This window comes from Nocardiopsis metallicus (assembly GCF_014201115.1).
GTDB classification, from domain to species: domain Bacteria; phylum Actinomycetota; class Actinomycetes; order Streptosporangiales; family Streptosporangiaceae; genus Nocardiopsis; species Nocardiopsis metallicus.
In genome coordinates this window covers 4,644,111-4,701,150 of sequence record NZ_JACHDO010000001.1, presented here as the reverse complement: position 1 = coordinate 4,701,150, position 57,040 = coordinate 4,644,111, and the positions used below count along the sequence as shown (strand labels likewise).

Below are 57,040 nucleotides of genomic sequence, written 5' to 3'. Positions count from 1 at the left end.
AGGTGTATGTCATCTACGACGGGTTCGCCAACCTCGTGGTCCCGCGCTCCTTCTTCAAGTTCCCGCCCTCGGTACGGGTGCTGCGCTACCCTGCGTTCCGCCCCGGAGTGCTGCTGCTCAACGTGCGCAAGTCCGGTCGCGACCACCGCAAGATCCTCACGGTGGACGGTGAGGTCGGCTTCGTCGGCGGTTTCAACGTGGGCTCCACCTACGCCATCGAGTGGCGCGACACCCACCTGAGGGTGGTCGGCCCCGCGGTGTGGGAGCTGGAGAACGCCTTCGTGGACTTCTGGAACACCAACCGGCACGCGGACCAGCCCGCGCTTGAGGGGCTCGGGGAGGCCGAGTGGGACTCGCGCATCCGGGTCCACCGCAACGTGCCCGAGCTGATCATCTACCCGATCCGCGCGATGTTCCTGGAGGCCGTCGACCGGGCCAAGGAGCGGGTGATCTTCACCCAGGCCTACTTCATCCCGGACCGCGAGCTCGCCAACGTCCTCATCGAGGCCGCGAACCGGGGCGTGGACGTCAACGTACTCGTACCGGAGAACTCCAACCACGTCGTGGCCGACTGGATGGCCCGCGGCCGCTACTCGGAGCTGCTCCGCGGCGGGGTGCGGCTGTGGCTCTACCAGAACGCCATGGTGCACGCCAAGACCGCCACCGTCGACGGCCGGTGGAGCACGATCGGCACCGCCAACGTGGACCGGCTCAGCCTCACCGGCAACTACGAGATCAACGTGGAGATCTTCGACGAGGACGTGGCCCGGCACCTGGAGAAGGTCTTCGAGACCGACCTCACCAACGCCCGCGAACTCACCGAACAGGAGTGGCGCGGGCGTCCGTTCATGGCCAAGTTCAGCGAGATCGTCCTGGCCCCCTGGCGCGGCTTCCTGTGAGCCCGGCCCGATAATCCTGGGGAGCGCGGCTCAGGAGGCGGTGCCGCGACGGCCGGGGACCAGCCCGAGGCTTCGCGCGGTCGCCGCGGCCTCCCCGCGGGAGCCCGCGCCCAGCTTCTCCAGAATGTTGGCGACGTGGTACTTCACCGTGTGCTCGCTGATGTTCAGCCGCTCGGCGATCTGGCGGTTGCGCCTGCCCAGGTCCAGGTGCTGGAGCACCTCGGACTCCCTCGGGTTGAGCTCACGGACCGGCCGCCCCCGGCCGACCTCGGGCAGGTCCAGCGGCAGTCGTGCGCTGATCGTCGTGCCCCACCCCGGCACCGCCTCCACCCGCGGCCGCGCGCCGAGGCCGGCCAGCCCGGCACGGAGCCGCCGCAGGCCCAGATCGCCCTCCCCGAGCCGACCGGGCCCGTCGTCACGCACCGACACCGTCAACGCGCTCTCCTCGACCTCCCAGGACACCCGGATCCGGCGCACCCCGGGCTGTTCCAGCATGGTGAGCACCGAACGCCGCACCGCGGCCCGCGCCGCGTCGGCCATCTCGGCGGGTAGCGGGTGGTCGCCCAGACGGCTCGGCCGGACCAGCTCCAGTTCGGTCTCGTGGTGGCGCATGAGCACCAGGAGTTTGTCCGCCATCGTGGCGAAGGCCCCGTCGAGGCTTTCCGTGCCCTGGCTCCGGTCGCCGCGGCCGTCGTGGGCGCGCAGGTCCACGAGGGCCGACGCCGCCAGGTCCGTGGCGGTGCGGCGCGCGGTCCCGTCGTCCAGGCTCCGGGAACGCAGGACGCCCAGGATCCCGGTCAGGGCGGCCCCCTGCGCGTCGGTGAGCTCGGCGACCGCGCGGTCGCGCTCACTGGAGACCAACCGGGCCCGCGAGAGCTTGTCCGGTTCCGTGGCCGCGTTGAGGGTCTTCACGTGCAGCGTGGTCAGATCCCACAGGTGCTGCACGACCCCGAGCAGGGCGGGGCCGGGTTCCGCGAAGCCGTCCGGCAGGACCGCGGTCAGCAGGGTTCCCGCCGAACCGTCGGGGGAGGAGGCCGCCACGAGCACCGGGTACTCGTCCCCGGCGACCTTGGCCCGGCCGGTCCAGGGGGTTCCGGCCGAGGTCCTCGCGGCCAGACCCGCCAGGTCGGCGGCTTCGGCCAGACCGGTGAGGCCGGGGCGCCGTGGGTGCGCAACGCGGCCTCGGAACAGTCCCCGGTCAGTACGAGCAGGGCCCGGTGCGGAAGGATCTCGGCCAGCACCTCGGACAGGGTCGGCAGGCTCCGCGTGAGCGGGGCCCGGAGGAGGGTGACGGCCGCAGTGAGAGCGTCTTGGGGGCTCGACCATTCCAGCGCCATGCCCCCACCGTACGTCGGCGGGCCGGGCGGCGTCCGCCGCTCTTTCGGTTAGGTCCGACCAGCCGAACGAGCGGCTCCGGGGCGGGTGGTCCGCTCAGGATCCTGGGGGTGCCGTCACGCGACCGAACCCCGAGGGGCCTCACCTTGAAGCCGAACCAGCAACTCACCCTGGACCTGGCCGTCCTCATCGCCCGCCTCGCCATGGGCTGGACCATGATCGCTCACGGAGCGCAGAAGTTCTTCGAGTGGGGGATCGAGGGGACCGCCGCCTACATGGGCGCGGGCGGTGTGCCGCTGCCACTGGTCAGCGCCTCCTTCGCCGCCGCGGTGGAGCTCGGCGGGGGCGTGCTGCTCGTCCTCGGCGCACTGACCCGCGTCGCCGCCCTGGGCATGGTCGCGGTCATGGCGGGGGCCTTCGTCTTCGCCCAGGACAGCACCACGATCTTCGTCCAGGACGACGGTTACGGTTATGTCATGGCCGTCGCGGTGTGCTGCCTCCTCCTAGCGGTCCTCGGTTCTGGAAAGTTCGGGGTGGACCGCCTGATCACCGAACGCTTCGGCGGCGCGCGGGCGGGTACTCGCCGTGCTGAGGCCGGAGCCGGGCGCAGGGGCACGGACTCGTGAGACGAGGGGGCGCGAACATGCCGGAGAGATCAGGCACGGGCTGGGTCACCACGCGCCGCGCGGCACTTGGCGCGGGGGTGACCGCGGTGGGTTTGGCCGCCTGCAGCGGGCCCGAGGGCGCGGATACCCCGGGGGCGGGGGTCCCGGGGACGGGGACGGCCCCCGAAGCCACCCCGTCCTGCGTACTCACCCCGGAGGGCACCGAGGAGCCCTACTACCTGGACCTCGACCTCGTCCGCGGGGACCTGGTCGAAGGGCGGCCGGGGGTGCCGCTGACCCTGCGCACCACCGTGGTGGACGCCGACACCTGCGAGCCCCTCCCGGACGCGTCCGTCGACATCTGGCACGCCGACGCCACCGGCGTGTACTCGGGCATCCGCTCCGAGGGCACCGAGGGTGAGAACTTCCTCCGCGGGGTCCAGGTCACCGACGAGGAGGGCGCGGCTGAGTTCAGCACCCTCTACCCGGGCTGGTACGACCGCCGGACCGTGCACGTCCACGTGAAGGTCCACCTGGCCGGGGACGTGGTGCACACCGGACAGCTCTACTTCGAGGACGATACCAACGCGCTCGTGGCCGCCACGGACCCCTACGCGGGCCGGGCGGATCGCGTGGTGGTCAACGCCGACGACATGTTCTCCGGCACCATCGGCCCGGAGAACACCCTCCGGGCCACCGGCTCCCCGGAGGCGGGCTACCGGGCCAGCATCGTGCTGGGAGTACGCGCCTAGGGAGCGGTCAGAGGTCCTTGGGCGACAGACGGGGAAACTTCCGCGGGAAGAACACGTCGGGCTCGGCCCTGCGCGGCCGGGGCCCGCCCCAGTGCTGCGGCCCGGGCTGGGGGTCCTTCTTCAACGCCCCGGAGATCGCCGAGGGCGACCCGCCCCGCTGCCGTCCCCTGGCCCGCTCCGGTTCACCTTCCGGGCCCTGCTCTCGATCCGCCCCCGCGTCGGTCACCTGGTCTCCTCCCTGGTCAGCCTGCCTCCATGATCGACGCCAGGGGCACCCGAAGCCCGTCCCGACACGATGTTCCGGCCCAATCGCCGGGAATCCGTCCCCGGGCCCTGAGGAGCAGTCGCTCTCCGTGTGGAGCCCGCCCCGCCCTCACGGCTTCCCCGGCGGGTGCGGGCCGGGCCGTCCGTCGGGCCGGGCGTTTCGAGCGTGGCCGTCCGGCTTCAGGTGTCGCTGGCGGGCCCGTCTGCGGACAGAGACTCGCCGCTGCTGGAAGGGGCCTGCAGACGGTTCACGGCCCGCTCCGCCTCGCGTCGCGCGCAGGCGCGGATCAGTTGCGCGTAGCTCTCCCCGGTGATGGACCTGATCGAGGTGACCCCCGACCCGACGTAGCGCCGGGCCTGGAGCAACCCCTCCGAGGTGGCCGGGCCCCACCGCCCGTCGACCCCGTCCGGCCCCAGGGCGGCCCCGAAACCGGCGGCCACGATCAGTCGCTGGACCGCCTTGACACCCTCGACCGGCGCCGCCGGGCGGAGACCGTCGCCTTGCTTGAGTCCGAGCAACGAACCTGCTCCTTCCGTGATGGCCCCGGGGGGCCGGGTGAACGTGCCGTCGCGCACCATCGAGTACGCCCGGTCGCCGGGGCACGAGGTGGCGATGAAGTCGCGGTGGCCCAGGACGCGCCCGTGGTTGCCGTGATCCTCCGCGAGCCACCGGCGCAGCTCACGGACCGCGTTGATCTGGTTGTCGGTGATGGTGTCGCCGGGGCCGGTGGCGAGCGTCGCCGAGTAGTGCGAGGTGTTCCCCCCGGGTTGGGCGGCCTGTGCGCGGCGGAGCCCGCGGCCCTCGATCACGTGGCCGTGGGCACAGCACATGAACGAGTTGCCGGTGAAGTACACCGTTCCCTCGCGGCGGGCGAGCCAGGTCCCGTTCGGCGTGGTGGGGCACCAGACGTGTCCGCTGTAGGACTCCCTGGTGATGGAGAACGCCGACGCGCGCGCCACCGCCGCCCGGGGGGAGAAGCGGGTCCCGCGCCGTAGTTCGACCTCCCACGTGTCGTCCTCCGTCGACGGGGACGGCGGACGCCTTCGCAGCGAGGTCGCGTGTCCGGCCAGGACCGCGGCGAACTGGAAGGCCTCCGCGGCCTCTCGGTTCCTCTGGCTGAGCGCCCTCGCGTTGACGGTGCGGTTGTCGTGGCCGCCGGCCAGCAGGGAAACCCCGACGAACAGGTCGAGTTGGGCGCGGGTGAGGGACCGCAGGAACCCGTATCGGGGAACACGCCCGGGGGCCTGGTCGAGAAGGAGCCGACCCGCGTCCGCCGAGAGGCGGAACTCCACGAGGTGCCCGGCGGGAGCCTCCACCCACCGGTGGGCTCCGTCCGGACCGGGCCCGGATCGGGGGAGGCCGTCACCCCCGGGGCCGAAGAGGGAGTGCAGCGCCCCCCTGATCCTGGCCGCGTTCTTCGGGTTCCGCTGTTCGCACTGGCGCAGGAGTACATCCGTGCCGGGGGCTCGGTCCCGGCCCCGCGGCTCGACGTGCCCTGCGGTCCAGAACCACGCCACCAGCTCGACCAGGGCGTCCGACCACTTCGGTTCGGCCGGGAGGGTGACACACGGTGCGGCGAGGGGGATCCGGTCCGCCTGTTCCAGCGCCTCGGTAGTCGTCCACACGCGCTCCCGCCCCCGCTGTGCGCTTTCGGACCGCCCTGGGGCATCCCGCTTTCCGTCGGCTGGCTTCTGGCGCCGGGCTCCGGTCCGCCGGTCATGGCGTTCGACGGGCCATCGATGTTGAGCCGTGGTCAGGGAGGAGTGCTCGCGCCCCTCCATCCTGATCAGCTCCCGGGGGATGGCGGGGAAGACGTTCACCGCCTGCAACGGCTGCCACTGGGACACGCCCGCCTCGTGGTCGAGAGTGAGGACCGTGTCCCCCACTTCGATGTCCCGGAACGCCCTCCACCCGTCCTCGGTGAGGATCTCCGTCTCCTCGTCGACGCAGTAGCCGATGTCCACCCAGCCCCGGGCCGGCCCGGTGTGGAAGCTGCGGGTGTTGCGCCAGTAGGTGATGCAGGCGGAGTGGTCCCGGCCCGCGAGGTTCTGGTTGGCGCTGTCGTAGTGGATGACCAGCCCGGACCTGGGGTCGGCGGCTGCCGCTGGGGACGTCCCCCATCCCAGGTCGGACCTGGACACGTATTTGCTGGGTCGGGCCACAGGGCCTCCTCCTGGCCGGGAGAGCACCGGCGCGGTGAGTGGGGCGGGGGAGGGAGGGTCGTCGGGGGAGCGGGGCGGTCGGTGCCGACGCGTCGGCGGCCGCCACGGAGCCCGGCACGGTACGGGGTGGTCTGGCCGCGTGATTCAGCGAAACCCGCACCGGGGGACTCCGATACGGGCCGACGCGGCTTCGACGGTCGCGGGCACCTCTTCATCATCGGCCACGCGTCTTCTTCTGTCACTGTCCGAACACTGGGGGTTACGAAAATGTGGCGGCGGGGACAGCCCGCTCCTCGGGCGCGGCGGGCCCGGCGGCTGCTCCCGGACCTCGCGGGCGGAGCGGTGCGTTCGTGTGTCCGGCGAATCGGGCCGAGGGCGGCCGTGGGGAGGGCGCCAGCGCTCCTTGACCAGCCCTGGAGACGGGTGGAGCCCCGTGGATCGCAACCGAAGTCGCCGTCCACGGGGCTCTCCCCGGGCTGACTCTGCGAAGTCCTCGCAGTTCACCGTGTGCGGCCCCAGCAGGATTCGAACCTGCGACACCCGCTTTAGGAGAGCGGTGCTCTATCCCCTGAGCTATGGAGCCATGGGTGTTGCCATGGGCCGGATGTTACCCGGCCGTGGGGCCAAGCCTAACCCAGGATGGGGGTGCATGGGGTGCGGATTGGTGTTGCCCGGGCGCCGACGAGGCACCCTGCGTGCGCGGCGGAGTACGCTGACCTACGATTGGTTGTCCTGGTAATGGTGTGATGTTGTTCATGTCGCGTGTCGCGATTATGGCTACTTGCACACTTCGGTCACTGTTGGCGGATGGGTACGAGTCGCATCGACGCCCCGTTGACCAGGCCTTCTGGCGAAGGCCGGGTGAGACGGCCGGGAGGGCGGGAGTCAACCGTCCCGAGATTCGGCCGTCGTACCGTACGGTCCACTGTGTCCGCATGTGGACATGTAGTACGTTGCCTTGCGGCCACGGGTAGGTGTTCGAGGAAAATGCAGCCGGAGGATCATTCGTGCCGTTCATTCCTGAGTCGGCGCGGCGGAGGTCTCGTGTATCGGGTAGCGGGGTGCTGACCGCGCTGGGAGCGCACCATCGGCTCCGGATCGCGCAGGCGCTGACGCTCACGTTGGTCACGTCCCTGCTGGTTGTTCCAGCGCAGGCGGTGATCGCCCCAGCGCCTGCCGAGGCGAGCCTTGCGGATCTTCGCGAGCGCGCGGAGGAGGCCGCCGAAGCCCTGGAGGCGGCGACCGACGAGTACGTCGAGCGTCAGGACGCCCTGGAGGAGGCGCAGGAGGAGTTGATCGGAACCCTCCACGAGCTCCAGCAGATCGAGGGCGACCTCGGCGACATGCGAGAACCGCTCGCCCGGCTGGCCAGCACCATGTACCAGCAGCCCGACGCCGGCGTCCTCGGCATCCTCGCCGCGGGCGACCTCGACGAGGACCTCCAGACGCAGTCCTACGCCGCCAAACTGTCCGAGGACAACCAGGCGCTCATCCAGGACGCCACCGATCTGCGCGAGGAGCAGGTGGGCTTGGCCAGCGAGGCCCAGGAACTGCAGACCTTCACCCAGCTGGAACAGGCCGAACTCGCGGCCGAGGTGGAGGCGCTGCGCGCCCAGTCCGAGGCGAGCACGAACGAGCTCACCGAGGAGCTGGAGGCCCGCGGCCTGGACCCCGACACCTACATGCTTGCCGCCGACTGCGACCCGAGCGCCGCGGCGAACGCGAGCGGCTACCCCAACGGCCTGCTGCCGCAGGAGGCCCTCTGCGAGCTCTACGACGACGGGAAGTTCCTGCGGGCCGACGCCGCTGTCGCCTTCCTTGAGCTGAACGTGGAGTACGTCGAGCGGTTCGGCGAGAACATGTGCATCACCAGCGCCTACCGCGACCTGCCCAACCAGCACCGGGTGTACGGCCAGGTGGCACCCGGTTTCGCCGCGGTCCCCGGCACGAGTAACCACGGGCTGGGCCAGGCGATCGACCTTGGCTGCGGTATCCAGGACTTCCGCTCGGAGCGGTGGAACTGGATGGAGGAGAACGGGGCCCGGTACGACTGGATCCACCCGGCCTGGGCGAAGTCCAGCCCCTTCGAACCCTGGCACTGGGAGTACGAGGGCTGACCGGACACCGGACCGGCACCGCCAGAGCCCGGAGGGCGGCCCCACGGGGCCGCCCTCACGTGTGTCCGGGACAAGGGGCCCGGGTGCCGGGTGCGGTCTAGGCTGCGACCTCCGGGGTGACCTCGCTGGTGCAGTGGGCGCACTTGCTGGCCTTCTTGTTGATGTCCGTGTAGCAGTAGGGGCACTCCCGGGTGGTGGCCTCCTCGGCCTTGATGAACTTCTCCATCAGCTTGCCCAGGGGCAGGACCACGAAGAAGTAGAGGATCGCGGCGGTGATCAGGAAGGAGATCAGGGCGTCCACGAAGGAGCCGTACAGGAATCGGCTTTCGTTGATCTCGAAGTAGAGGTCCCCGAAGGCGGGGACGCCCCCGAAGATGCCCAGGAGCGGAGTGATGAACCCTTCGGTGAACGCCGTGATGAGACTGGCGAAGACGGAGCCGATGACAACCGCGACGGCGAGCTGCACCAGGTTGCCCTGGAGCAGGAACTTCTTGAAGCCTTCCATGGAACTGCCCTACGTGTTCGTGAGTGACGGATGCGCCCTGCCGGGCGCCCGGACAGCTTTCACCACCTCCGGTCATCGGTCAACCGCGGATGGTGACGGACAGTCGTGAAGTGGTCGCGTGCCCGGCCAGGGCCCTGGCCTCCTCGGGTGTCGCGGCGATGAGGACCAGCGCACCGCCCTCCCCGCCCCGCTCGTCCTCCGCCGGTACCGCGAGCACGGGACAGTCACCGACCACCTCGACGGCGGGTCCGGCCCGGACGGGCGGACCGCCGAGGCCGCCGAGGTCTCCGGGGCCGGTGGCGGCCAGCACGTCCACCCGGCTGCCGGGGGTGAGCAGCCCCACCGCCCCCGGATCGGCCACCCGGACCGGGACCGCGACCAGGTCCGGACCGTAGGGCAGGGCCGGCGGGTCGCTCAGCCGGGCGTCGGTGAGCACCTCGCCTCTGCGGACGGGCGCGTTCAACAGGAGCCCGACGGGGCCCGGGGACGGTACCGCCTTGTCCGCCGAATCCGCTTCCGGTGCGACCGTCTCCGGTCTCAGCGCGCCGTCCGGGACGACGCGGTCCGGCAGGAGGAGGGAGGTGAGGTCCTCCCCGGAGAGCGGAGAGGCCGCGTCCAGGTCCCGTGCGGCGACCAGGACCTCGGTACCGGGTTCGGGGGGAGGCCGCAGGACCAGGACGGCGCTGATCGCGGCCAGGCCGGCCAAGGCCGCGGCGACGGCGCGCCGGTACCGCTCCAGCAGGCGGAGCGGGCCGCGCCGGTGCCGGTAAGGGGGTGGGGCTTTGTCCATGCCTCCAACGCTAGGTCGGCCGGAGGCGCCCGGAAGGGTTGTCCACAGGGTCGGTTTCGCCGCGGCCCCGGTCCAGGGGCCGAGAAAGACGGATCCGCGGTCCCGGTCCAGGGCCCGGAGGAGTCAGGGCCCGGAATAACAGAAGCGCCGCCGAGGGGTCTCGGCGGCGCGGCCACGGTCAACGGTGCGGTGGCTCAGCTGCTGGTGCTGGTCGCGGCGGTGCTGCCGCTGGTGCTCTTGCTGCTCGAACCGTCGCTGCCGCCGGTGCTGGCGGCGGCGGGGGCGGCGCCGCCGGAGTCCGAGGTGGACTTGGCGGAGTCGGCGGAGCCGCCGGACTTGCCCTCGGAGCCGCTGTCGGCGGAGTTGGAGCCGGTCAGCGCTGAGCTGTTCGTGGTGGTCTTCCCGCTGTCCGTGCGGTAGAAGCCCGAACCCTTGAAGACGATGCCGACCGCGGAGTACACCTTGCGCAGGCGTCCCTCGCACTCGGGGCAGACCGTCAGCGAGTCGTCGCTGAAGCTCTGCACGACCTCCATCTGAGCGTCGCACTCGGTGCACGCGTACTGGTACGTAGGCACTGTTCCGGGTCCTCCTTGCTGGCACTCACACCCGTTGACTGCTAAATAGTACGCGTTCGCCGACCACAGCCGCGACAGCCCCTCACCGCTTCGGCCACGGAGGCCCGAGGGGGCGGGATCTGCTGGGCGGGGTGTCGGGACGCGGACCTGTGCGGGACACGACCGCCAGCCATAACGCTCGGACCGGTCCCCTTAATCCCCGGTCCTTCTCCGCCCGCCCCGGTCACGGCCGACCCCTACCGGGTCACCGTCCGGGCCAGATCACCGCCGCCGGTTCGAACACGTGGAGCCCGCCGCCCGGGGTGACCACCGCGTCCACGGGGCGGTCGTGCGGTTCGGTCGGCAGTTCCTCGACGAACTCGTCGTCGTGGACCACGGCGATCGCGGGCGTGTGCGGGCCCTTGTGGGCGAGCGCGCGGTCGTAGCAGCCCGCACCGCGGCCCATCCGGTTCCCCCGCCTGTCCACGGCCAGGGCCGGGCAGATCACCGCGTCCGCGCGGCCCAGCACCTCGGGCCCGTAGCGGTGGCCGGTGGGCTCGACCAGCCCGTGCCCGGCCGGGGCGAGGCTGTCGGGGCCGTCGAAGGCCGCCCAGTCGAGTGTGCCGTCGGGGAGGAAGACCGGGAGGAGGACGTACGTGCCCCGCTTCCACAGGGCGTTCACCAGCCTGCGGGTGTCGGGCTCGCCGCCCACGGAGTAGTAGCTGGCCACGGTCCCGCCCATAGCCAGCCACGGCAGCCCCATGAGGGTGTCGCGGACCGCCGAACCCGCGCGGTCGCGTTCCGGCGCGCTCCGCTCCCGCCTCCTGGCGAGGAGGCTCCTGCGCAGCTCGCGCTTGGCGGACCGGCTCCGGTCGTTCGTATCACCCATGCGACCAAGTCTGGCACCCGGCTCACGGTCTGTTCCCCGCCGTGCCCCGGAACGGTGGCCGCTGGTTCCCCCGGGGGTGAACGGACGGTGGCGATTTCCACGCCTTCGCCCGAAACGGCGGGTACTTCTCAGCCACGGGAAGTCATCAGGCCACGTAACGAGCGTTCTCTGTCCTAAAGTGCCGTTCATGAGCGCCGACACCGACCAGACACGACCCCGTGCCGACACCGCCTCCGTGACCAAAGCGGTCGTTCCGGCGGCGGGACTGGGCACCCGGTTCCTGCCCGCCACCAAGGCCACCCCCAAGGAGATGCTGCCGATCGTGGACAAGCCCGCGATCCAGTACGTCGTGGAGGAGGCCGTCGAGGCCGGGCTCCACGATCTGCTGATGATCACCGGGCGCAGCAAACGCTCCATCGAGGACCACTTCGACCGCGCCTACGAGCTCGAGGAGGCCCTGGCGGCCAAGGGCGAGGAGGGCAAGCTCAAATCGGTCCGCGAGTCCAGCGACCTCGCCCAGGTCCACTACGTCCGGCAGGGCGAGCCGCGCGGTCTGGGGCACGCGGTGCTGTGCGCGCAGGCGCACGTGGGCGACAACCCCTTCGCGGTGCTCCTCGGCGACGACCTCATCGAGTCCGCGGACCTGCTCCGCCGCATGATCGAGGTCCGCGAGAACCACGGCGGCAGCGTCGTCGCGCTCATGGAGGTGGAGCCGGAGCAGGTCTCCCTCTACGGCTGCGCCGCGGTGGAGACCACCGGTGAGGACGACGTCGTCACCGTCACCGACCTGGTCGAGAAGCCCTCCCCGGAACAGGCCCCGAGCCGGTGGGCGATCATCGGCCGCTACGTGTGCGACCCGGCGGTCTTCCCGGTCCTGCACCGGACTCCGCCCGGCCGGGGCGGTGAGATCCAGTTGACCGACGCACTCAAGGAGCTGGCCCGCACCAGCCCCGGGGAGGGCGGCGGCGTGCGCGGGGTCCTGCTGCGCGGCAACCGCTACGACACCGGCAACAAGGCCGACTACATCCGCACCGTGGTCGAGTTCGCCTGCCGCCGCCCGGACCTCGCCGACGAGCTCCTGCCCTGGCTGCGCGACTTCGTGGACCGGCAGGAGCGGGCCCGGGTCTGACCCCTGCCGGCGGGGTACGGGCCCGGCGCCGGGGAGCGCCCCCGGGCCGGACACCGGCGGGCGGATCCGAAAGGTCCGCTCCGGGGGTGGTCACAATGGGATCGGAGAACCCTCCCGTGACGGGTGGGCCGCTCCCAGCGTGTACACGATCCGGAAGGTCCTCATGAAGAGCGTCGAACAGCACATCTCCGATCTTCTGGGGCTGGTCAGCACCCCCGAAGCGACCGAGCTGGACCTGCTCAAGGCACAGGGGACGGTGCTCGCCGCGCCGATCGTCTCCCCGGTGTCCCTGCCCGGCTTCGACAACTCCGCCATGGACGGGTACGCCGTCCACGCGGCCGACCTGGCCGGGGCCAGCGCCGAGGCCCCGGTCAGCCTGCCTGTGGTGGCGGACATCCCGGCGGGCGATCCCGACCCCGCCGCGATCCGGCCCGGTCTGTGCGCCCGGATCATGACCGGCGCACCGCTGCCCACCGGTGCCGACGCCGTCGTGCCGGTGGAGTGGACCGACGGCGGCGCGGTCGACGTGCGTATCGACCGCCCCACCCGGCCGGGCAGTTTCGTCCGCCGCCGTGGCGAGGACGTCGAAGAGGGCGCGACGGTGCTGCGCGCCGGGGCCCGGATCGGCGCCGGTGAGATGGGTGTCCTGGCCGCGGTCGGGCGGCGCTCGGTCCCGGTCCGCCCCCGCCCGCGGGTGGTGGTGCTCTCCACCGGCGAGGAGCTGGTCGAACCGGGGCGCCCCCTCGGACCGGGCCAGATCTACGAGTCCAACAGCTACATGATCGCCGCCGCGGCCAGGGACGAGGGCTGCGAGGTCTACCGCCACGGCTTCGTCGGCGACGACCCGGCCACCGTCTGGGACACCCTCGAGGGCCTCCTGGTCCGCGCCGACGTCGTCGTCACCACCGGCGGCGTGAGCATGGGCGTCTACGACGTGGTCAAGGAGGTGCTGACCCGGCAGGGCACCGTGGAGTTCACCCAGGTGGCCATGCAGCCGGGCAAGCCCCAGGGGTTCGGGACCATCGGTCCGGACAAGACCCCGATCCTCACTCTCCCGGGCAACCCGGTCAGCGCGTTCGTGTCGTTCCACCTGTTCGTCCGCCCGGTCCTGCGCCGGCTCCGCGGCCTGCAGCCGAACCCGCTCCCGAGCGTGCGCGCCCGGCTGACCACGCCGGTCAGCTCGCCCCAGGGCCGCCGTTCCTACCTGCGCGCCGTGCTGGCGGGTCCCGCCGCCGGCGACGGGGTCCCCACGGTCGCCCCGGCGGTGCGGCAGGGCTCGCACCAGCTGTCGGCCCTGGCCGACGCCAACGGGCTCCTCGTCGTGCCGGAGGAGGTCACCGAGCTCCCGGCGGGCGCCCTGGCGGAGGTTCTGGTCCTGCCCGATCGCTGACCGGCGGGCGCACTGTCGCAGCGTGGGAGTACGGTCTTCGTGGGACGCGTCACCCCGTGTCCCCGCGGCCGACCGTACCGGTGGGCCGCGAGCCAGCCCCGACAAGACGAGCCCCGACAAGACGATGAGTGGCAGCACGAAGATGACCGACACCCCACGGCCGGAGTCCCATCCCTCCGGTCTCACGCACCTCGACGAGTCCGGCGCCGCGCGCATGGTGGACGTCTCGGGCAAGACCGTCAGCGCCCGCACCGCCACGGCCACGGGCCGGGTCCTGCTCTCCCCGGTGACCGTCGCCGCCCTGCGCGAGGGCGAGGTCCCCAAGGGCGACGCCCTCGCCGTCGCCCGGATCGCCGGGATCCAGGGGGCCAAGCGCACCCCGGACCTCGTGCCGCTGTGCCACCCGATCGCCGTGCACGGGGTGGACGTGGACCTGACCGTCGTGGACGACGGCGTGGACATCAGCGCCACGGTGCGCACCGCGGACCGCACCGGGGTCGAGATGGAGGCGCTCACCTGCGTCATGACGGCGGCTCTCGGGCTGGTCGACATGGTCAAGGCGCTGGACCCCGAGGCCGAGGTCACCCGGGTGCGGGTGGAGGAGAAGACCGGCGGCAAGAAGGGCCACTGGAGGCGCGGTGAGTGAGCCCGCGGGCGGGCCCGGCCCCAAGGGCGCGGATTCGGGTGGGCCGGGGCCGGGTGCTTCGGTGCGCCGGGTCGCGGTGGTGACCGCCTCCAACCGGGCTGCCGCCGGGGTCTACCCGGACCGCTCCGGTCCGGTGGTCGTCGAGCGGCTCCGGACCATGGGCTTCGCCGTCCTCGGCCCCTGGGTGGTGCCGGACGGCGAGCCGGTGGCCGAGGCCATCGAACGGGCCCTGGCCGAGCGGGTGGACGCGGTGCTGACCACAGGGGGCACCGGGCTCACCCCGCAGGACCTCACCCCCGAGGCGACGCGCCCGCTGCTCATCCGGGAGATCCCCGGGATCCCGGAGGCGCTGCGTGCGGCGGGCCGGGACAAGGGCGTGCCCACGGCGATCCTCTCCCGAGGGCTGGCCGGGATCGCCGAACGTTTCGGACACCGCGCGCTGGTGGTCAACCTGCCCGGTTCCAGAGGCGGCGTGCGTGACGGGATGGCCGTGCTGGAGCCGGTTCTGAGCCACGCGATCGACCAGCTCCGAGGTGGGGACCACCCTCGACCCGAATGACACCGAAGAATGACCGGAATCACATCCCGGGCATTCCGGAGACAGAGAATTCCTTGACCTTGTGTCGGTTTTCGGTGCAGGAGTGAATGGAGTTTGGAATCATCCGATTCTCGTGTGGTGGGGGTGACGCCCGCCACCTCACGCCTGCGGAGTGGAATACTGGGACACGTCACCGACAACGGGCGCACCGCGCGCCCGAAGGCCGGTGCCGCGACCGCGCTGGGCGGTCCCGAGGGCCTGGGAAGGACGGACGTGAATCGCAGGCAGAGGTGGCCCGTCACCCTTCAGGAGGGGCCGATCGCGCTTCGCCCTCTGCGCCTTCGCGACGCCCCCGTGCTGCGGGACACCCGGGCCCGCAACGCCGAGTGGCTGCGGCCCTGGGAGCCCACGTATCCGGAGATGCCGCTGCGCACCACCGGGCTCACGCCCTACGTCGCGATGATCCAGGCGATCCGCCGGGAGGCCCGTCAGGGGCTGTCGATGCCGTGGTCGATCACCTACGAGGGCCGCTTCGTCGGCCAGCTCACCGTCGGCGCCATCGTGTGGGGTTCGGCCAGGTCCGCGCAGGTCGGGTACTGGGTCGACAGCGCCTACGCGGGGCGCGGGATCACCCCGACCGCGGTCGCCCTGGCGGTCGACCACTCCTTCTTCACCGTGGGGCTCCACCGGATCGAGGCCAACGTCCGCCCCGAGAACCGCGCCAGCAGACGCGTGGTCACCAAGCTCGGATTCCGGGACGAGGGGGTGCGCAGACGCCAGCTCCACATCGACGGGGCCTGGCGGGACCACATCTGTTACGCGCTCACGGCGGAGGAGGTCCCCCGGGGCGTGCTGCGCCGCTGGTACGACGGAGCGTCTTCCGGGCCGTCCGAGGAGGGTGGTTCCGGCCCTGGTTCCGGTTTGGGGCCACAGGGCCCGAACGGTGGCGGTGATCCGCGCGATCCGGCGAGTCCGCACCCGGGATCGAACTGAACATGGCAGCATCACGGATGCGTTCGGAGCTTAAACATCGATTTAAGCACAATGATTCATTACTTTGCGTTGAATTGGCACTGCTCTCCGCAGTCAGTGTCTGACCTGGTTTTTCGTGCGGGAGGGTGTGACGACCGAAACTGAGGGTCCACAATCTTGCGACACTCCGGTCGGAATGTGGCGCATTTATGGACACGGGGTCGTACCGTGCGGAACATAGACGCATTGACGATGCGGGCAACGCGTGGATTTGGCGCACGGGAATCGACCCGGGTCCTACGGGGGCCAGGAACGATGTCCAGCCGGAGGACGTCTCTACTTCCGGGAGTACGTCCAGCCACACGCGGGGCGGTGTCGACGAAGTGTCGACCAACGTTCAGTGGCCGTCATCGTGAGGAGGGGTGATGAGCAGCTCTCCTCTTTACCTGGCCATCGTGGTGGTCTGGCTCATCGTCCTCGTTCCGATGCTGCTGCGGAAGGACTCCGTGGACACCGTCCACGAGGACGTCCGCCGTGAGGACGAGGAGGCGGAGGCTCCCGAGGCCGACGAGGCCGACGTGGAGTCCGAGCTCGGCGCGGAGGGCCTCTCAGACGACTCGGACGACCCGGATCTCACTGAGACCCAGGTGATCACCCGTTCCGCCGTCAGCGGCGAACACGCGGCCGAGGAGGAGGCTCCGACGCGGAGCCTCCCCACCGCGGAACAGGGCCCTCGCCCGAGGCGCGAGCCCCGGTCCCGTGTCATCGCGCGCCGGCGCCGTCGCACCACCGTGCTCACCCTGCTGAACGTCGCCACCGTCGTGGCGGTCGCCTTCGGTCTGGGCCCATGGTGGGTGACCGCGCCACCGGTCCTGCTGCTGGCCGGGCACGTGGCCCTGCTCCGCGAGGCCGCCAAGGCCGACGCCGAGCTCCGCCAGGCCCAGGCCAGGGCGCGCCGACGGGCCGTCCTGCGGGCCCGCCGGGCCGAGGCGGAGGAGGCCCGCGAAGCCGAGCGGGAGGCCGAGGTCATCGCCTTCATCGAGCGCCGCAGCCAGGTCTACGACCAGTACGCGGACGCCCGTCTGAGGGCTGCCGGAGACTGACCGGGACGAGTCGGTTCGGACCACTCGAAGTTTCCTGCTAGTGTTTATCTCGTCTTCAGGGGCTATGGCGCAGTCCGGTAGCGCACCTCGTTCGCATCGAGGGGGTCTGGGGTTCAAATCCCCATAGCTCCACTTCACTCCGAGACGACTCTGCTCGGGGGCATTCGGCCCCCCCGGCAGGGTCGTTTCGTCGTTTCATCTGGGGGACGCCCCCAGAGCCCTCCCCGGAAGAGGCGAAGGGCCCGATCCACTGGATCGGGCCCTTCGCCGTTCCCTGAGTGCTCTGGTCCTCGTCGGACGGAGTGCTGCTGTTCCCTGTCGCGGGCGGTCGTCCGGACCGGAGCCCCGAGTGTCACCGGCGAAGCGTCTATCCCCTGCGGCGGGGGGACCGGTGTAGGGCCAAGCGTACCCGCGAAAGCTTCGGAACTCCTGTGGAACAAGGCGTCACTTGCATCCCCCTGAATCTATACATCGGAAACTTTCCGGCGTATAGTTGTCGGTATGGCAGACGGATACCACCACGGGAACCTGCGGGCCGCCGTTCTGGCGCGGGCCGCGGAGGTCATCGAACGGGAAGGCCCCTACTCCTTCAGTCTGCGCTCGCTCGCGGCTGACCTCGGAGTGAGCCACACTGCTCCGAGGTACCACTTCGGGAGTCGGGAGGGCGTGCTGAACGCGCTCGCCACCGAGGGTTACACCGAACTGGCCGCCCGGCTGCGGGCCAACCGGGAGGCGGACGGCGGGTTCCTGGAGTCCGGGGTCGAGTACGTGCGCTTCGCCACGGAGTTCCCGGCCCACTTCCAGGTGATGTTCGCGCCGACCCTGCTCGACGAGAACGATCCCGAGCTCTTCGCGGCCCGGACCGCGGCCTTCGGTGAGCTCAGCTCCGGAGTGGAGTCCCTGGCCCAGGAGGGGCGCCCGGTGGAGGACGCGGCCGCCGGTTTGGTGGCCGGGTGGGGGATCGTGCACGGCATCGCCACCCTGGCGCTCACCGGGAACCTGGACAGCTCCGGGGTCAGGGCCCTGCTCGGGGACGCCGATCTGCTTACCATCACCCGACGCAGCGCCGGGCTTCTGTTCGGTGGCTCGGGGTCCCCTTCCGAACCAGCACAGGAGTAGGCCATGTCAGCGGCAGCACTCATCTCGTCCGGGGTCATCCTGCTCACCGTGGTCGGTATCGCCTACGGGGGGACCTTCCTGCTCCGAGTGGTCAACGGCGCCTTCCCGGCCAACGAGCTGCAGCGCTCCTACTTCCGCGCCGGGCACGCGCACGCCGGTGTCCTGGTGGTCCTCGGCTTGGTGGTGCGCCTGCTGCTCGATCAGCCGACGGTGCCGGACTGGGGGCGCTCGCTGGGCGACCTGGTGCTCGTCGCGGCCATCCTGATGCCCGCCGGGTTCTTCCTGTCCGTGGTCGGCCGCGACCCCCGGGCCCCGAACCGCCTGAAGGTCCTCATCTACCTGGGCGCGGCGAGCCTGGTCGTCGGTCTGGTCGCCGCCGGGGTCGCGCTCATCGTGGGCGGGGTGGCCCTCAGCTGACGCTCCGGACGCCCCCGTCGTCACTGGCCTGCGGTGATGGCGTGGGTGCTCTGCGGGCTTGACCTCAATATTGGTTGAGGTGTTCCTCTTGGGTGCGTTCCTTCTCCGAAGAAGAAAGAGAGCGCATGGAGACCCCACCCTCGAGAACTCCCGGGAACGCCTCCGCCGTGGCGCCTGCCCGGCCCTCGCCGCTGACCCTGCCGGTGGTCCTCGCCGGGGTCGTGCTCGTGGCGATGTCGATCTCGGGCACCGCCGTGGCACTGCCCGACATCGGCGCCGACCTCGACGCCTCGGGTTCACCCCTGCACTGGGTGGTGGCCGGCTACAACCTCGCCTTCGCGGCCATGACGCTCGTGGCCGGAGCGACCGCGGACCGGCTCGGCCGCCGCCTGGTGTTCATCGCGTCCACGACGCTCTTCGCCGCCGGGTTCGCCGCCTCGGCGCTCAGCACCTCGATCCTCGCCCTGGACGTCGCACGGCTCGTCTCCGGCGCGGGCGGAGCGGGTGTCATGGCCGCGGGGGGAGCGATCCTGGCCGCCGAGTACGCGGGCCCGGCCCGCATCAGGGCGTTCGCCCTCATGGGCACCACGGCCGGGGTCGGCATCGCGATCGGCCCCACTCTGTCCGGTCTGCTGATCGCGGCCTCGGGGTGGCGCGGCGGGTTCGCGCTCTACGCCGTCGTCAGCGTTCTGATCGCGGTGGGCGCCCTCCGGGTACGCGAGTCCCGAGCGGCGGACGCCGGGCGGACCGACTGGTGGGGGAGCCTGCTGTTCGTGGCCGCGCTCTGCCTGCTGATGTTCGCCGTCCTGGAGGGGCCCGCCTTCGGCTGGACCCACCCGTCGATCCTCGTCGCGCTGCTGGGCGGGGCCCTGGCCCTGGCCGCCTTCGGCAGGGTCCAGCGCCGCAGCCCCTCCCCGGTCCTGGCGCCCGCGCTCGTGGCCAACCCCGCGTTCCTGGGCTGGAGCCTGGCGACGCTGACGACCTCGGTCGGCTTCCTGGGCGTCCTGGTCTTCCTACCGTCCTACCTCCAGACCGCCAGCGGGCTCTCCCCGGCCGTGGCGGGGGTGGCGATGCTGCTGCTCACGGCTCCGGTCCTGGTCGCGCCGATGGGCACGGCGGCACTGGTCAACCGCGGGGTTCCGGCGGCCCCGCTGATCATCGCCGCCCTCGCGCTGGTCACCGGGGGCAACCTCGGACTGGTGTTCCTCGCGCCGGAGAACACGATCGTGGTCACCGCGCTCCCCCTGCTGGTCATCGGGGCCGGCATGGGGATGTCGTTCGGCATCGCCGACGGGCAGGCCATGGCCGTGGTGCCGGCCGATGCCGTCGGTGCGGCCGCGGGTTTCCTCAACACCCTCCGAGGGGCCGCGGAGGCCCTCGTCATCGCGGCGTTCAGTGCGGCGCTCATCGGGTTCCTGGGGCTGCGGCTGGGCGATACCGAACACGCGGGCCGGGTCGCCTCCGGGCACCTCTCGCCGGAGGGCGCCGTGCGTGAAGTCGAGGCCCTGACCTGGTCATGGCACATGACCCAGGTCGGTGTCGCGTTGTTCTGCCTGGTGCTGTCCGTTGTGGTCGGTTGCCTGATCCTGCGGGGACGTGAGAAGAGTGCGCCCTGAAAGGTGCTGAAGAATACGTCCTTTAATGGGTGTCCGAAACTGGCTTCTCTGGGGGGTGCTGGGACGAACTTCCCGGAGGTTTCGGGTTTCTTGGTGAACACACAGAGTCACTGTACTTCTTGTGATGATACGCCGGAGAAGAGTAGTTCTGTGATGGTTTCTCCTGACTTGTCCGTGCGGGGAGGCTCCCTCTCACGTCGAAGCATGCCTCGGGGCGCCTCCGCGTCAGGGGTTTGAGCTGTTTTGCCAGCGCTCAAGCCACAATAGCGATATGATCACTCTCTGTTATGTCGGAGTTCTGGGATTTTGCTCCATGCCGGTCTTGTTTTTGCAGGTCATCGGGGATGGTGTGTTTGGTGTGGAGTAATGGAAACTCGCCTGAACTGCGACGACAGTGTCCTTGGTGAACTTTCTCGGGCTCCCGGTGCAACCTTTGGTCGAAGGGCGGCCACGGGATGACGAATATTCGACGATGGGTCTTGTGAAGCCTGTCGGGATAGGACATCTTGGTTGCGGGATGGGCCGGAGACATCGAAAGAAAGGTGGATGCCATGACCACGCACGCGAAGGCCACGCGCAAGAACAACGGCTGGAGCTGGTGGTAGCCAGCGCGCGCTGACCGTTCTTCCGAGAACTCAGGCGACCAGGAGGGCCCGTTCGACTTCGTCGGCGGGCCCTTTCCTCACGCCCGGACGGGGTGCGGCCGAGTCGGAGGGCGCCTCGGGGATTTGACCGATGACCCCACCGGGTAGGAGCCCGTTACGACAGCGGGCCCGCTGCGACAACAGCACAGCCCAGGTCCGGACCGACCGTGAAGGGGCGGCAGCAGCCGTGTCCGACTCCCCTCAGTACCCAGGCGGCTACGAGTACCCGGAGGAGCCCGAGCCGGAGGGCGGGTACGGCCGCCCGCCGATGCCGCGACCGGCGCCCGAACCGGCCCCCGAACCCGGGCCAGGGCAGGGGAGGCCGCCGGGCCGGGCAGGACCGGCACCGCGGGGCGAGCACCCCGTGGCGGCCGAACGGTTCCGGCGCACGACCAGGGCCAGGAGCAAGTCCATCCCGGCCGAGCGGAGCAGGGGCTTCTGGCGCCTGGGCACGGGGACCGTCTTCTACGTCATGATCGTCGGCGGGATGGCCGACTACGTCGAGCCCGCCGTCCGGGTCGGTGCCCACCTGGTGTTCTGGGTGCTGATCGGGCTGGCGTTCCTGATCGCCGCGGCGCGCGAACGCCGCCACGACTGGGCGCCCAGGCCCCGGTGGCCCTGGATGGCCGCGGCCCTGGGCGGCGCGGTGGCGGTGGAGGTGCTGTTCCTGGCCTTCGGCTCGCCCGCGATCATCATCGGGGCGGTGGTCCTGCTCGCCCTGGGCGCGTTCTTCCTGATGCTGGTGGGATGAGAACGTCACCGCAGGTCGGGTGCGGATGAGGGAAGCCGGGGGAAGAGGGATCAGGTGGCCTCGTCGTCGAAGGGCGGGCGCTTCCCGTTCAGCCGGGAGGCGGGCTTCTTCTCCGGCTCGTCCTCTTCTTCCCAGAAGTGCTTCTGGATGAAGCGCTTGGGGTTGAGGTCCTGGACGTCGAAGTCCTTGTACTCCGGGCCGAGCCCCTCCTTGATGTCGTTGGAGGCGGAGTTGGCCATGGTGCGGAGCTGGCGCAGGACCCGGCCGACCTGCTGGGCGGCCTTGGGGAGCTGGTCGGGGCCGAAGATCAACAGAGCGAGCAGGAGGAGGAGGACGAACTCTCCTCCGCTGATGCCGAACATGTTCCATCCTCGCTCTTGGGGTACCGACCGGCTTAGAGCAGGTTAACCGGTATCGCCGGGCTTGGGTAACCGTGTCCCACCCAGTGCCCGAAGCGCTGCCGAAGCGCCGCCTGAGCGTCGCTCCAGCGTCACCGAGCCGGGCTTGGAACGGCTCTGGGCCGGGCCTGAACCGCGGTCGGGTCCGGACGCGAACCAGCCCCCCGCTCGGCGAGCGGAGGGTTGGGGAAACGCACGTATGACGGTCAGACCGCGCGCACGTCCGCCGCCTGCGGGCCCTTGGGGCCCTGGATGATGTCGAACTCGACCTTCTGGTCCTCTTCCAGGTTCCGGAAGCCGGTACCCGCGATCGCCGAGTAGTGCACGAACACGTCGGGCTGACCACCCTCGACGGCGATGAACCCGAAACCCTTCTCAGAGTTGAACCACTTCACGGTGCCCTGAGCCATGTGCTCTCCCTTGGGGACTACGGCGGGACCGCACCCTGCTGGTCCCGGGTCGCCGGGCGCCGGACCGACGAAGGGTAATCCCGAATCGACAAGCGCCCACGTGAAGTTCCGCGAGGCGCCTCGGGCATCCATGGAAACAACAACAGCAACCAGTTGCAGACAGTACCAGGGGAGTGCCGATCTGCCGAGGCTTTTCCGGTCAGAATCCGAACTCTCCGAGTGTCCTGTTTCGGCTACTCGAAACTGTTGCTTTCCAGCCCTTCTGCCACTAATGGAGATGTGTTCCGGGGAACGGATTTCCCCCGTTCCCCGGAGAGGTTCCGGCACGGGCCCCGAGAGAGGTTCCAAGGGGCCCCGGGAGGGGCCGCGTAGGTCAGGACGACGCGTCCCGGCCGTAGATCCACACGTCGAACCAGAGCCGGTCCCGCCAGATCTCCTCCGGGAGCGGATAGGCCGACAGTACCGGGTAGAGGTAGGCGAAGTGGGCGATGATCAGCAGCACCACCACACCGAAGACCACCCCGCCCAGCGCTCGCAGATAAGGAGCGAAACGCGGGCTGTCCTCGCCGGCGCCCATCACCAGCCCCAGCATCAGCACGATGGCCAGCACGAGGAAGGGCAGGAGCGGCAGCGCGTAGAAGAGGAACATGGGGCGGTCAGGGTAGGCGAACCAGGGCAGCCAGCCCGCAGCGACCGCGAGCAGCACCGCGCCCGCCCGCCAGTCGCGGAAGGTGACCCACCAGCCGAACATCACGATCACGGCGATGATGCTGACCCACCAGATGATCGGGGTGCCGATCGACACCACCGAGGTCACACAGTTCCCGGTGTCACACCCGACGGCCTGTCCGTCGTAGTGGAACATCACCGGGGTGCGCATGATCAGCCATTCCCACGGGGCCGAGATATAGGAGTGCTCACTGGACAGATTGGAGTGGAAGTTCATCATCCGCGAGTGGTAGTCCGCCAGACTCCACAGCGCCTCCATCGGGGCGCTCATGAAGTTCGGCAGCCACGCGGGTGCCATACCGTCCGCGAAGTCCCGGTTGTAGCCGCCCCGGGTGAAGAGCCAGCCCGACCACGAGACCAGGTAGACGACCCCCGCCACCACCACGGTCTGCGCGAACGCCGGAACGGCGTCGAAGCCGAGCCAGCGGCCGAACGGTCGCTGCTGGCCGACGCTGCGCCGGGCGCCGTAGTCCCAGGCCACGGTGAGCAGCCCGAAGGCGGCGACGAAGAACAGGGCCGACCACTTGGTGCCGACCGCCAGGCCGAAGCACAGCCCCGCGGCCAGCCGCCACCACCGCATCCCCAACCAGCCGACGGTGGTGAGGTTGACCCCTGTCTCCCCGAGCCGGACCAGCCGTTCCCGCGTCTTGTCCCGGTCGATCACCAGGCAGGTGAACCCGGCCAGGATCCACAGGGTGAGGAAGATGTCCACCATGGCGATCCGGCTGAGCGTGAAGTGCAGGCCGTCCAACGCCAGGATGAGGCCGGCCGTGCAGCCGAGCAGGATCGAGCGGGTCATCCGGGTGGCGAGCCGGACCAGGATGAGAACGGAGATCATCCCGGCCAGCGCGGAGGCCACCCGCCAGCCCTCGGGGCTCACGGCCGTACCGAAGGGCATGATCGAGTACAGCCAGTCGCCGAGCGCGATCATCCACTTGCCGACCGGCGGGTGCACGATGAAGTCGCCCGCGCCGGTCCAGATGTTCGGGTCGCCCTGACTCAGCATCCGGTCCGAGTCGTCCAGCGAGTCGTGCTCGTACCCGAAGTTCCAGAGCGCGTAGGCGTCCGTGGCGTAGTAGGTCTCGTCGAAGTAGATGCGTTCGGGCTGGTCGAGGTTGAAGAACCTCAGCGCGCCGGCGAAGAGCGCGACGACGGCGGCACCCAACCACCCCAACCACCAGGGGCTGGGCGGGCGGGGCGCGAGGCGGGAACGGAGTGTCGGCGGCTGGGCCGCGGCCGGGGGGTTCGAGGGCGCTGCCTCGCTGTGAAGTGCGGTGGTGGTCATCTCGGCTCGTAGGTTGGGGTCAGAGATGGGGTCCGTTGCGGACGGGCCGCGAAACCGGGTTTCGGGTGGCGCGATAGTGCCAACCGTAGCGCGACAGGACGGGGATCACAGTGGTTGAGGTTGTGGATGGGACGCAGCGGGGCGGGAGGCTGGTCCTGGCCGGGTTGCCCATCGGGAACCAGGAGGACGCGCCGCCCCGGCTGCTGCACGCCCTGGAGGGCGCGCGCGTGATCGCCGCGGAGGACACCCGCCGGTTGAAGCAGTTCGCCTCGCGTTCGGGCATCCGGTTGGGCGGGGAGTCCGGGGCCCGGATTGTTTCTTACTACGACCAGAACGAGACCCGCCGGGGTGAGGAGCTCCTGAGCGACCTCAGGAGGGGCGAGGAGGTCCTGGTCGTCACCGACGCCGGGATGCCCGGGGTGTCCGATCCCGGCTACCGCCTGGCGGCGGCCTGCGCGAACGAGGGGATCCCCGTCACCGCGATCCCGGGGCCTTCGGCGGTGACCACCGCCCTGGTGGTGTCCGGACTGCCCACGGACCGATTCTGCTTCGAGGGCTTCCCGCCGCGCAAGGGCCTGAAGGGGTATCTGGACGAGCTCGCCGACGAGCGCCGCACGATGGTCTTCTTCGAGAGCCCGCACCGGATCGCCGCCACCCTGGAGGCGATGGCCGCCGCCTTCGGCGCGGACCGCCGGGCGGCGGTGTGCCGCGAGCTCACCAAGACCTACGAGGAGGTGCGCCGGGGCGGTCTGGGCGAGTTGGCCGCATGGGCCGCGGAGGGGGTGCGCGGTGAGATCTCGGTGGTCGTGGAAGGTGCCCGCCCCAGGGCGGAGCGCACCAGCGACGCCGACCTGGTGGCCGCGGTGGCCGAACTGGAGGAGGAGGGCGTGCGCCGCAAGGAGGCCATCGTCCGGATCGCCAAGGAGACCGGGGTGCCCAAACGCCGTGTCTACGACCTCGTGCACGGGGTCGTGGAGGCCGAAGCCGAGTAGTCGCCGTGGAGGCCGAGTGGGGATCTGCGACGGAACCTTTCGGCAGCCAGGGCGTCGAACCTGGTAACAACCCGCGACAGGAACGAGGATCTCCCCACGCGCAGCGAACTCTTCCAGCAGGCCCGGGAAACCCAGCAGCCGGGCATGCACCTGCAGAACCACAAGATGCTGAGAGTGGGCCTGAACGGCGAGTTCTTCGCCCGGCAGGGTTCCATGGTCGCCTACCAGGGGAACATCGATTTCTCCTACCAGGGCGCGGGCGGTGTGGGGAAGTTCTTCAAGAAGGCCTTCACGGGGGAGGGCCTGCCCCTGATGCGCGTGTCCGGGCAGGGGGACGTGTTCCTGGCCCGGGACGCCTGGGACGTGCACCTGGTCGACCTGGAGGGGGAGTCCATCACCGTCAGCGGAGAGAACGTGCTGGCCTTCGAGTCGGCCCTGGAGTGGGACATCCGCCGGGTGCAGGGCGCGGGGATGACCGCGGGAGGGGTGTTCAACACCGTTTTCACCGGGCGGGGGCGGCTGGCGATCGCCTGTCACGGAACCCCCGTCCTGCTCAACGTCGACCAGCCCACCTTCGTGGACACCGACGCCGCCGTCGCCTGGTCGAGCTCGCTGCAGACCGGTATCCGCCGGTCCTTCAAAGCGGGCGCCCTCATCGGGCGCGGTAGCGGTGAGGCCTTCCAGCTGTCCCTGGAGGGTCAGGGCTTCGTCCTCGTCCAGGCTTCGGAGGGCGCTCCGACACCGGTCCAGAGCGGCTGAACCGCAGGAGCTCCGCCGAGAGGGGAGGGCCCCGGTCCGCGTGGTGCGCGGACCGGGGCCCTCCCCGTCTCGCTCTGAGGGACGCGGTGTCTAGACCACGGCCCCGTCGTCGTTGTCGCGGGCGGCCTTGGCGGCCACCTTCTGCTTGGCCTTGCGCTCCTTGAGCACGTGCGGAGCGGGCGTCTTGTCCCACTTCTGCAGCCAGATCGCCAGCGGAACCGCGACGAACACCGTGGAGACCACACCGGTGGTCAGACCGACCAGCATCGCGATGGAGAAGTCCTGGAGCGATGAACCGCCGAAGAAGGTCAGGAAGCCCAGGATGATCAACGCCCCGACGGTCGTGTTGACCGTACGCGGCAGGGTGTTGACCACGGCCCGGTTGGCGATTTCCTTGAACGAGGACTTGTCGTCCCTCGCCCACTCGTCCCGGACCCTGTCGAATACCACCACCGTGTCGTTGACCGTGAAGCCGATGACGCTCAGGATCGCGGCGAGGAAGACACCGTCGATGGGCTTGCCCAGCCAGATGAACAGGCCGATGACCAGCACCATGTTGAAGGCCAGCGACAGCATCGTGGATACACCGAAGGACCAGCGGAAACGCCAGGCCAGGTAGACCATCTGCAGGGCCAGTGCCGCGCCGAGGGCGATCAGGGCCTTGTTGCGCAGCTCGTCACCCATGCTCGGGCCGATCAGCTCGTCGCTGACCAGCTCCACACCGCCGGTCGCTTCGTCCAGGGCGTTGGCCACGGCCGAGGCCTCCGGATCGGAGATGTTGCCGGTACGCACGGAGATGTCGCCGTCACCGGCCTCCTGCACCACCGCCGTGTCCGAGCCCGCGAAGTCCAGGCCGGAGATGACCGAGCGAGCCTCGTCCACCGAGATGGGCTCGTCGCCGGTGATCTCGTACTCCAGGACCCGTCCGCCGGTGAACTCCACGCCCAGGTTGGTGTCCCGGACGAACGGGGCGGCGATGGCGGTGAGCACCACCAGCGCGGCGACGGCGAGGCCGACGCGGCGGTAGTCCATGAGCTGCGGGTTCTTCTTCACCAGCCAGGCGCGGACCCGGCCGATCTTGCCGATACCCGTGATGGCGGGGTGCTTCTTGATGACCGCGCGGCGCACGGCCCACTCGACCAGCACGCGCGCGATGATCAGCGCGGAGATCATCGAGGCGACGGTACCGATGCTCAGCGTGACGCCGAAGCCCTGCACGGTGCCGGAGGCGAAGAAGAACAGCAGACCGGCGGCGATGAACGTGGTGACGTTGGTGTCGAGGACCGCGCTCCAGGCCTTCTGCGTTCCCTGGACGAAGCCCTTCTCCAGGCTCGGCGGAATCGCACGGCGGCGACGGCGGGCCAGCGCGCCCGTCTCGGACCTGGCGGCCTCGGCGTCGGTGGCGTCCTGCATCCCGGCGGACTTGTTCGCCTCGTACGTCTTCTGTTGTCGCTGATACTCCTCACGCGCGCGTTCGAAGATCAGCACGTTCGCGTCGATGGCCATACCGATCGCCAACACGAAACCGGCCAGACCCGGCAAGGTGAGTGTGGCCCCCAGAGCGACCAGCGCACCGTAGGCGATCAGGGTGTAGAAGGCCAGCGCGATCGAGGCCAGGAAGCCCACGAGCCGGTACACCAGCGTGATGTACAGGGCGGTGAAGGCGATACCCAGGACCGCGGCGATGGCGCTGGCCTGGATGGCGGCGGCACCCAGGGTCGGGCCGACCGTCTGGCGCTGCACCTCGGTGACCGGCAGCGGCAGCGAGCCGCCCTCGATCAGGACGGCGAGCTCGTTGGCGCTCTCGCTGGTGAAGTTCGCGCCGCTGATGGTGGTCTGGCCGCCGGCCATACCGGACTCGCAGCCGGTCTCCTCGGTCACCTGCGGGGAGGAGATGATCTGGCCGTCCAGAACGATCGCCACACGGCGCTTGGGGTCACCGATCGGGTTGCAGGCGGCCTCGCCGGTCAGCTGGCGCCACTGCTCGCGGCCCTCGCCTCGGAAGCTGACGTTGACGACCCAGGAGGCGCGGTTGACGCTGTCGAGCGCGGCGTCGGCGCTGGAGACGCGGTCGCCCTGGATGGCGGCCTCGCCCAGCTGGAGCATCTGGCCCTCGTCGTCGGGCAGCGTCATCGCGACGTCGGCGGGGTTCTCCGCCGGGGCTCCGCCGGGTGCCTGGGGCATCCCCTGGTCGCCGTCCATGCCTTCGAGGAGCGCCTCCATGTCCAGCTCGTCCGGGGAGAGCTGGCCCTCGCCCTCGGCGGGGGCGCCGTCCTCACCGTCGGCGGGAGCACGGGCCTCGTCCGCGGGCGGGTTGGCGAAGTCGGGGGCCTGCACGCCCTGGCCGCCCGGGTCGCCGACACCGAGCACGGGGTGGAAGGACAGCTGGGCGGTCTGGCCGACGATCTGCGCGGCCTCCGCCGGGTCCTGCACGCCCGGGAGCTCGACGATGATCCGGTTCTCACCGGAACGCGACATGGTCGCCTCGGCCACACCGAGGCGGTCGATGCGCTGGCGCAGCACCTCGACGACCTTGTCGGTGTTCTCCGAGTTGGCCTCGGTGCCGTCGGTGCCGTCCTGGGTCTCCAGGACGATCTGCGTGCCGCCGCTGAGGTCGAGCCCCAGCCGCGGTGGGATGAACCACGCCGCGCCGAACGCGACGAGAATGACGAGAAGGGAGATGAGCGCGCGTGTCCAGCGCGCCCCGGCTCCCGTTTGACTGGACAAGGGGTGAACCTCTCACTGCGGATGGTGGGTACCGGTCGCGTGCCCGGATGCTCAGGGCAGGGGGGTGCGTGATGCCGGTCCCGGCACCTTCGGGGTGCGGGGAGGCGGCCTACCGGGGTGGTCAGACGATGGTGTGCGCGGTGAGAGGTGGTGCCCGGGTGGGCGGCAGCCCCTCCGCGTCGGCCCGTTCGGGAACGGGGTCGTGGTGCGGGAGGTGCAGCGGCCACCAGGGTTGGTCCCACACCGCCAGGCGCAGCGCGCACGTGGGAACGGCGTCGGGCAGGTCCCGCAGCACCGAGCGCTGGTCGCAGGTGGAGGCGGGCGGCCCGAGGGCGACCGTCTGGGATCCGAGGTAGGGGCGCGCTTCCTCCGTCGCCTCGTGGGCTGCGGTGTCGCGGCCGTCGTCGGAGCTGTTCGCGGCGGCGCCGTCGTGGGCGGCCGACCCGCTGTGCGCGGACGCGTCAGCGGGGACGGTGACGCCGCCGTGCGAGGGCAGGGCCACGGTGTCCCTCTCCCCGGAGAGGCCGGCGGCCACCGGGAAGGACAGGATGACCAGCAGGACCACGCTGGTGATCAGCGAGCTGGTCCGCAGGGCAGGGCGGGGTACGGCACGGGTAACCGTGGTGACCACCGCCTCAGGGCCGGGTAGAAGGGTCCTGCTGACTCCGGCCGGTGCCCCGGTGACACACGGCCTCATGTTGCAGAGCATACGGGTACGCACCGGTCCGGGGGAATCGCGCGGTCGTCCCTGTGGACAACCCGGAGAACGGGCGATTCCGCGGACCGACCCGCGGGCCGGTCCACGCAGCCCTTTGGTGCTCGGACACCCCGGGCCACCTTTAGTCTTGAGTCATGTCGTCGAATCGCCACATCCTGACCGCGGTCGCCTGGCCCTACACCAACGGCCCGCGCCACATCGGCCACGTCTCCGGTTTCGGAGTCCCCTCGGACGTCTTCTCGCGTTTCCAGCGAATGTCGGGGAACAACGTGCTGATGGTCAGCGGCACCGACGAACACGGCACCCCGATCCAGGTGCTGGCCGACCAGGAGGGCGTCACCGCCCGGGAGCTGGCCGACCGCTACAACCGGATCATCGCCGAGGACCTGGTCGCGCTCGGTCTTTCCTACGACCTGTTCACCCGCACCACGACCGGCAACCACTACTCCGTCGTCCAGCAGCTGTTCACCACGCTCTACGACAACGGCTACGTCTTCACGCGCACCACCCAGGGCGCGCGGTCCCCGTCCACCGGCCGTACGCTGCCCGACCGCTACATCGAGGGCACCTGCCCGATCTGCGGTTTCGACGGCGCGCGCGGCGACCAGTGCGACAACTGCGGTAACCAGCTCGACCCCATCGACCTGATCTCGCCCCGCTCCCGGATCAACGGCGAGACCCCGGAGTTCGTGGACACCGAGCACTTCATGCTCGACCTGCCCGCCTTCGCCGAGGTCCTCACCGAGTGGCTCAAGGGCAAGGAGGGGGAGTGGCGGCCCAACGTCCTCAAGTTCTCGCTGAACCTGGTGGAGGACCTCCAGCCGCGCGCCGTCACCCGTGACCTCAACTGGGGCGTGCCCATCCCGCTGGAGGGGTGGAGCGACAACGAAGCCAAGCGCGTCTACGTGTGGTTCGACGCGGTGATCGGCTACCTGTCCGCGTCCATCGAGTGGGCCAAGCGCGTCGGCGAACCCGAGGCCTGGCGCCGCTGGTGGCAGGGGGACGCGACCGAGTCCTTCTACTTCATGGGCAAGGACAACATCGTCTTCCACTCGGTCATCTGGCCCTCGATCCTGCTCGGGGCGAGCGGCAAGGGCAACGGGGGCGGCGAGGCCGGTCCGCTGGGCGAGCTGAACGTGCCCACCGAGGTGGTCTCCAGCGAGTTCCTCACCATGGAGGGACAGAAGTTCTCCTCCTCGCGCCGCGTGGTGATCTACGTGCGCGACTTCCTGGAGCGCTACTCCGCGGACGCGCTGCGCTACTACATCATGGCGGCGGGCCCGGAGAACCAGGACACCGACTTCACCTGGGCCGAGTTCGTCCGGCGCAACAACGACGAGCTGGTGGCGGCCTGGGGCAACCTGGTCAACCGCTCCATCTCCATGGCGGCCAAGAACCTCGGCGAGATCCCCGCCGCGGGCGAGTTGACCGACGAGGACCGCAAGGTCATGGACGCCTCCCGGGAGGCCTTCGCCACGGTCGGCGCCCGCCTGGAGAAGTCGCAGTTCAAGGCGGGCCTCCAGGAAGCCATGCGCACCGTCGCCGAGGCCAACAAGTACATCTCCGACCAGGCTCCGTGGGCGCTCAAGAAGACCGACCCGGAGCGCATGGCGACCGTCCTGCACGTGTCCCTGCAGCTGGTCAGCGACGCCAACACCCTGCTGACGCCGTTCCTGCCGGAGTCGGCCAACAAGGTGTACGCGATGCTCGGCGGCACCGGGACCTGGACCGGTATGCCCCGCATCGAGTCCGGCCACGACACCATCGGCGGCTCCGAGGAGAAGGTGGACTACCCGGTCATCACCGGTGACTACGCCGACAACCACGCCCGCTGGGAGTCGGTCCCGATCGTCCCGGGCACCCCGCTGAGCCGCCCGACCCCGCTCTTCACCAAGCTCGACCCGTCCGTGGTCGATGAGGAACTGGCCCGTCTGGCCGGCGAGAGCGAGTAGAGCAGCACCAAGGTCGAAGCGGGTCCCGGGAGACTCCTCCCGGGCCCGCCTCTGTTCCGGGCGCCCCGCCCGGCGGATCGGTTGCCCGACCGATCCGGGACGCCGTGCCGCCTAGAATCACCACGGCGGAGCAGCACGACAACGGGGGCAGGGCATGGGTAAGCGCAGTGGCAAGGCGGTCAAGGAGCGCAACGCGCAGACGCCGCCTCCGGCACCTGAGGGCCTGCGGGTCTCTGTGGCCGACAGCCACACCCACATGGACATGCAGACACCCGAGGTCGAGGAGATCATCGCCGCCGCCGAGGCCGTGGGGGTGACCCCGCTCGTGCAGGTGGGGGTCGACCTGCCCTCCTCGCGCTGGGCGGCGCAGGTCGCCGAGGCCCACCCCGGCAAGGTGTGGGCCGCGGTGGCGCTGCACCCGAACGAGGCTCCGCGGGTGGTGCACGGCGACGGCGCCGAGGGCGTGGAGGCCGACGAGACCGACTGGACGGAGAAGGCCCGCCCGGCCGGCGGGATCGAGGCCCTGGAGGCACAGCTCGCCGAGATCGACGCGCTGGCCGCCCTGCCGCGGGTGGTGGCGGTCGGTGAGACCGGGATGGACACCTTCCGCACCGGGCCCGAGGGCGCGCGTGCGCAGGAGGAGTCCTTCCGCCGCCACATCGCCATCGCCAAGAAGCACGGCAAGGCCCTCATGATCCACGACCGCGAGGCCCACGAGGACGTGCTGCGGATCCTGGCCGAGGAGGGCGCTCCGGAGCGGGTGGTCTTCCACTGCTTCTCCGGTGACGCCGACATGGCCCGGGTGTGCGCCGAGCACGGCTACTTCATGAGCTTCGCGGGCAACGTGACCTTCGCCAGCGCCGAACCCCTGCGCGAGGCGGCCAAGGTGGCCCCGCCCGAGCTGGTGCTGGTGGAGACCGACGCTCCCTTCCTCACCCCCAAGCCCTACCGGGGCCGCCCCAACGCCCCGTACCTGATCCCGCTCACGCTGCGCGTGCTGGCCGAGACCAAGGGCATGGGCGAGGACGAGCTCGCCGGGATCGTCGCGGACAACGCCCGCAGGGCCTTCGGGTTCTGAGAGGCAGGGGCGACCCCTCCCCCCAAGATGATCTTGCTACCAGGAGCGAGTTCGGCGCCGAACTCGCTCCTGGTAGCAAGATCACCGGGGATGAGGGGTGGGGGCGGCCCGTCAGTAGCCGCGTTTGCGGCGGGCCGCCTCGCGGCCGTGGCGGTCGTTCTTCTTCCATTCCTTGCGGCGTTCGGCGCGGAGCCGGGCGTCGCCGCGGGACCGGTTCCACTCGGCCTCGCGGCGCAGCTTGTACCAGCGCTCCAGACGCCGGGTGTCCAGCTCGCCCTCGTCCACCGCCGCGTTGACCGCGCACCCCGGCTCGTCGCCGTGCGCGCAGTCCCGGAACCGGCACCGCTCGGCCAGTGCGTTGATGTCGGCGAAGGTGCGGTCCACCCCGCTCTCGTCCCCGGGCACGTCGATGCGGCGCACCCCGGGGATGTCCAGGAACAGCGCGCCCCCGGGCATCGGGATCAGCTGCCGATGGGTGGTGGTGTGCCTCCCCCGCCGGTCCTCGCGGATCGCGCCGGTCTGCATGACCGTCTTCCCGGCCAGGGCGTTGAGCAGGCTCGACTTTCCGGCGCCCGAAGTGCCGAGCAGCACCCAGGTGGCGCCGGGCCGCAGCCGTGCGGCCAGTTCCTCCAGACCCAGACCGGTGTGCGCGCTGACGGTGTGCACGTCGGCGCCGGTGGTGGCGGACTCGACCAGTTCGACCACCTCGGGCAGGCGCTCACCGGCGAGTTCGGCCTTGGTGATCGCGACGACCGGGGTGGCCCCGCTGGTCCAGGCGAGGGTGAGGAAGCGCTCCAGACGACCCACGTTGGGCCCCTGGTCGGCGGCCTCGCAGATCAGGACCGCGTCGATGTTGGCGGCCAGGACCTGATCGTGGGAGTCCTTGGCCACGCCCTGGCGGACGAGGGTGCCCGAGCGCTCCAGGACGGCCTCGACCAGCCAGGTGTCGCCGGAGCGGCGGACGGCCACCCAGTCCCCGCTGGTCGGAGCGGTGGCGGGATCGGCCTCCGCGGCTTTGCGGACGGCCGGGGCGAGTGAGGCGGTCTCGTGCTGGGGGAGACGGATGCCCACGGCTCCCCGGCGGGCCTCGGTGACCCGTGCGGGGAGCAGGACGTGTGTCGAGTGCCGGGCGGCGGCGTCGAAGGCCGTCTCGACACGGGGGTTCCAGCCGAGCCCGCTGAGCGGGTGGCCGAAGGTGTTCTCGGGCATGCTGGTGGTGCTGTGCTGACTCACTGTGCTCTTTCGGTAGAGCGCGAGCCGGTGCCTGGGGCGGGTCGAACGCGACCTACGGCTCGCTGACGACGGGAAGACGGGTGTGGGAACCAGGCGTGGTGCAGGCCATGGCTTGCTCCTCTCGTCAGCGGCCGGCGCGGACCGCACGGCACGCACCGACCCTAGGACAGGGCCCGTGGTCGGTGCCAATGGTTTTTCGAGGGTTCCCCGGATCCGACGGGGGAGCTTCCGGCGGGAGGCTCCCCGCCGGGGCGGGCCGTTTCGCTCAGGCCGCGCGTCGGGCCCTGACGCGGTGCACCGCGAAGGCGGTGCCACCGGCGACGGCCAGCACGGCGACCACAGCGGCGACCGCGTCGACGTCGTCGTCCGGGTCTGCCCCGGCGGAGCCGTCTGCCCCGGTGGAGTCGGACTCATCGGCGGAGTCGGAGTCATCGGTCGCGGCGGAGTTGGTCCGCATGGTCTCGATGATCCAGTCGGCGTAAGCGGGCGCACCGGTGTAGAGGCCGGGGCCCTGCGAGCACGGCACGTCCGGGGCGCCGGGTCCGGAGGTGACGCCGATCAGCTCCCCACGGCCGTCCTGGCCGTCCCGGCCCTGTCGGACCTGCGGCCCGCCGGAGTCCCCGAAACACGCCATGGCCTCGGGCACGGTGGTGACGGTGCACAGCCGGGTCCGGTCCGCCCAGCCGGGGGCGCACTCGGACTCGTCGCCCCTGCGGGTGTCCAGCTCCTGGAGCCGGTCCGGGAAGTCGAACCCGGTGTCCACGGTGGTGCCGAACCCGATGACCCGGGTCGCCGTGCCGGGCTCCCCGGCCCTCAGCGGCGCCTGGTCCACACGTCGTCCCCGGGCCGGGACTGTTGCCGTGGGACGGGTGCCTCCGGTGCCCCGTGCCGGGGCCGGTAGGAGGCGTCGGTGCTCTGTACGGTGTGCTCCGCCGCCCGGTGGGAGGGACGGGTGTAGTCCCTGCGCTCGTACTCGTCCTCGCCGCCCAGCAGCAGGAAGAGGCTGCAGATCAGAAGGAAGACGAACAGCCCGATGATCACGGGCAGCAGCAGGTCGCGCGCCTTGGCTCCGTCGGGTGCGCCGATGGGGTTGAAGTCGGCCGGAGTGACGTGGAGCCCGGCCATGCCGGTGTAGTGCATCGCGGTGACCGCGGTCGCCATGACCACCGCGGCCAGGGCGATGCCGCCCAGGTGCTGGAGGTTGCGGGCGAACCACAGCGCGGTGGTGGCGGCGGCCACGGCGATCACGCACGAGAGCGCCACGTAGGCGGGGTCGTGGTGCGTGCTCCCGTGGATGTTCATGGCGGCCACACCCGTGTAGTGCATGGCGATGACGCCGACACCGACCAGGGTGCCGCTGGCCAGGAGGCGGCCCGTGGTGGGCCGCCGCAGCACCAGGTGGAGGGCGATCAGGACGACCATGATCGGTAGGGCACCGCTGATCACGGTGAGGAGGACGTCGTAGCGCAGGGGGGAGCCGGTGACGGAGTAACCGAACATGGCGACGAAGTGCATCGCCCAGATGGCTATCCCGCCGATCGAGAGTGCTGCGAGGCCCAGCCACTGCCAGCGGAAGAAACCCGTCGCCCGACGGGCTCTGGAGGCGAAGGCAAGCCCCAGGAAGGAACCGACCGCCGAGATGATGTAGGCGGTCGCGGGCGTCATCCAGCCTTGGGGGAGGAGATCGGACACGTTCCCTGTTCTCTGCTTTCCATGATGCAAGTCACAATTGTGGCTTCTGTTCATGGAGCGTAGAGATGTCGTTAATTCGGCGCTAGGGGAGCATTCGCTTCTTCAGTAGGGTCGGACCGTGGCGCCTTACCGTGATCACTCACGACAGGTTTCCACGGCCCGCCCTCCGAACCCGCCGTGCGCCTTTCAACGCAACGGGCTCTCCACGGTTCCTCAACAGGTTGCAGGTCGTGTGGTCCACGGGGTGGGAATCGAATACCCCCTGAACCGATACCGGGACACCGTGACGTTGGATGCGCCACGGAAAACAGATCCCTGATAGGCGAGCCGCCACCCACGATCGGTGAACCGCCGCCTCAACTCACGCAGACCAATATTGGAGTGCTTGCGGCGGATCCAAGAAGACAACCTCCACCAGGAAAAGGAATCCACAGTGGAGAACATCTTCTTGGACACACCATGACGGAAGTAGTTCGCCCACCCCCGAACCATCGTGTCCACCTCCGCGATCTTGCGTTCGGTGGCCGTGTTCCGGGTGGGTCTGTTCGTTGCCCGCCGCACCCCGTCCTTGATCGCCTGAACGGATTTCTTAGACGGGATGGTGTAGACGTACCGACGTCGGGTCCCTCTCTTCACCCTGCGGCGAATATGAAACCCGAGGAAATCGAACCCCTGGTCGATATGGACAACCCCGGTTTTCTCCTCGGCCAAGCGCAGCCCTAACGGGGTCAGTACCTGGCTCACCTCTTCTTTCAAGACCTCGGCCCGGTCACGGCTCCCTTGCACCATGATGACGAAGTCATCAGCGTAACGAACCAGTTTCCAGTTACCGATTCCCTTCTGGCGACGAACACGTCTACGGTATGCACTGGTTTCCCATTGCGCTGCGATGTATTCGTCCAGTGCTGACAACGCGATGTTGGCCAGCAACGGTGACAGGATTCCGCCTTGCGGCGTCCCGGTGATGGTCTCCTCTCGATTCCCGGACTGTGTCATCACGCCGGATTTCAAGAACGATTTCACCAGCGCGTTGGTCCGCTTGTCCTTGACCCGTCCTCTCACCCTATCCATCAAAGAGGTGTGATCGATCTCGTCGAAGCACGCTTTGATGTCGGCTTCCAGAACCCAGTGGTGGTTCTTCACCGGTGAGGCGAGGCTGTGGATCTCGGCGATCGCGTCCTGAGCGCGCCGGTTGGGCCGAAAACCATAGGAGCAGGGAAGGAAGTCCGCCTCGAAGACCGGTTCCAGCACCGCTTTCAGTGATGCCTGAACCACTCTGTCGATCACGGTGGGGATCCCCAGCTTGCGCAGCTTCCCGCCCGCTTTGGGGATCGCCACCCGACGTACTTCACTGGGTCGGAATTCCCCGCTTTTGAGCAGGTCGCGCACCTGTTGGAGGAACGCATCCCTTCCGATACGGGATCGGACCATGTGCACGGTGACCCCGTCGACTCCTGCTGTCCTGGCACCTTTGTTCCGGGCGGTGCGTTCGAACGCATCGACCAGGAACGCCGGATCATAGACCAGGTTGAATACGTCATCGAACCTGCGTGAAGAATCCTCCTTCGCCCATTGATGGAGTTTGGTCTGCATCTTCCGTACCCGAAAGTAGGCGGTATCGGAATCCGGCCATACGATCGAAGCTCCGGTGTTCACCGGTGCGTCTTCGGATCTTGCATTCACCTGTGTTCTCCTTGGAATCGCTGCCGCCCTTCGCCATGTGACCGGCTTTCCCGGTCTCGGACTACTACGGCGTCTCCGCCCCACTGGCCTTCTTCGGTGAGCATCGCACCTATCCTTTCCTTTCTCGATGGCATCGAGAAGGGAAGGGAGTGAGGACCGGTGGTTCCCACGTTCGCTGTTCTCCGATCGACGGGCGAGGTACCCGGCTTTACCCCCGCAGTATCGCCCTGGTTACGCCGTAGACCTTCACCAGGGCCTCCCTGCCAGATCTCACATACCGGCTCGGGAGTTTTCCACCACGAGAGAGAACTATGGTCCTCTCCGTTGGTGGATGCGCACTGCTTTCCAGCCCGGATCCACCGGGTTAGAGCTGGCGAAAAATTAGGGGGTTTTATGGCACCGGTTCCTTTCGTATACCGTCCCATCTCGCTAACCGCGGCATGACCCATCCGGTAGTACTGGGCCATCCAGGCATTGTCAGGGCTGCTTCCCGTCCTTGGCGGCGATCTCCGCTTCAGACTGCCCCTTGCTTCACCTTCTCGCTACGACGAGAAGGCGGCGGAGTTGCTTTCACCTCCACTCGGATATGTGTTTGAACAGCGCCTCGTGGCGCACGTGAGGTTTTCTCAGCGAAGATCATTTCCACTGCCTGTTGAGGACAAGAGCCGCACGGGCGATGTCTCCGATCCGGCTCGGGCTAAGCGTGACGTACTTCAGCGTCCGCCAGCGCTCCTTGAGTTCGGCGGCGGTGCGCTCACCGAGCGCACGCACGTGCCGCAACAGCGCGTTATACATCCGTGTGTCCACGTGCAGAGCCCCTTCGCCCTGGCCCGTAGGGCGCTTGATGGGGGTGTGCACGCCGATACCGGCGCCTTGGTAGCCCTTGTCAGCCAGGGTGGGCAGGCCCTCGGCCGCTGCCTTGTACAGGGCGGGCAGGGCGTGGAGGCGGGCGGCGGTGATGTCGGGGGTGGATCCGGGCTCGACTGCGGAGACCCACAGCGGGGTGCCGTCCGGTGCGGATAGGAACTGGATGTTGCCGCCGAAGGCCTTGTGTTTTTGGCTGAACCACAGGTCGTTGCCGTTCTCGCGGACGCCCGCGAGGCGGTCGGAGGCGATCAGCGTGCCGTCCAAGACTACGCGCGCTATCCCTTCGTTGTGGCAATTGGCCAAGACTTCGTGCAGGTCGGGGGCCTGGCCGGCGAGGACGTCGATGCCTTCGTGTAGGTAGCGGTAGCTGGTGGCCTGGGAGATTCCGGCGTCACGGGCCAGGCAGTGCACACAGCCGCGCTCACGGAACCAGCGCAGCACCAGCACCGCTTGGCGGAACGGCCCGAGTGCCCGTGAGCCCTTCGGAGTGGCGATGCTTCGGCGGTGGGCGGCCAGGTGTCGGGCGAGGAACTCGACGATGTGGCGTGGGACGTCGAGGGTGGCAGAATAGGTGACCAACGTGAAGCCTCTGGTGGTTACGGACATGATCTTGTGGTGAGACCTGTCCTACCAGGGGCTTTACGTCTGCTCGCATCCAGGTGCCACTCGTCCGGCCCGGCGGGGATCCGAAAATCACCCTGCTCCGCAGAGATCATTTCGCTGAGAAAACCTCAGTGGCCTGATGTGGCCAATATGCGGTCGCGGGGTTGTCAGCCGACGTTGTTTCTGTCGCGGTGACGGGACTTGTTGTCCTCGCCCGCGTTCAGCAACAGGAACAGGCTGCAGACCATCAGGAAGACGAACAGCCCGGTGATCAGCGGCAGCAGCAGGTCCGAGGTGTTCGCGCCGGGCGGCGGGGTGAGCGGGACGTGCTCGGCGGGGGTGAAGCTCATGCCGAACATCCCGGTGTAGTGCATGGCCGAGACGGCGATGCCCATCAGGAGGGCGGCGAGCAGGGAGTAGGAGGCGCGGCGCACGTTCAGGGCGAACCAGAGCGCCGTCGTGGCCGCGCTCACCGCGATCACGCACGCCGCGCCCACGTAGACGGGGTCGTGGTGCAGGTGGCCGTGGACGTTCATCGAGGCCATGCCCATGTAGTGCATACCCACCACGCCGGCCCCCGCGATCAGCCCGCCGCTGATGATCCACGGCTTGCTCGGCCGCGTCGTGGCCAGGGTGAGCGCCACGAACATCACGCCGATCGCCAGCAGGCCGCTGAGAACGGTCAGCGTGGTGTCGTAGCGGATCGGCGCGCCCTGGACACGAAAGCCCATCATGGCGACGAAGTGCATGGACCAGATGGCCGTGCCGCCCAGGCAGGCCGCGCTCAGGGTAAGCCACAGCCAGCGCCCGGCCCCGGCGGCATCCCTGGAGAGCAGCGCGAACCGCAGTCCGATGAACGAACCGGTCACGGAGAGGACATAGGCGATGGAGGGTGTCCACCAGCCGTATGCGAAATGGTCGATCATGGCGAGGGCTCCGGGGAGAAAGTGTGCGGGAGGCGAAAAAGGCACGGAAAAGCAGAGAGGAAAGGAGGGATGAATCTACTTTAGGACCTTTATTTCGGCCTTTGGCTCGCCAAGAACCTGCTCCGGGGGCTGGTGGCGGAGGTCAGAGGTGAGAGCTACCGCCTGGTAGGAGCTTTCGGTGTCCGGGGGGCGACGGGTGATGCTGGGCACAGGCGAGCCCGGGCGCTCAGTCCCGGTGGCTGCGCAGGCCCTCGAAGGCGATCCGGCACAGGGAGTCGGCGAGCTCCTCGGCGGCCATGCCGCGGTCCGGCTTGTACCACTCCACGATCGAGTTGACCATGCCGAAGAGCAGGCGTGAGGCGACCGCGGGGTCGACGTCGCTGCGGATGTCGCCGTCCACGACACCGGCGCGGACCAGGTCGGCGATGAGGTGGTCGAACTGGCGTCGGCGCTCCAGGGCGTGCTTCTCCACCTCGGTGTTGCCGCGTACCCGCAACAGCAGGGTGACGTGCGGCAGCTCCTCCACCAGCACCCGGACACTGCCGCGCATCACGTGTTCGAGCCGCGCGATGGCGGGTCCGGTGACGGCGCCCTCCTCGCGGGTGACCTCGAACAGGGCGTCCATGGCCAGGTCCAGGGACTGGCGCAGCAGTTCGGTCTTGCCGGTGACGTGGTGGTAGATCGCGGACTTGGTCACGCCCAGGGCGCGGGCCAGGTCCTCCATGCTCGTGCCGTCGTAGCCGCGTTCGTTGAACACGCGCGCGGCCACGCGGAGCACGGAGTCGGCGTCGTGCCCCGGTCGGCCGGAGCGGCGCCGACCGGTCTGGCGCGAGGAGGCTGGTTCGGTTGCGGAAGATCGGGACACGGTTGTCGAATCTACCTTGTGACGGGGACGGACGTGCGGGAGGCGGCCGACCGGCCGTGTCCTTCCTCCCACGAGGACTTGCTAACTTAACGAACGGTCGGTTAGTAACGCACTATAGAGCCCGGACCATCAGCTGAGAGAGGGCGTAAGCCGTGCCGACACACCACCCGGACCTGCTCGAACGACACCGAGGAACCCTTGACGCCGCCGTCGCGGCGATCCGCGGGCGGCACCACCACAGCGCCTACCCGGAGTCGCCGAGCCGCTCGGTCTACGGTGAGGAGGCCGCCCCGGAAGGAAGGGCCGCCTTCGAGGCGCTGCTCGGCAAGGACTTCCCGCTCGACGGGCCCGGCGACCGGGGCCGCGTGGCCACCGAACGCTCTCCCTACGGCCCGGCACTCGACGTCACCTACCCGCGGGCCGACGCCGAAGCCCTCCTCGCCGCCTCCGGCCGGGCCCTCGCCTCCTGGCGGCGCGTGTCCCTGGAGGTGCGCGCGGGCGTGTGCCTGGAGATCCTCGACCGGCTCAACCGCCGCAGCTTCGAGATGGCGCACGCCGTCCAGCACACCACCGGCCAGTCCTTCGTCATGGCCTTCCAGGCGGGCGGCCCGCACGCCCAGGACCGGGGGCTGGAGGCGGTGGCCTACGGCTACGACCTGATCGGGCGCTACGCGGGCGAGTCCCGGTGGGAGAAACCCCAGCGCCGCGGCGGCCCGGTCACGATGGCCAAGCGCTACACCGCGCGCGGCCGCGGGATCGGCCTGGTCATCGGCTGCAACACCTTCCCGACCTGGAACTCCTACCCCGCGCTCTTCGCGGACCTGGTCACCGGCAACACCGTGATCGTCAAGCCCCACCCGGGCGCGGTACTGCCGCTGGCGATCACCGTGGCGGTCGCCCGTGAAGTGCTCACCGAGCAGGGCATGGACCCCGACGCCGTGCTGTTGGCGGCCGAGGCCCCCGAGGACCGCATCGCGGCCGATCTCGCCCTGCGCCCCGAGGTGCGGATCGTCGACTTCACCGGCTCCACGGAGTTCGGCGACTGGTTGGAGGACAACGCCCGGCAGGCCTTCGTCAGCACGGAGAAGGCCGGGACCAACACGGTGGTGGTGGACTCCACGGACGCCTACCGCCCGATGCTGGGCAACCTCGCCCATTCCCTGTCCCTGTACAGCGGCCAGATGTGCACCACCCCGCAGAACATCTACGTCCCGGCCGGAGGTGTGGACACCGACGAGGGGCACAAGGGCGCCGACGAGTTCGCCGCGGACCTGGCCGTCGCCGTCGCCGAACTGGCCGCCGATCCCGCGCGGCTCGTGGGCGTGCTCGGAGCCGTGGTCAACGACGGGGTGCGGGAGCGGGTGGACGCGGCCGAGGGGCTGGGGGAACTACTGCTCGCCCCGACGTCGCCCGTCCATCCGGAGTTCCCCGACGCCGTCGTGCGCACCCCGGCCCTGATCTGGCTGGGCGCCGAGAACCGGCAGGTGTACGGGCGCGAGCACTTCGGCCCGATCTCCTTCGTGATCACCACGGCCGACACCGGGGAGTCCCTGCGCCTTCTCGGCGAGACCGTCGCCGAGAAGGGAGCGATCACCGCGGCGGTCTACTCCACCCGCGAGGGCGTGCTGGAGCGGGCGGAGCAGGCCGCCCTGGAGGCCGGGGTGAACCTGTCCGCGAACCTCACCCAGGGGGTGTTCGTCAACCAGTCGGCCGCCTTCAGCGACTACCACGGTTCGGGGGCCAACCCCGCGGCGACCTCCGCGCTGACCGACCCGCGTTTCGTGGCGGGCCGCTTCGACTTCGTGCAGTCTCGCCGCCACGTCTGAGAAGTCCGTTACGGCCGTGTGGAACCGTGTCCCGTTTCGGCCCCGGCGCGTTAGGGAAGCGTCAATTCCCTTGTCTCCCCTGATGCGCCGGGAGTAGCTTTTATCCGCTTTGCAAGCAAAAGTCATTTTGTTCGTGAAACGGAAACAGAGGCCCCCATGGCCATCACCCGTCGCGGCGCCTTCAAGGCGTCGCTCCTCGGCGGTGTCGGCGCAGCCGTCGCCACCACCCTCCCCTCCTCCGCCTGGGCTGGAGCCGCCCCCGCCGGGGCCGTCACCGGCGACGCCAAGGAGGCCCTGCGCCTGCTCAAGGAGGGCAACAGACGCTGGCACCGCCACGTGTCCCAGCACCCCCACGAGAGCAGGGCGCGCCGCGCCCAGCTGGTCGAGGGCCAGGAGCCCTTCGCGGTCGTCCTGGGCTGCGCGGACTCCCGGGTGCCCCCGGAGCTGGTCTTCGACCGGGGTCTGGGCGACCTCTTCACCATCCGCTCCGCGGGCCAGGTCCTGGACGGTTCCGTGCTCGGCAGCCTCACCTACGCGGTCGAGCACCTGCGCACGCCCCTGATCGTGGTGATGGGCCACCAGAGCTGCGGAGCGGTCGACGCGGCGGTGCAGGCGCACCGCACCGGCGAGCTCCCGCACGGCCACGTCGGCGGCCTGGTCGCGGAGATCCTGGAGGTGGTGGAGTCCACCCCCGACGACGGCGAGGACTTCCTCGACGACTGCGTCCGGGCCAATGCCCGGCACATCGCGCGGCGGCTCCGCGAGGACGGCGAACTGGGTGAGTTCGTGGCGGACGGAAGGTTGAAGGTCGTGGCCGCCCGCTACGACCTGGAGAGCTCCAGGGTCACCTGGCTCTGAGTTCCAGCGAGCCCCCGCAGATCCGCCGAGCCCCGCCGGGCCGTCCTTCCGGCGGGGATCCGCCGTTCCGGGCCGGTGGCGGAAGTCCCGAAGGGCGTCAAATCACGCAGACGCCGCTGACGGGGCCACCGAGCTGTTTTCTTCTTTTCTGGTGCGCTATACACATATCCAGTAGAAAATTCCCCTGTCGCATTTTCCGGCCTCCCAGCTGATTAACCAGCCAAGACGCGATAAATGCCGGAAAACCCTGCGCGCGCGAGCCCGCGGTCCTATTCTCGTGCTGTCCCCGAAGGACGTTTTCCGATCCGCCAGCGGACCGGTCCCAGCAGACCCGGATCAGGGAAGGAACGCCGTGCTCGCCATCGACCAGCAGATGCGGGAGATGCTCCAGACGCCCGGGGTGTGCAGTGTCTGCCTCGTCGACTGGCGCGACAACCGCGTCCTGAACTGTGTCGGCAGTGATGAGAGCGACCGGGTCACGGGCACGTCGGCGATCCTGCAGGCCATCCACGGCGGTCCGCTCTGCGCCAGCCAGGTGGTGGAGGACGTGGTCGTCACCGAGGGCGACCACCACCTGCTCTTCGCGGTCCTGCGCGGCTCCGAGTTCTGCGTCCAGGTGCGCCTGGACCGGAACCGGGGCAGCCTCGGCTTCGCCCTGCACCGCCTGCGCAACCTCGCCGACACCGCCGAGGTCCCGCGCCGGGAACAGGACCGCCCGCCGCGTCGGGGCCGTGGCGGTCAGGTCCGGCCCCGTGCCCTGGTCACGGTGGAGCGCCCGGTGCTGGAACGCGTCCTGACCGCACTGCGCTCCCTGTCCCTGGGGCTGTTCCGGACCGGAACGGTGGTCGTGTGAGCGGTGGCAACGCCCCGCGCCGCCGCGCTCCGGGACTGCGTCGTTGGATCGCCGACCGGAGAGTGCTGCGTCGGCTCAACCAAAGAAAAGAGAAGGACATGCCGAACATCGAAGCCGGGCTCAAGGAAATGATGGAGATCGACGGGGCGGCCGGTGCCGCCGTGGTCGACTACAGCAGCGGGATGGCCCTCGGAACGCTCTCCACGAACAAGTCGTTGGACCTCACCGTCGCCGCCGCCGGGAACACCGAGGTGGTCCGGGCCAAGATGCGGACCATGGACCAGCTGGGCCTCAACGACGCGATCGAGGACATCCTCATCACCCTGTCCGGGCAGTACCACATCATCCGCCCGCTCACCAGCCGCAAGGGGCAGGGGCTCTTCCTCTACCTGGCCCTGGACCGCACCCGGGGCAACCTGGCCCTGGCCCGGCACCGCCTCAAGAGCATCGAGGAGACCCTGGAGGTCTGAGCCCGCGGGGCAAGGGGCAGGATTGCCGGTGACCACCCCCCACCGCGCAGGGAGACCGGCCATGTTCCGGATCGCGATCAGTCGGCTCACCGACGACGGCCAGCACATCACCACGGAACACCGGGGCACCGCCATGTCCGTGGACGAGGCGCTGCTCGCCCTTCGCGAGCACCTGCCGGCCGTGGACACCAGCGCGTTCGAGAGCGACGCCGTGCAGCGCTCGGTCAACCGCGTCAACGACTTCCGCCACGACGTGCACACCCCCGACGGAGGCCGCTACCGCGTGGTCATCGCCCCGATGATGTGAGCCCGGCGCCACGGGGGCCTCCGCGTGGCGCCGGGCGAGAAGCAGCAGTTCACCAGGCCAGCGCGTCAGCCGGAGCCGAAGGCCGAGTCGAAGGAGGACTCGGGCGGGTCGAAGGCGTTGGCCCGGACGAACCTGACCGCCTCGGCGGCGCCGGTGAGGCGGTCCATGCCCGCGTCCTCCCACTCGACGGAGATCGGCCCGTCGTAGCCGATCGAGTTCAGCACGCGGAAGCACGCCTCCCAGGGCACGTCGCCGCGGCCGGTGGACACGAAGTCCCAGCCGCGGCGCGGGTCGCCCCAGGGCAGGTGGGAGCCCAGGCGCCCGTTGCGGCCGTTGCCCACGCGTTTGCGGGCGTCCTTGCAGTCCACGTGGTAGATGCGGTCCCGGAAGTCCCACAGGAAACCGACCGGGTCGATGTCCTGCCACACCATGTGGCTGGGGTCCCAGTTCAGCCCGAAGGCCTCCCGGTGGCCCACGGCCTCCAGGGCGGCCTGGGTCGACCAGTAGTCGTAGGCGATCTCGGACGGGTGCACCTCGTGCGCGAACCGCACGCCCACCTCGTCGAACACGTCCAGGATCGGGTTCCAGCGGTCGGCGAAGTCCTGGTAGCCAGCCCTGATGACGTCCTCGCCCACCGGCGGGAACATCGCCACGTACTTCCAGATCGCCGAACCCGTGAAGCCCACCACCGTGGACACGCCCAGCTTCGCCGCGGCCCGGGCGGTCAGCTTCATCTCCTCGGCGGCGCGTCGGCGCACCCCCTCCGGTTCGCCGTCGCCCCAGATCCGGGACGGCAGGATGTCCCGGTGGCGCTGGTCGATGGGGTCGTCGCAGACCGCTTGGCCGAGGAGGTGGTTCGAGATGGCCCACACACCGAGGCCGTGGCGTTTGAGGATGTCCAGGCGCTCCTGGACGTAGGCGTCGTCCACGGCGGCCCGGGTGACGTCCAAATGGTCGCCCCAACAGGCGATCTCCAGTCCGTCATAGCCCCAGGACGAGGCGAGCGCGCACACTTCCTCGAAGGGCAGGTCGGCCCACTGGCCGGTGAAGAGAGTGACCGGTCTGGTCATCGGACTACCTCCGTGGTGGTCGGGTTGGGGTGTGGCCGGTTGGCTGCCGGTCCGGTGCGGGGCCGGACGGCTCAGAGCGGGGTCGGCCCCGCCGGTGCCGGCACACCGACGAGGCCGAGCATGAGGTCGCGGACCTCGGTGGCCGCGATACGGTCCCGGGCGAGGGAGGGGTCGGTGCACAGCAGCAGGGGCCCGTCCGCGGGGGACTCGTGCCCTCGCCCGTGCGTGCCCCGGACACAGCCCGGGTCCAGGGGGACGACGTTCATCGTGTAGCGCAGGCCGACCTTCTTACGGACCAGGTTGGCCGCCGCCCGCGCCTTGACCAGCGGGTCGGCGGGGTCCAGGAAGAGTTCGGCCGGGTCGTAACCGGGTTTGCGGTGGATGTCGACGCCGCGAGCGAAGTCGGGGGCGGATCCGTCGCGCAGCCAGTAGTAGTAGGTGAACCAGGCGCCGGGTTCGGCGAACAGGACCAGCTCCCCGGAGCGTTCGTGGTCGAGCCCGTACCCGGCCTGGGCCGCGCGGTCCAGGACCAGCTCCACCCCGTCCAGCCCGCGCAGGAGTTCGGTGACCCCGGGCAGGTCGGCGGGGTCCCGGACGTACACGTGGGCGCACTGGTGGTCGGCGACCGCGAAGGCCCGGGAGGCCCAGGGGTCCAGGTACTCCATGCCCTCCTGGGTGTAGACCTCCAGCAGGCCCGCCTCGCGCAGCAGCCGGTTGACGTGCACCGGCTTCTCGGCGGGGGTGATGCCGTACTCGCTGAGCACCATGACGGCGGTCCCGGCCGCCTCGGCGTCGTCGAGCAGCGGTGCGAGCGCGGCGTCCAGGTCGCGCACCGCCTGCCGGGCCTGCTCGGAGCCGGGGCCGAAGCGCTGGAGGTCGTAGTCCAGGTGCGGTACGTAGCAGAGGGTCAGGTCGGCCTTCGGCAGGAGCTTGCGGGTGGCGGCGACGATCCACTCGGTGGAGCGGATCGAGGCGGTCGGCCCCCAGTAGTGGAACAGCGGGAAGGGGCCCAGCTCCGAGGTGAGTTCGTCGTGCAGGGAAACCGGCCGGGTGTAGCAGTCCGGGGACTTGCGCCCGTCCGCGTGGTAGACCGGCCGCGGCGTGACCGTCCAGTCGGTGGTGGCGCCCATGGCGTACCACCAGCAGACGTTGGCGGTGCGGAAGCCCGGCCGGTGGCGGCGGGCGGTCTCCCACACCTTCTCACCCCGGACCAGGCGGTTGTGCTGGCGCCACAGGTACACCTCGCCCAGGTCCCGGAAGTACCAGCCGTTGGCGACCGCGCCGTGGCTGGCGGGGGCGGTTCCGGTCAGGAAGGTGGACTGCACCGTGCAGGTGACGGCGGGCAGGACGGTGTCCAGCGCGGCCTGCCAGCCGCGGTCGGCCAGGGCGCGCAGGCGCGGTGCGTGTTCGAGGAGCCGGGGGGTGAGCCCGACCGCGTTCACGACGAGGAGGCGTCTTGACTCAGTCATGGGAAGTCCTTCCGGTTCGGGCTCAGAGCGGGGTGAGGCCGAGGTCGGTGAGCCGGTCGCGGGCCCAGGCCAGCTCGGCGGCGATCCCGGCGATGAGGCCGTCCTCGCCGACCGGCCGCAGGGCCTCGGGCAGTACCGACCAGGTGTAGGTCTCCACCTCCACGTGGTCGGTGCGGGCGCCGCCGGGGCCCAGCAGGTGGGCGAGGGTCTCGGTGAGGTGGTCGGCGGTGCCGCGCAGGGGGGCGGCGGCGGGGGAGTGCAGGGGCGCGTGGAAGTGGGTGCGCCAGGGTCCGCGCCCGTGCAGGGGCCGGGGCCCGTCGAGCGCCTCGGGGAGGTCGTCGCGGCCCCGGGTGCGCCCGCCCAGGAGTTCGCGGGTCTGGTGCAGGAAGCGGTCCTCCCTGAAGGCGGACAGGGCGGTGCGGGTGGCTGGGTCGTTCGGCTCGGGGGCCTCCACGGCGGCCGAGGCCTGGGTCTTGACCACCGGCAGCCCGGCGTCGGCCAGGCGGCTCAGCGCGGTGCGCGGCTCCTCGAAACCCACGGCCAGGTGGCAGGTGTCCAGGCACACGCCCAGGTGCGGGGGCAGCCCGGTGAGCAGGCGGGCGGCGTCCCGGGAGGTCTCCACGACGCAGCCGGGCTCGGGCTCCAGACCCACCCGGACCGGGCGCCCGGCGTCGGCCAGCCCGTCCAGTACCGCCGAGAGTTCGGTGAGGTGGTCGCGGGCGGCGGCGAAGCGGCTCGGACCCCATGGCTCGCGCCAGGCCAGGGGCAGGGTGGAGACGCTGCCGCGGGCGGCGTCGTCGGGCATCAGCCGGGCGAGCACCCGCGCGCAGTCCACGGTGTAGTCCAGGCGGGCGCGCTCGGTCCAGTCCGGGCTGTACACCGCGTGCTTGACCACGGGGGCGTGGAAACCGGTGTAGGGGAAGGCGTTGAGGGTGACGGTCTCCAGCCCGGCCGCCTCCAGCCCTTTGCGCAGCCGGTCGGTCCGAGCGGGGTCGGCGGCCAGTTCGCGGGCCAGCGGCGCGGGCAGCCACAGGCCGAGCCCGAGCAGGTCGGCGCCCAGGGCGGCGCGGACCCCGCCGCCGAACACCCGGATCTGGCGCAGCACGCCGTCGAGGTCCTCGGCCGGGTGGACGTTGGTGCAGTAGGCCAGGTGGACGACCGTGCCGTCGGGATGCCGGAACCTCACGCGGGGCCCCCTTTCGGGCCCTGCGCCTCCGGACCCGCTGCCGCTCCCGCAGCCGGATCCGTTTTCGGGCCCTGCTCCGGGCGTTCGCCGCGCAGGATCGAGTTGCCCGAGAACGTGGCCGGGACCGTGCCCGGACCCGCGTCGTCCTCCAGCAGCAGGCGGCCGCTGCGGCCGTAGAACTCCACCGGGTTGCGCCACAGCACACGGTCCACGTCGTCTGCGGTGAACCCGGCCGCGAGCATCTTCTGCCCGGTGTACAGGGTGGTCAGCGGGTCGCTGTGCCCCCAGTCCGCCGCCGAGTTGACCACCATCCGGTCCAGGCCGTGCTCGGACAGGACGCGCACCATCCGGTCCGGGGACATCTTGGTGTCCGGGTAGATGGAGAAGCCCAGCACGCACCCGGAGTCGAGCACCATCTCCACCGTGGTCTCGTTGAGGTGGTCCACCAGGACCATCTCGGGGTCGATCCCTGACTCGGCGACCAGCCGCAGGGTGTGCCGGGTGCCCTCGACCTTGTCCCGGTGCGGGGTGTGCACCAGTACCGGGAGCCCGAACTCCCTCGCCAGTTCCAACTGGTGCCGGAAGGCCTTCTCCTCCTCGGCGGTGCGCGAGTCGAAACCCACCTCGCCGACGGCCACCACCCCGTCCTTGGCCAGGTAGCGGGGGAGGATGTCGAGCACCCCGGCCAGCCGTGGGTCGTTGGCCTCCTTGGGGTTGAGCGCGATGGCGCAGTGGTGGCGGATGCCGAACTGCGCGGCCCGGAAGCGCTCCCACCCGACCAGGCCGTCGAAGTAGTCGCGGAAGGAGCCCACGCTGGTACGCGGCTGACCCAGCCAGAAGGCCGGTTCCACCAGCGCGCGCACCCCGGCGCCGTACATCGCCTGGTAGTCGGCGGTGGTCCGGGAGGTCATGTGGATGTGCGGGTCGAAGATACGCATTACGCCTCCGGGGAGCGAGGGGTCGGATTCGTCGAGCCGTTCGGGAACCGCTCCAGGACGAGGTGGACGTCGGCGGGGACCGCCCGTCCCGCGCGCTCGCGCTCACGGGCGAAGTCCGCGCACATTCGGGCCAGCTCGGCGTCGGCCCGCCCCGCCAAGCCCGCCACCAGGCGCAGCGGCACCCCGACGAACAGGCACTTGAGTACGGTCTGGCGCCAGGAGTGGTCGTCGAGCAGGTCCTGGGCGCCGCTGCCCGCGGCCGCCGCGACCAGCCGGGTGTCGTTGGTACGCATGGCGTCCGCGAGCAGTCGGCGGGAGGTGGCGGCGACCTCCGGCGTCCGGCTGATCGGGCCCAGTCCGCAGAGCCCGCGCAGGACCGCGCGTCGCTCGTCGGCGTCGCCGTACTCGTAGAGGTCCTCGATCTCCCGGGCCAGGTCACCCGGTGGCAGGACCTCCGACAGCACGCGCAGCAGATCCGCGCGCACCAGGTCCTCCAGGGTCGGCCCCTCCGTCCCGGTGGGGTCGCCGGAGGGCCCGGGACCGCGCACGACACGTCGGGCGGCCGCGGGGAAGAGCACCGCGACACGTGCCGGGCGCTCGGCCACCTCGGCGCGGAGTTCGTCCAGCGCGGTGCGGGCCGGTTCCGCCAGCAGGTCCGCGGGGTCCGGAAGGCCGTCACGGCCGTTCGTGTCGATCACACCGGCTCCTTCCGTCGGCGCAGGACCTGGGCCCAGGCCGCGTCGATCGCGCGCTTGGCCCGCTCGGCGACCAGCGGCGCCGCGTGTCCGTGGCGGGGGAGTTCCACCGCGGCCAGCCCCGTGTACCCGACCCGGTCCAGGGCGCCCAGGACCCCGGCGAGGTCGATGTCGCCCTCCCCGAACTCCAGGTGTTCGTGCACGTGCGGGCGCATGTCGTCCAGCTGCACGTTGGCGATCAGGGACCCGGCCCGCGCCACCGCGCCCTCGGGGCCGTCGGGCTCGTTGCACACCCCGTGCCCCACGTCCAGCGTCACCCGGAGCCGTTCGGGATCGCCCAGCCTGCGCCGCAGCTCCAGCGCGTCCGCCAGCCGTTCGGCGAACATGCCCGGCTCGGGTTCGAAGGCCAGGTCCACCCCGAAGCACTCGGCGGTCTCCAGGACCTTCGCCACCCCGGAGGTGAGCCGGTCCCAGCCCTGCTCCGGGGTGGCGTCGGCCGGGAGGACGCCCGACCAGAAGGACACCGTCCGCGCCCCCAGCGCGTCGGCGATCCGGACCGCCCGGCGCAGCAGGTCCACCCGCACGTCGCGGTCGCTCCCCGAGACCAGGGTGGGCTCGTGCTTGCGCCGCGGGTCCAGCAGGTACCGGGCGCCGGTCTCCAGGACCACCGTCAGTCCCAGCGCGTCCAGCCTGCGGCCGACCTTGCGGACCCGGGCGTTGACGTCCAGCGAGAACGGGTCCAGGTGCGGGTGGTCCAGGGTCAGACCGACCCCCTCGTAGCCGAGGTCGGCGATGATCGCCAGGGCGTCGTCCAACCGGTGGTCCCAGAAGCCGTTGGTGCCGTAACCGAACCTCATGTCCTGTCGCGGGCTACCGCTCAGGCCGTCGCTCAAGTGACCGACACCGCCTTGGAGGCCTTCGCCGCCACGGGCGCGCCGACCGCCAGCGCGCAGGCGGTCCCCACCGCCCCGTACCGGGACAGCAGCGCGGCCTGGAGCGGGATCATTGCGCGGATGCCCACCCCGGTCGCCTCTCGTGCGCGCTCGGCGGAGGGTTCGCTCAGCGCCCGCCCCTGGGCGAGTCCCACGGTCGCGGCGAAGGAACCCGCGAAGGCCCCGGCGACCACCTCGCCCACCGAACCCCGTGCGGTGGCGGGGGCGGTGCGCGCCGGGTAGGCCGCCACCGTCGCCCCGGCCAGGGTGCAGGCCAGCGCGCCGGCCGCCGTCTCGGGGCTGGTGCCGTGCACCTCGCCCCGGCTCAGCGAGGTCACCCCGAAGGTGTGCACGGCCATGGCCACGGCCGGGAGCACCGCCGCGCGCGTGTTCCCGCCCGCGCCGAGCAGCACGTCCAGTCCGCGGTTGACCGCCATGCCCACCGGGGCCAGCGGGGTGGGTTTGAGGACGAGGTCGTAGGCCCACACGGTGGCGGCCAGGGTGGTGGCGACCAGCGCGGTCCGGCGTCCGCCGACCAGCGCGGCCACACCCACCCCGGCCGCCGTGAGCCCCGTCGCGGCCGCGAGCGCCCCTCCGGGGCTCACCGCCCCGGAGGGGATGGGACGTTCGGGGCGCTCGACCGCGTCCAGGTCGCGGTCGGCGTAGTCGTTGAGGGCCATCCCGGCCCAGTACAGGCAGACCGAGGCGGCGGGTAGCGCCCAGGTGCGGGGCTCGTGCAGCCGCCCGGCCGCGGCGGCCCCGGTGAGGCTGTCGCCGATCACGGTCAGGGCGGCGGGCAGGCGTACCAGCCGGGCCAGGGCGCGGAGCTTCCCGCTCATCTGCGCTCATCCCCTTCCGCCGGTCCGTGCGCGGGCTCGGAACACCAGTCGGTGAGCGCCCGCCACTGCTCCATGAGGCCGTGCGCGTCGCTCCCGGCCGGGTCCTTGAAGAAGAACCCCAGCTCCGGGACCACACCGACCCGCCCGGCCCGGTGGGCGTGCGCGGCCAGCCGGGCCAGGTCCAGCACCAGCGGCGCGGCCAGTGCCGAGTCGTAGCCCGACCACGTGAACTGCAGGCTCATCCGGGCGCCCAGGAACCCCTCGAAGGACACGTGGTCCCAGGCGGTCTTGGTGTCGCCCAGGTCGGGGACGTAGTCGATGTGCAGGGGTCCGTCCACCGGGTGCCCCAGCAGGTGCTCCAGGCCCCGGGCCTTGGAGGCGGTCTTGTTGCTGTTGCTGTCCGGGTCGGCGAGGGTCGCGCCGTCGCCGCCGCCCAGGAGGTTGGTGGACGACCACGAGCGCACCCGCAGCGCCCGGGCCGCGAACATCGGCGCCAGCACGCTCTTGACCAGGGTCTCCCCGGTCTTGCCGTCCGACCCCGCCCACGGCAGCCCCAGCTCCTGGGCCAGGGCGGCCAGCGCGGGCGGGCGCGGCCCCGCGTTGGGGGTGAACTCCACGAAGGAGCATCCCGCGCGCAGGGCCGCGTACGCGTAGGCCGAGCTCGCCGGAACCCGGGCGGTCCCCGCGTCCAGAGCCGCCTCCAGGAGGTCGGGCTCGGCGAGCTCGGCGGTCTGTGCCGGAGGCGGTTCGGTACTGGACAGGTCGACGACCACGACGCGCTCCACCGCCTCGCGCTCGGCGAACTCGCGCAGGTCCCGCTCCAGGCGGTCCACGTGGCAGCGGGCGAACCCCTCGGGGCGCGGTTCCACGCCCCCGCGGATCCCCCGGTCCACCGCGTCGAGTTCCTCCGCGAAGGCCACCGGAAGGTGCGGTGGGACCACCCCGGACCTGGCCAGCGGCTCCGCGCTCTTGGCCAGGTGCGTTCCGGCGACGTCGTGGCCGCCGAAGACCAGGTCGCCGAGTCCGGGCAGGTCAGCGGCGGCGAACTCGGGGCGTTCGGTGACGCACCCGGTCCGCTCGGCGGCGCCCGCCCGGACGGCCAGCGCGCCCAGGACGGCCGTCGTGGCGACCGATCCGCGCGCCCCGACCAACCACACTCCGATACGTGTCATGCGTTCCCCTCCTGGATGGGATACGGGTTCTGCTGGTACCTCTGCTGCTTGCGCGCGACCGGTCAGTGGTCGTCGTGTCCGGGCGGGTCGCCGACTGCCCCCTCGCCCTCCTCCGCCTCGTCAGGCTGGAGGGCGCCGCTGCCGGGCTCGGCGGGCAGGTACAGGTGGATGTGGCCGTGGCCCGCGTCGATGCTCACCACGTCGAGCTGGGTGGCGCCCACGGACCAGGACTTGACCGCCTGGTCGCGCAGGTCCGAGGCGAGGTCGAGCAGCTCCACCTGCTGGTCGCCCTCAGCCTGGGCGGCGGCGTGGTAGGCGGTCATCGCTGAGCCGAGCAGGTCCACGGAGACGCTCAGTCCCGCTCGGGTGACGTTGAAGTCGGTGTTGCCGGAGTCGGAGTCACTGAAATGGCCGCGGGCGTCCCGCACCGCGTTGAGCCAGCCGTCGATCTCCTCGGTGTCCGGGAACTCCTCGGGCGCGGAACCGTCTGCGGGCAGGACCTCGTTCAACGAGAGCAGCACCGGGACCAGCTCCTCGTGTGCGGCCCTGGTGTGGTGGATCAGGTTCTCCACCTGGTCGGTGTGGCGGGCGTCGGCGGAGGCCTCCAGTTCGGCCACGCGGGCCGGATCGGGGGCGACGGTGCCGTCCCCGCCCCCGAAGAACAGCACCACCGAGGCGACGACGGCGCCGACCAGCAGTACCGAACCACCGGTCAGCCACCAGGTGGTGTGGGTGGAGTCCGCGGAGCGGACCCTCTCGGTCCTGTCCGGGGGCGGGGCCGGGGCCTCGGTCTCCGTCGCGGGGCCCTTCCCCGGCTCCTTCTCGGTGTGCAGAGGATCGGTGCTCACGGGCACCTCCTGTCAGGTTGACACTTGCCGGATCGCGGGCGGCGTGTGCCGTGCGAGCGACGCCGCGGGGGTGTGGCGGGGCCGGAGGGGCCGGCCCCGCCACGGTTCGTCGCGTTACCGCCGAGCCCTGCTGAGCGTTGCTGGGCGAGGCTGAGCGGTACTGCTGTCCGGGTGCTAGGTGGTCGTGGTCAGGTGTTCGAGACCGTCGGCCAGGCCCGCCAACTCCTCTCGTGCGCCGTCGTCGGCCACGCTCTGCGCGGTCGTGCGGAAACGGTCCAGGGAACGGCCGGCCTGTGCCGGGCGGCTCGCCCCCACGTGGTGTTCGGCCAGCTCCAGGTGCCGGGTGAGCCGGGTCGCCTCGGAGAAGGTCAGAACGCCCTCCTCGACCATCTCCTCGATCCGCTCGACGACCTCGGCGAAGGTGTACGTCTCCGCCTCGTCCTCCAGGTCGGTGACCTGCACGTCGCGGAACCACACGAGGTCGTTGCCACCGTGGTTCTGCAGCCCGACGTGCCCGGACGACAGGTCCCGGGCGGGGTCGGTGCTCTCGAACTCGTTGACCAGCTCCCCGTTGATCCACACCCGGATCATCGGGTCGTCGACCTCGATCTCCATCGTGTTCCACTCACCCACGACCTCCGGGTGGGAGTCCGCGGCCTGGAAGCCGTAGACGGCCCCGGTCCGGGTGAGCGGGTCTCCGTCCGGAGCTCCGTACGGGTCGATCTGGATCTCGTAGCCCTCCTCGACCGCGACCCAGGGGTCGTCGCCCGGTTCGGGGAACCCGAGGAAGACACCGGAGTTGTCGGTCTCCTCGTGGGTCAGGTAGTCCAGCTTCAGGCGGTGGGAGCCGAGCTCGTCCTCGTGCCAGAGCAGGCCCATCCCGCCCTCGGTCTGCAGGACGCAGCCGTCGCCGTCGTCGACGACCTCGAAACCCCCCGGACCGGCCATGTTCCAGCCGTCCAGGGACTCCCCGTCCCACAGGGCGCGGTAGCCGTCGTCCACGTTCGGCGGCGCGCACTCGGCGGGGCCGGGCTCGTCGCCGACCGTGACGGTGTGCGTGGCCGAGGCCCCGGACCGGCCGTCGCCGTCGGTGGCGACCGCGCTCACGGAGTACTCGCCCTCGGCGACGTCCTCCCACGTGGCCTCGTAGGGGCTCTCGGTCACCGTGGCGACCGTCTGCCCGTCCACCAGGAACGCGACCTCCTCGATCCCGGCGTCACCGTGGTCGGTGACCTGCGCCGCGAGCGGGACGTCCTCGCCCACCTCGTAGGTCGCGCCGTCCTCCGGGCTGGTCAGCTCGGTTTCGGGCACGTCCCTGTGGCCGCCGTCGTGGTCGGGGTCCACGTCGAAGTAGTTGAGGTTGAACAGCCCGTCGGTGACGGTGGGGTCGTCACCGGTGAACACCAGGTACAGCGCGATGGTCTCGCCCGGGTCGGTGACCTCCATTGTCACGTCGGTCCACTCCTGCCACCCGCCGGTGACCGGAACGTCGACCTCGCCCAGCAGTTCGCCGTCCGGGGCGTCCGCGCGGGCCTCGATGGCACCGCCGTACCCCTCCGAGGCGACCCGGAAGGTGATCTCCTCGACCCCGTGCAGGTTGACCGGGTCGTAGGAGGTCCAGTCGCCGTGCCCGATCCAGGCCACGTTGCGCAGTCCGCCCTGGGGGTCCTCCGAGGGTTCGGTCTGCACGCCGTGGCTGTCGCGGAAGTACTGCGCCTGCATCCGCGAGGGGTTCAGCGTGACCCCGTCACTACCGGTGAGAGGCGGCGCCGAGGCACCGCCGCCGTCGGTGTACTCCGCGGTCAGCACCCAGAAGATGTTCATGTCGTGGCCGTGGGAGCCGTCGGTACCGGTGGCGCTCACGCCCTCGCAGCTGTCGTACTGGGTCCACGGGTGCGCGTGCGTGTCGTGGCCCAGGGCCGAGGTGACCTCGACGTCACCGCAGTCGACGCCGTCGCCGATGGAACCGTCCTCGGCGTCGTCCACCGACACCTGGAACGGGATCTCGTCTCCCCAACTGAAGAACTCACCGTCCCTGGGGCTCTGGAAGGCGACGTCCGGGGCGGTGTTGCCCGCGGTGATGGTGATCGTGGCCGTTCCGGTGCGTTCCTCGGCGTCACTCACCGTCAGTGTGACGGTGTACCGGCCGTCCTCGGTGAAGGTGTGGGTGGGAGAGGTCTCCGTGGAGGTGTTCCCGTCACCGAAGCTCCAGGCGAAGTCGATCGCCTGCCCGCCGGGGTGGAAGGAGTCCTCGCCGCTGAACCCGACCGTCAGCGGGGCCGGGCCGGAGGTGGTGTCCGCCTTGATCCTGGCGACCGGGCTGTCGCCCGCGCCGATGTAGTCGATGCGGGAGATGGCCGAGTCAGCTGATCCGCCGAACCAGCCCGAGCCGTACTCCAGCACGTAGAGGGAGCCGTCGGGGCCGAACTCCATGTCCATGGGGTTGGCCAGGTCGATGTCCGGGACGGTCTCGGTGATGTCGAGGACGCCCCCGTCGTCGTCCAGGTGCACCTGCTTGATCCACTGGCGGCTCCACTCGTAGAGCAGCGGGATGCCGTCGTAGTACTCGGGCCACTTGGTGTCCGACTCCAGGTCGGGGTCGAACCGGTAGGCCGGACCGCCCATGGGGGCGCCGCCGCCCGTGCCCAGGTGCGGGAACTCCTCGGACTCGTCGTAGCCGTACCAGATCGCCGCGGGGGTGACCGGCGGGAGTTCGGTGAGTCCGGTGTTGCGCGGGGACTCGTTGACCGGTGCGTCGCAGTCGAACTTCTCCCCGGACGTTCCGGAACCGAAGTCGTAGTGGTTGTAGGCGGAGTTGTTCCCGATGCAGTAGGGCCAGCCGATGTTGACCGCCTCGGTGATGTGGTGCCACGTCACCGTGTTCTCCGGCCCCCGGTCGGGGTCGGCCACCTGTGCGTCCGGCCCGTAGTCGGCGAGGTAGACGCTGCCGTCCCCCTGGTCCACGGAGAAGCGGAACGGGTTGCGCAGGCCCATCGCGAAGATCTCGGGTCGGGTCAGGTCGGCGTCGGAGGTCTGCGGCGGGAACAGGTTGCCCTCGGGGATGCTGTAGCCGCCGTCCTCCTCGACCGAGATGCGGATGAGCTTGCCGCGCAGGTCGTTGGTGTTGCCGGAGCTGCGCTGGGCGTCGAAGGCCGGGTTGCGGCTCTCCCGCTCGTCGTGCGGGCTGAAGCCGTCCGAACCGAACGCGCTGGTGTCGTCACCGGTGGACAGCAGCAGGTTGCCGTCCGGGTCGAAGCCGATGTCACCGCCGACGTGGCAGCACATGCCGCGGGTGGCCTCGACCTCCAGGATCACCTCCTCACTGGACAGGTCCAGGGAGGGCTGGTCGCCGTCCACGAACTGGAAACGCGACAGGTTGTTGTGCGCCTCGAAGGGCTCGAAGTCCTCGGGTGAGCCGTTCTCGGGAGCGGCACCGGACGGGACGCCCTCCAGCACGGGCGC

52 protein-coding genes and 2 tRNA genes (2 of these 54 only partly in view) are annotated in these 57,040 nt (G+C 70.4%); 24 read left to right on the top strand and 30 right to left on the bottom strand.

Annotated elements, in window-relative coordinates; genetic code table 11:
- On the top strand, positions 1-899 hold the 3' portion of the coding sequence (locus HNR07_RS20455; protein ID WP_184366373.1) for a phospholipase D-like domain-containing protein. The gene continues 340 nt to the left of window position 1, outside the view; 899 of the gene's 1,239 nt are visible here — the last part of the coding sequence; the start codon falls outside the window, past its left edge; the stop codon is at positions 897-899.
- Positions 900-929: 30 nt separating this feature from the next.
- On the opposite strand, the gene HNR07_RS35925 is transcribed toward HNR07_RS20455, so the two are convergent.
- Entirely contained in the window at positions 930-1,940 is a 1,011-nt protein-coding gene (locus tag HNR07_RS35925; protein WP_184366372.1) for a helix-turn-helix transcriptional regulator, read from the bottom strand.
- 440 nt (positions 1,941-2,380) lie between these two features.
- Here HNR07_RS35925 and HNR07_RS20445 point away from each other — a divergent pair, with 440 nt between their 5' ends.
- Together HNR07_RS20445 and HNR07_RS20440 are read left to right on the top strand one after the other, a co-directional pair.
- Positions 2,381-2,860 (top strand): DoxX family protein, encoded by a 480-nt coding sequence (locus HNR07_RS20445; protein WP_184366371.1) that lies wholly within the window; start codon positions 2,381-2,383, stop codon positions 2,858-2,860.
- A gap of 17 nt (positions 2,861-2,877) precedes the next feature.
- Positions 2,878-3,591, top strand: coding sequence for an intradiol ring-cleavage dioxygenase (locus tag HNR07_RS20440; protein WP_184366370.1), 714 nt, complete (start codon positions 2,878-2,880; stop codon positions 3,589-3,591).
- Positions 3,592-3,598: 7 nt separating this feature from the next.
- On the opposite strand, the gene HNR07_RS20435 is transcribed toward HNR07_RS20440, so the two are convergent.
- The 3 genes from HNR07_RS20435 to HNR07_RS20425 all read right to left on the bottom strand — a co-directional run bounded on the left by HNR07_RS20435 (position 3,599) and on the right by HNR07_RS20425 (position 6,601).
- Positions 3,599-3,817, bottom strand: coding sequence for a hypothetical protein (locus HNR07_RS20435; protein WP_184366369.1), 219 nt, complete (start codon positions 3,815-3,817; stop codon positions 3,599-3,601).
- A 218-nt stretch (positions 3,818-4,035) separates the two neighbouring features.
- The gene (locus tag HNR07_RS20430; RefSeq protein ID WP_184366368.1) at positions 4,036-6,018 is read right to left on the bottom strand and encodes an N-acetylmuramoyl-L-alanine amidase; all 1,983 of its coding nucleotides are present in this window, start codon (positions 6,016-6,018) and stop codon (positions 4,036-4,038) included.
- Positions 6,019-6,528: 510 nt separating this feature from the next.
- A tRNA-Arg gene (locus tag HNR07_RS20425) sits at positions 6,529-6,601 on the bottom strand.
- Positions 6,602-7,079: 478 nt separating this feature from the next.
- Here HNR07_RS20425 and HNR07_RS20420 point away from each other — a divergent pair.
- Complete coding sequence (locus HNR07_RS20420; RefSeq protein ID WP_376769979.1) at positions 7,080-8,135, top strand: D-alanyl-D-alanine carboxypeptidase family protein; 1,056 nt, start codon at positions 7,080-7,082, stop codon at positions 8,133-8,135.
- 97 nt (positions 8,136-8,232) lie between these two features.
- On the opposite strand, the gene mscL is transcribed toward HNR07_RS20420, so the two are convergent.
- The 4 genes from mscL to HNR07_RS20400 form a co-directional block, all read right to left on the bottom strand.
- Complete coding sequence (mscL, locus tag HNR07_RS20415) at positions 8,233-8,640, bottom strand: large conductance mechanosensitive channel protein MscL (RefSeq protein ID WP_184366366.1); 408 nt, start codon at positions 8,638-8,640, stop codon at positions 8,233-8,235.
- A gap of 79 nt (positions 8,641-8,719) precedes the next feature.
- The gene (locus HNR07_RS20410; RefSeq protein WP_184366365.1) at positions 8,720-9,430 is read right to left on the bottom strand and encodes a CpaB family protein; all 711 of its coding nucleotides are present in this window, start codon (positions 9,428-9,430) and stop codon (positions 8,720-8,722) included.
- A gap of 194 nt (positions 9,431-9,624) precedes the next feature.
- On the bottom strand, positions 9,625-10,005 hold the full coding sequence (locus HNR07_RS20405; RefSeq protein ID WP_184366364.1) for an FmdB family zinc ribbon protein: 381 nt from the start codon (positions 10,003-10,005) through the stop codon (positions 9,625-9,627).
- Positions 10,006-10,249: 244 nt separating this feature from the next.
- On the bottom strand, positions 10,250-10,873 hold the full coding sequence (locus tag HNR07_RS20400; protein WP_184366363.1) for a 5-formyltetrahydrofolate cyclo-ligase: 624 nt from the start codon (positions 10,871-10,873) through the stop codon (positions 10,250-10,252).
- A gap of 187 nt (positions 10,874-11,060) precedes the next feature.
- On the opposite strand from HNR07_RS20400, the gene galU reads away from it, so the two are divergent.
- The 11 genes from galU to HNR07_RS20345 all read left to right on the top strand — a co-directional run bounded on the left by galU (position 11,061) and on the right by HNR07_RS20345 (position 21,198).
- Positions 11,061-12,002, top strand: coding sequence for a UTP--glucose-1-phosphate uridylyltransferase GalU (gene galU / locus HNR07_RS20395; protein ID WP_184366362.1), 942 nt, complete (start codon positions 11,061-11,063; stop codon positions 12,000-12,002).
- 163 nt (positions 12,003-12,165) lie between these two features.
- Complete coding sequence (gene glp, locus HNR07_RS20390) at positions 12,166-13,392, top strand: molybdotransferase-like divisome protein Glp (protein WP_184372395.1); 1,227 nt, start codon at positions 12,166-12,168, stop codon at positions 13,390-13,392.
- Positions 13,393-13,534: 142 nt separating this feature from the next.
- Positions 13,535-14,038, top strand: a complete 504-nt coding sequence (moaC, locus tag HNR07_RS20385) for a cyclic pyranopterin monophosphate synthase MoaC (protein WP_184366361.1) — start codon at positions 13,535-13,537, stop codon at positions 14,036-14,038.
- Between the two features lie 61 nt (positions 14,039-14,099).
- The gene (locus HNR07_RS20380; RefSeq protein WP_184372392.1) at positions 14,100-14,597 is read left to right on the top strand and encodes a MogA/MoaB family molybdenum cofactor biosynthesis protein; all 498 of its coding nucleotides are present in this window, start codon (positions 14,100-14,102) and stop codon (positions 14,595-14,597) included.
- A 252-nt stretch (positions 14,598-14,849) separates the two neighbouring features.
- Positions 14,850-15,569: a GNAT family N-acetyltransferase gene (locus tag HNR07_RS20375; RefSeq protein WP_184366360.1), complete on the top strand. Its 720-nt coding sequence runs from the start codon at positions 14,850-14,852 to the stop codon at positions 15,567-15,569.
- Between the two features lie 404 nt (positions 15,570-15,973).
- Positions 15,974-16,651: a divisome protein SepX/GlpR gene (sepX, locus tag HNR07_RS20370; protein WP_184366359.1), complete on the top strand. Its 678-nt coding sequence runs from the start codon at positions 15,974-15,976 to the stop codon at positions 16,649-16,651.
- A gap of 58 nt (positions 16,652-16,709) precedes the next feature.
- Positions 16,710-16,783: transfer RNA gene (locus tag HNR07_RS20365), tRNA-Ala, on the top strand.
- A 369-nt stretch (positions 16,784-17,152) separates the two neighbouring features.
- Positions 17,153-17,770 carry a TetR/AcrR family transcriptional regulator gene (locus tag HNR07_RS20360; RefSeq protein WP_184366358.1) on the top strand — a complete coding sequence of 206 codons (618 nt, stop codon included), beginning with the start codon at positions 17,153-17,155 and terminating at the stop codon, positions 17,768-17,770.
- A gap of 3 nt (positions 17,771-17,773) precedes the next feature.
- Positions 17,774-18,187, top strand: a complete 414-nt coding sequence (locus HNR07_RS20355; protein WP_184366357.1) for a hypothetical protein — start codon at positions 17,774-17,776, stop codon at positions 18,185-18,187.
- A gap of 125 nt (positions 18,188-18,312) precedes the next feature.
- Positions 18,313-19,803 (top strand): MFS transporter, encoded by a 1,491-nt coding sequence (locus HNR07_RS20350; RefSeq protein ID WP_221318885.1) that lies wholly within the window; start codon positions 18,313-18,315, stop codon positions 19,801-19,803.
- A gap of 831 nt (positions 19,804-20,634) precedes the next feature.
- Positions 20,635-21,198, top strand: a complete 564-nt coding sequence (locus tag HNR07_RS20345) for a hypothetical protein (RefSeq protein WP_312893916.1) — start codon at positions 20,635-20,637, stop codon at positions 21,196-21,198.
- 50 nt (positions 21,199-21,248) lie between these two features.
- On the opposite strand, the gene HNR07_RS20340 is transcribed toward HNR07_RS20345, so the two are convergent.
- From HNR07_RS20340 to HNR07_RS20330, 3 genes are all read right to left on the bottom strand, one after another.
- Entirely contained in the window at positions 21,249-21,560 is a 312-nt protein-coding gene (locus HNR07_RS20340) for a sec-independent translocase (RefSeq protein WP_184366356.1), read from the bottom strand.
- A 242-nt stretch (positions 21,561-21,802) separates the two neighbouring features.
- Entirely contained in the window at positions 21,803-22,006 is a 204-nt protein-coding gene (locus HNR07_RS20335) for a cold-shock protein (RefSeq protein ID WP_017543917.1), read from the bottom strand.
- A 373-nt stretch (positions 22,007-22,379) separates the two neighbouring features.
- On the bottom strand, positions 22,380-24,020 hold the full coding sequence (locus tag HNR07_RS20330; protein WP_184366355.1) for a dolichyl-phosphate-mannose--protein mannosyltransferase: 1,641 nt from the start codon (positions 24,018-24,020) through the stop codon (positions 22,380-22,382).
- Between the two features lie 110 nt (positions 24,021-24,130).
- On the opposite strand from HNR07_RS20330, the gene rsmI reads away from it, so the two are divergent.
- Together rsmI and HNR07_RS20320 are read left to right on the top strand one after the other, a co-directional pair.
- Entirely contained in the window at positions 24,131-25,012 is an 882-nt protein-coding gene (gene rsmI, locus HNR07_RS20325; protein ID WP_184366354.1) for a 16S rRNA (cytidine(1402)-2'-O)-methyltransferase, read from the top strand.
- A gap of 144 nt (positions 25,013-25,156) precedes the next feature.
- On the top strand, positions 25,157-25,771 hold the full coding sequence (locus tag HNR07_RS20320) for an AIM24 family protein (RefSeq protein ID WP_184366353.1): 615 nt from the start codon (positions 25,157-25,159) through the stop codon (positions 25,769-25,771).
- A 90-nt stretch (positions 25,772-25,861) separates the two neighbouring features.
- On the opposite strand, the gene secD is transcribed toward HNR07_RS20320, so the two are convergent.
- Positions 25,862-28,498 carry a protein translocase subunit SecD gene (gene secD, locus HNR07_RS20315; RefSeq protein WP_184366352.1) on the bottom strand — a complete coding sequence of 879 codons (2,637 nt, stop codon included), beginning with the start codon at positions 28,496-28,498 and terminating at the stop codon, positions 25,862-25,864.
- 121 nt (positions 28,499-28,619) lie between these two features.
- Positions 28,620-29,063 carry a hypothetical protein gene (locus HNR07_RS20310; RefSeq protein ID WP_376769978.1) on the bottom strand — a complete coding sequence of 148 codons (444 nt, stop codon included), beginning with the start codon at positions 29,061-29,063 and terminating at the stop codon, positions 28,620-28,622.
- Positions 29,064-29,350: 287 nt separating this feature from the next.
- On the opposite strand from HNR07_RS20310, the gene metG reads away from it, so the two are divergent.
- Both metG and HNR07_RS20300 read left to right on the top strand, forming a co-directional pair.
- On the top strand, positions 29,351-31,168 hold the full coding sequence (gene metG / locus HNR07_RS20305; protein ID WP_184366351.1) for a methionine--tRNA ligase: 1,818 nt from the start codon (positions 29,351-29,353) through the stop codon (positions 31,166-31,168).
- Positions 31,169-31,322: 154 nt separating this feature from the next.
- On the top strand, positions 31,323-32,246 hold the full coding sequence (locus tag HNR07_RS20300) for a TatD family hydrolase (protein WP_184366350.1): 924 nt from the start codon (positions 31,323-31,325) through the stop codon (positions 32,244-32,246).
- 111 nt (positions 32,247-32,357) lie between these two features.
- On the opposite strand, the gene rsgA is transcribed toward HNR07_RS20300, so the two are convergent.
- The 7 genes from rsgA to HNR07_RS20265 all read right to left on the bottom strand — a co-directional run bounded on the left by rsgA (position 32,358) and on the right by HNR07_RS20265 (position 40,019).
- Positions 32,358-33,455 carry a ribosome small subunit-dependent GTPase A gene (gene rsgA, locus HNR07_RS20295; RefSeq protein WP_184372377.1) on the bottom strand — a complete coding sequence of 366 codons (1,098 nt, stop codon included), beginning with the start codon at positions 33,453-33,455 and terminating at the stop codon, positions 32,358-32,360.
- 289 nt (positions 33,456-33,744) lie between these two features.
- Entirely contained in the window at positions 33,745-34,311 is a 567-nt protein-coding gene (locus HNR07_RS20290; protein WP_184366349.1) for a trypsin-like serine protease, read from the bottom strand.
- Positions 34,293-35,171 (bottom strand): MHYT domain-containing protein, encoded by an 879-nt coding sequence (locus HNR07_RS20285; protein WP_312893914.1) that lies wholly within the window; start codon positions 35,169-35,171, stop codon positions 34,293-34,295. The genes HNR07_RS20290 and HNR07_RS20285 overlap by 19 nt, the downstream gene beginning before the upstream one ends.
- 213 nt (positions 35,172-35,384) lie before the next feature.
- Entirely contained in the window at positions 35,385-36,854 is a 1,470-nt protein-coding gene (ltrA, locus tag HNR07_RS20280) for a group II intron reverse transcriptase/maturase (protein ID WP_221318691.1), read from the bottom strand.
- Positions 36,855-37,490: 636 nt separating this feature from the next.
- The gene (locus tag HNR07_RS20275) at positions 37,491-38,300 is read right to left on the bottom strand and encodes a transposase family protein (protein WP_184371353.1); all 810 of its coding nucleotides are present in this window, start codon (positions 38,298-38,300) and stop codon (positions 37,491-37,493) included.
- Between the two features lie 191 nt (positions 38,301-38,491).
- A complete protein-coding gene (locus tag HNR07_RS20270) occupies positions 38,492-39,250 on the bottom strand; it encodes an MHYT domain-containing protein (RefSeq protein ID WP_184366348.1) in 759 nt (252 codons plus the stop codon).
- 226 nt (positions 39,251-39,476) lie between these two features.
- A complete protein-coding gene (locus HNR07_RS20265; RefSeq protein ID WP_184372372.1) occupies positions 39,477-40,019 on the bottom strand; it encodes a TetR/AcrR family transcriptional regulator in 543 nt (180 codons plus the stop codon).
- A 248-nt stretch (positions 40,020-40,267) separates the two neighbouring features.
- On the opposite strand from HNR07_RS20265, the gene paaN reads away from it, so the two are divergent.
- From paaN to HNR07_RS20240, 5 genes are all read left to right on the top strand, one after another.
- Entirely contained in the window at positions 40,268-41,941 is a 1,674-nt protein-coding gene (gene paaN, locus HNR07_RS20260; RefSeq protein ID WP_184366347.1) for a phenylacetic acid degradation protein PaaN, read from the top strand.
- Positions 41,942-42,097: 156 nt separating this feature from the next.
- Positions 42,098-42,799 carry a carbonic anhydrase gene (locus HNR07_RS20255; RefSeq protein WP_184366346.1) on the top strand — a complete coding sequence of 234 codons (702 nt, stop codon included), beginning with the start codon at positions 42,098-42,100 and terminating at the stop codon, positions 42,797-42,799.
- 352 nt (positions 42,800-43,151) lie between these two features.
- Entirely contained in the window at positions 43,152-43,652 is a 501-nt protein-coding gene (locus HNR07_RS20250; protein WP_184366345.1) for a hypothetical protein, read from the top strand.
- A gap of 98 nt (positions 43,653-43,750) precedes the next feature.
- Positions 43,751-44,122 carry a hypothetical protein gene (locus tag HNR07_RS20245; protein ID WP_184366344.1) on the top strand — a complete coding sequence of 124 codons (372 nt, stop codon included), beginning with the start codon at positions 43,751-43,753 and terminating at the stop codon, positions 44,120-44,122.
- 61 nt (positions 44,123-44,183) lie between these two features.
- Positions 44,184-44,429, top strand: a complete 246-nt coding sequence (locus HNR07_RS20240; protein WP_184366343.1) for a hypothetical protein — start codon at positions 44,184-44,186, stop codon at positions 44,427-44,429.
- Positions 44,430-44,494: 65 nt separating this feature from the next.
- On the opposite strand, the gene HNR07_RS20235 is transcribed toward HNR07_RS20240, so the two are convergent.
- The 10 genes from HNR07_RS20235 to HNR07_RS20190 all read right to left on the bottom strand — a co-directional run.
- Entirely contained in the window at positions 44,495-45,499 is a 1,005-nt protein-coding gene (locus HNR07_RS20235; RefSeq protein WP_184366342.1) for a sugar phosphate isomerase/epimerase family protein, read from the bottom strand.
- Positions 45,500-45,570: 71 nt separating this feature from the next.
- Positions 45,571-46,968, bottom strand: coding sequence for an alkaline phosphatase family protein (locus tag HNR07_RS20230; RefSeq protein WP_184366341.1), 1,398 nt, complete (start codon positions 46,966-46,968; stop codon positions 45,571-45,573).
- Between the two features lie 22 nt (positions 46,969-46,990).
- Positions 46,991-48,154, bottom strand: coding sequence for a metabolite traffic protein EboE (gene eboE, locus HNR07_RS20225; protein ID WP_184366340.1), 1,164 nt, complete (start codon positions 48,152-48,154; stop codon positions 46,991-46,993).
- Positions 48,151-49,092, bottom strand: a complete 942-nt coding sequence (locus HNR07_RS20220; RefSeq protein ID WP_184366339.1) for a TatD family hydrolase — start codon at positions 49,090-49,092, stop codon at positions 48,151-48,153. The genes eboE and HNR07_RS20220 overlap by 4 nt, the downstream gene beginning before the upstream one ends.
- Positions 49,092-49,790, bottom strand: a complete 699-nt coding sequence (locus HNR07_RS20215) for an EboA domain-containing protein (RefSeq protein WP_184366338.1) — start codon at positions 49,788-49,790, stop codon at positions 49,092-49,094. The genes HNR07_RS20220 and HNR07_RS20215 overlap by 1 nt, the downstream gene beginning before the upstream one ends.
- Positions 49,787-50,680, bottom strand: a complete 894-nt coding sequence (locus HNR07_RS20210; protein ID WP_246420404.1) for a sugar phosphate isomerase/epimerase family protein — start codon at positions 50,678-50,680, stop codon at positions 49,787-49,789. Before HNR07_RS20210 ends, HNR07_RS20215 begins: the two co-directional genes overlap by 4 nt.
- The gene (locus HNR07_RS20205) at positions 50,677-51,558 is read right to left on the bottom strand and encodes an SCO3242 family prenyltransferase (RefSeq protein ID WP_184366337.1); all 882 of its coding nucleotides are present in this window, start codon (positions 51,556-51,558) and stop codon (positions 50,677-50,679) included. The genes HNR07_RS20210 and HNR07_RS20205 overlap by 4 nt, the downstream gene beginning before the upstream one ends.
- A complete protein-coding gene (locus HNR07_RS20200; protein ID WP_184366336.1) occupies positions 51,555-52,730 on the bottom strand; it encodes an inositol-3-phosphate synthase in 1,176 nt (391 codons plus the stop codon). Before HNR07_RS20200 ends, HNR07_RS20205 begins: the two co-directional genes overlap by 4 nt.
- A 62-nt stretch (positions 52,731-52,792) precedes the next feature.
- Positions 52,793-53,578, bottom strand: a complete 786-nt coding sequence (locus tag HNR07_RS20195; protein ID WP_184366335.1) for a hypothetical protein — start codon at positions 53,576-53,578, stop codon at positions 52,793-52,795.
- Between the two features lie 174 nt (positions 53,579-53,752).
- Positions 53,753-57,040, bottom strand: the 3' portion of a protein-coding gene (locus HNR07_RS20190) for a ThuA domain-containing protein (protein ID WP_184366334.1). It continues 1,053 nt past the right edge of the window; only the last 3,288 of its 4,341 coding nucleotides appear in the window; the start codon falls outside the window, past its right edge; it ends in the stop codon at positions 53,753-53,755.

Excerpts from the sequence above, each read along its gene's own strand:
- HNR07_RS20440 (WP_184366370.1), top strand. The coding sequence starts at position 2,878 with ATGCCGGAGAGATCAGGCACGGGCTGGGTCACCACGCGCCGCGCGGCA.
- mscL (WP_184366366.1), bottom strand. The coding sequence starts at position 8,640 with ATGGAAGGCTTCAAGAAGTTCCTGCTCCAGGGCAACCTGGTGCAGCTC.
- HNR07_RS20410 (WP_184366365.1), bottom strand. The coding sequence starts at position 9,430 with ATGGACAAAGCCCCACCCCCTTACCGGCACCGGCGCGGCCCGCTCCGC.
- HNR07_RS20400 (WP_184366363.1), bottom strand. The coding sequence starts at position 10,873 with ATGGGTGATACGAACGACCGGAGCCGGTCCGCCAAGCGCGAGCTGCGC.
- galU (WP_184366362.1), top strand. The coding sequence starts at position 11,061 with ATGAGCGCCGACACCGACCAGACACGACCCCGTGCCGACACCGCCTCC.
- glp (WP_184372395.1), top strand. The coding sequence starts at position 12,166 with ATGAAGAGCGTCGAACAGCACATCTCCGATCTTCTGGGGCTGGTCAGC.
- moaC (WP_184366361.1), top strand. The coding sequence starts at position 13,535 with ATGACCGACACCCCACGGCCGGAGTCCCATCCCTCCGGTCTCACGCAC.
- sepX (WP_184366359.1), top strand. The coding sequence starts at position 15,974 with ATGAGCAGCTCTCCTCTTTACCTGGCCATCGTGGTGGTCTGGCTCATC.
- HNR07_RS20360 (WP_184366358.1), top strand. The coding sequence starts at position 17,153 with ATGGCAGACGGATACCACCACGGGAACCTGCGGGCCGCCGTTCTGGCG.
- HNR07_RS20355 (WP_184366357.1), top strand. The coding sequence starts at position 17,774 with ATGTCAGCGGCAGCACTCATCTCGTCCGGGGTCATCCTGCTCACCGTG.
- HNR07_RS20350 (WP_221318885.1), top strand. The coding sequence starts at position 18,313 with ATGGAGACCCCACCCTCGAGAACTCCCGGGAACGCCTCCGCCGTGGCG.
- HNR07_RS20340 (WP_184366356.1), bottom strand. The coding sequence starts at position 21,560 with ATGTTCGGCATCAGCGGAGGAGAGTTCGTCCTCCTCCTCCTGCTCGCT.
- HNR07_RS20335 (WP_017543917.1), bottom strand. The coding sequence starts at position 22,006 with ATGGCTCAGGGCACCGTGAAGTGGTTCAACTCTGAGAAGGGTTTCGGG.
- HNR07_RS20330 (WP_184366355.1), bottom strand. The coding sequence starts at position 24,020 with ATGACCACCACCGCACTTCACAGCGAGGCAGCGCCCTCGAACCCCCCG.
- HNR07_RS20320 (WP_184366353.1), top strand. The coding sequence starts at position 25,157 with ATGCACCTGCAGAACCACAAGATGCTGAGAGTGGGCCTGAACGGCGAG.
- metG (WP_184366351.1), top strand. The coding sequence starts at position 29,351 with ATGTCGTCGAATCGCCACATCCTGACCGCGGTCGCCTGGCCCTACACC.
- HNR07_RS20300 (WP_184366350.1), top strand. The coding sequence starts at position 31,323 with ATGGGTAAGCGCAGTGGCAAGGCGGTCAAGGAGCGCAACGCGCAGACG.
- rsgA (WP_184372377.1), bottom strand. The coding sequence starts at position 33,455 with ATGCCCGAGAACACCTTCGGCCACCCGCTCAGCGGGCTCGGCTGGAAC.
- HNR07_RS20270 (WP_184366348.1), bottom strand. The coding sequence starts at position 39,250 with ATGATCGACCATTTCGCATACGGCTGGTGGACACCCTCCATCGCCTAT.
- HNR07_RS20255 (WP_184366346.1), top strand. The coding sequence starts at position 42,098 with ATGGCCATCACCCGTCGCGGCGCCTTCAAGGCGTCGCTCCTCGGCGGT.
- HNR07_RS20245 (WP_184366344.1), top strand. The coding sequence starts at position 43,751 with ATGCCGAACATCGAAGCCGGGCTCAAGGAAATGATGGAGATCGACGGG.
- HNR07_RS20240 (WP_184366343.1), top strand. The coding sequence starts at position 44,184 with ATGTTCCGGATCGCGATCAGTCGGCTCACCGACGACGGCCAGCACATC.
- HNR07_RS20235 (WP_184366342.1), bottom strand. The coding sequence starts at position 45,499 with ATGACCAGACCGGTCACTCTCTTCACCGGCCAGTGGGCCGACCTGCCC.
- HNR07_RS20230 (WP_184366341.1), bottom strand. The coding sequence starts at position 46,968 with ATGACTGAGTCAAGACGCCTCCTCGTCGTGAACGCGGTCGGGCTCACC.
- HNR07_RS20220 (WP_184366339.1), bottom strand. The coding sequence starts at position 49,092 with ATGCGTATCTTCGACCCGCACATCCACATGACCTCCCGGACCACCGCC.
- HNR07_RS20205 (WP_184366337.1), bottom strand. The coding sequence starts at position 51,558 with ATGAGCGGGAAGCTCCGCGCCCTGGCCCGGCTGGTACGCCTGCCCGCC.
- HNR07_RS20200 (WP_184366336.1), bottom strand. The coding sequence starts at position 52,730 with ATGACACGTATCGGAGTGTGGTTGGTCGGGGCGCGCGGATCGGTCGCC.